This is a genomic window from Dyella amyloliquefaciens, from assembly GCF_004296575.1.
GTDB classification, from domain to species: domain Bacteria; phylum Pseudomonadota; class Gammaproteobacteria; order Xanthomonadales; family Rhodanobacteraceae; genus Dyella; species Dyella amyloliquefaciens.
On sequence record NZ_SAYT01000005.1, the window covers coordinates 343,834 to 401,504 of the forward strand.

Below are 57,671 nucleotides of genomic sequence, written 5' to 3' on the forward strand. Positions count from 1 at the left end.
CATGGCGGAGCGCCGCGTCGGCGCGCTGCTGGTGATGCGCGGCGAACGGCTGGTAGGCATCGTTTCCGAACGCGACTATGCGCGCAAGGTGATCCTGCAAGGCCGTTCGTCCGCCCAGACCGCGGTCTCGGAGATCATGAGCAGCCCGCCACTGACGGTCGGGCCGGATACCGACGTGTTCGACTGCATGCGCCTGTGCACCGACAGTCGTATCCGCCATTTGCCGGTGGTGACGGACGATCGCGTGGTCGGCGTCATCTCGATCGGTGACCTGGTGAAGGAAGTCATCGACGCCCAGGCCGAGCAGATCGAGCAGTTGCAGCGTTACATCACCAGCTGACCGGGTGACCCTCAGGCGTTTGCCGCTCGCGCCTGATCGGAGGCATCCGGCGCGAGCTGTTGCTCGGGCAGCAGGTCAGGCGAATGGCCAGCACGTGCCGCTACCCAAGCGGCAAGCAGGGAGACCCCAGTGCCAATGGCCGCCATGCCGCCCACCGCCATGCCTAGCTTGGCCAGTACGCTCACGCCGCTGGTAACGATCACATCGCCGAAGCGCCAGATCGCAGTCTCCACGAAGTTCTTGCCCTTGTAGCGCGTTTCGCGCGGAACGCGCGTATACAACGCGTCCACGGCGGGCTTGGTCATGCCGTAAGCGAAGCCGCGCGAACTCGCCATCATCACTGCCAGCAGCGGGACACTGCCCGTGAACCAGGCTGGGCCCGCGCCCAGGGCGGCCACCGCCAGCAACATCGCCACGTTGACAACGGCAGGAATCACCAGCGCCCACGCAGGGCCTCGACGCACCATCAGCCAGCGCGTCACGGTCAGCTGAAGCGCTACCACGAGGATATTGGTGTACTTGTCCAGATCGCTGAGAAAGCGCACGCGCTCCACGGCGTCCGGATAGTGAAGTTTCATGTAGTCGGACATCAGCGCATAAGCCAGCGTGCCGATGCCATCGCCCAGCACCATCAGGATGGCCATGTAGCGCAGGAAGGGGCGCGTCCATAGCTGCTTGATGCCTTCCAGGAACGAGCCACCGATGATCTCGTCCCGTGGCTGAATCGCCACGGTCCCCATCGGCCTTGCGGACAACAACAACAGCATCGCCAGCGCCAGGCTCAGGGCCACTGCCGAGAGCACCAGCAGCATGGGGATCCCGATCAGCCCGACCAGATCCTTGGTGACCTGCGACCCGGCAATGGTGCCGAACGCACCGCCCAGTGCAATGGTCGGAAACACGCTGCGTGCCCTGACGATCGTGAAAAGGTCCGCCATGACGCTCCAGAAAAGCGACACGACGAACAGGTTGAACACGCTGACCCACACATAGAACGCGATGCCAAGATTGCGTGCACCGATCCGGTCCTGCGCTGCAAACAGCGGCACGAAGGCAAGCATGCACACCACGAAGAAGCCATAGCTCCAGCCCAACAGGCGCTGTCGTGAATAGCGGGAAACCAGGGCACTGAAGGCAAGCGTCGCGAGCAGCACGCCGACCAGCACCGCCGAGTAGATGAGGGGCAACGCGGACGATCCGGTAGCACCACCGAGTTGGTCGCGCACCGGACGGATGATGTAGTAAGACATCATCACCAAGAAGAAGGCGAGCGCGGAGAGACCGATGGCAAAGCCTTCGTTCGCTGCGGCAGGTCGGGTGGTATTCACCGGCATTTCCAGCAGAAGTCCGTATCAGACTAGCATGCGGTCGTGACAGGCATGGACAGGGGTTGGCGTGGCGTACGACTACATCATCGTGGGTGCCGGTTCGGCCGGCTGTGTTCTGGCCAACCGGTTGAGCGCTCATCAAGGCAAGCGCGTGTTGCTGCTCGAAGCGGGACCGAGTGACTGGCACCCCCTGATCCACATGCCCGCGGGCATCGCCCGGCTCGCCAACAATCGCCATTTCAACTGGAACTACCGTACCGAGCCGGAGCCACAGCTGCAGAACCGAAGGCTGTGGTGGCCACGTGGCAAGACGCTGGGAGGATCGAGCGCCATCAACGCGATGATCTACATCCGCGGCGTAGCCGGTGACTACGATCGCTGGGCACAGGCCACCGGCGATGCACGCTGGTCATGGAAGCAGGTGCTGCCCTGGTTCCTTCGCAGCGAGGACAACATCCGAGGCGCTGGTACGCTGCATGGAGCAGGTGGTCCGCTCGGGGTGAGCGATCTGCGCCATCACAACGAGCTGTCGGATGCATTCGTCGATGCCGGGGTAAGTGCCGGCTATCCACGCAATAGCGACTTTAACGGCCCCCAGCAGGAAGGCTTCGGCCTGTACCAGGTGACGCAACGCGGTGGCCGACGCTGCTCCACCGCAGTCGCGTATCTGCAACCGGCGCGGCAGCGCTCCAACCTCGAAGTGCGCACCAAGGCAACGGTCGCCCGCGTGGTGATCCGCAACGGGCGTGCCGTGGGTGTGCAGCTCCAGGGTGACGCCACGGTGCTGGAAGCCGACGAGATCATTCTCTGTGGCGGTGCCATCAACACGCCGCAGCTGTTGATGCTTTCGGGCATCGGGCCGGCGGACCACCTGCGCGAGCACGGCATCCAGATACAGGCCGACCGGCCCGACATCGGTAGCCATCTACAGGACCATCTGGACATCTGCACGCTGGACGCCAGCACACGGAAAGTCTCCTACGATCATCTCAACGAACTGGCCGCCGGCTGGCGGTTCCTGCGCCACCGCTCAGGCCCCGGCACGTCCAACGTGGCCGAGGCCGGCGGCTTCGTGCGAAGCCGGCTGGCTGCCGACGAGCGTTGCGACCTGCAGTTCCATTTCGTGCCGGCACAGCTAGACGACCACGGTCGCCATCGCCTGCCCGGCTACGGCTACACGGTCCACGCCTGCTACCTGCACCCGCGCAGTCGCGGACGGCTACGGCTGCGCTCGGCCGATCCCGCGCAGCCGATCGCCATCCATGCCAACTACCTTGGCGACGCTGAAGGGCACGACCTGCAACGCATGGTCGAGGCTGCCCGCCTCTCTCGCGAGATCCTCTCCCAGCCCGCCTTTGCCGCCTACCGCGGCGGCCCCGTCTTCCCGGAGCGGGCGTTGCATACGGACGCCGAGTACATCGACTTCATCCGTCGCAAGGCGGAAACCATCTATCACCCGGCGGGCACCTGCCGCATGGGCAGCGATGCGAGCGCACCCGTCGACAGCGAGCTGCGCGTGCGCGGCATCGACGGGCTGCGCGTGGTCGACGCGTCGGTGATGCCCAGCCTGCCGAGCGGCAATACCAATGCGCCGGTGATCATGATGGCCGAGCGGGCCAGTGCGCTCATCCTGAACGAAGCGCCGGACGGGATCACGCGGCCTTAATGTCTGGCCGTCCGTCACCTGCGACAGGGACTTTTCAGGGTTTCCTGCGGTACTCTCGCGCAGCGTCATGGAAGGATCCGGCTCGCACCCCGCAGGCCCGGCACCACACGGTGCCGACTCCGTTCCATCGATGCCCACCGGGCACCGCCAACGTTCAGGCAGCATGACGTTTCGCACGATTTCACTCGTCGTCGTCGCGGCACTGGGACTGTCCGTCATCCCGCTGCATGCGCGCGCCACCACGCCCCCCGCGGACTCCGCGGCATCCGCCGCACAGCCACTGCCGCCCGATCGCCTCAAGGACACGCTGAGCGCCTATCAGCAATGGCTGGATCGGCTCGACCAGCGCAATGAAGTGGCGGGCCTCGCCACCGCGGTCGTCGTCGACAACAAGGTCGTGTTCGAAGACACCATCGGCTACGCCAATGCCAGCACGCGTGAACCGGTCACGCCGGAAACCGTGTTTCGCCTGGCCTCGTTGTCCAAGGCCTTCGCTACCGCGCTGACCGGCGTGCTGGTGGACGACGGCAAGCTCAGCTGGGACACCAAGCTCACCGCCGTGCTGCCGTTCTTCCATCTCAAGAACGACGGCGCCGCCGAACATGCGACCGTGCGCGACATCCTCGGCCAGCGCCTCGGGCTGCCGAAGAACACCTACGACAACATGCTCGAGGAAAACATTCCGTACGAGGAGCTGGCGCGCAAGCTCGACGAGGTGACGCTCACCTGCGATGTGGGCCAGTGCTACGGCTACCAGAACATCGCCTTCAGCCTGATCGGCGACATCGTCTATGCGCAGACCGGCGACTTCTTCAGCCGGCAGGTCGACAAGCGCATCTTCTTCCCGCTTGGCATGAAGACGGCGAGCTATGGCCGCCAGGGCCTCGAGGAGAGCAAGAGCTGGGCGCGGCCGCATCGGCAGACCAGCAACGGCTGGATCCCGTTCGAGCCCAAGGAAGCCTATTACCGCGTCGCGCCGGCGGCAGGCGTCAATGCCAGCCTGCGCGACATGGAGCAGTGGCTGATCGCGCAGATGGGTGGCCGTCCCGACGTGCTGCCGGCCAAGCTGCTGGACACGCTGCACACGCCCGAGGTGGCCACGCCGGTGGAGCTGCGCTCCTCGCCGTGGCGGCGCGCGAGGCTCTCGGACGCTTCCTACGCCCTGGGCTGGCGCGTGTTCGACTACGAGGGTGAAACGCTGGTGTTCCATGCCGGCGCGGTCGAGGGCTACCGCACCATGATCGGCTTCTTCCCCAAGTACCGCGTCGGCCTGGTGATGATGTGGAACTCGTCCGGTCCGACCCCCGCCGGCTTGATGCCGATGGTGTTGGACGGCCTGCTTGGCCTGCCCCACGTGGACTGGGCCGGCATCGAAGGCGATGCGCCAAAGGCCGCAACCACCGCCAAGGGCAAGACGCGCACCAAGGGCAGGACCGCCACCAGCGGCCATAGCACCAAGCAGGATCTTTCCGGGAACTGAAAACGAAAGCGCCGCGTGTTTCCACGCGGCGCTTTCGTTGCCTGCACCCGCCACGCCGCAGCGTGACAGAGCGGTTCGTCAGTTGAGCTTGAACACGATGCGGCGCCGGTCCTGGGCCGAGATCGGCGTACCGTTCTGCGTGGCAGGCTGGTACTTCCAGCGGCTCACCGCCTCGACGGCTGCACGATCGAACACGTGGCGCGGCTCGGCATCGAGCACCTTCACGTCGTCGACGTTGCCTTCCGGCGTGATGGTGAAGGTCACCTCCACCCAGCCTTCCTGGTTGGCACGCACCGCCGTGGTGGGATAGCGCGGATTGACGTTGCGTACGAGCACCGGACCGTGCGTGCCTGGCGCTGCGCCGCTGTCGCCAGCCGCCGCCGTGGTGGGTGCAGCCTGTTGCTGGCGCGACGAATCGGCTGCCTGCTGCTGGGCCAGACGCGCTTGCGCCGCGCGTTGCTGCTGTTCGGCCACCGCACGCTGCTGGGCTTCGGCGGCCTGGCGATCAGCTTCGGCCTTGTCCGTTGCCGCCTTCTGCGCCGCCAGCTGTGCCGCCTTCTCCTTGTCCGACGCCTGCTGCTGTTCGCGATCCTGCAGCTTGCGCTGGGCGTCGAGCTTGGAGCGGAGGATGGTCAGCGTGTAGTTCGCCGGGTCGGCTTTAGCCAACAGGTCGATCTGGCGCTGCGCGTCATTGAAGTCACGCTGGTTGATCGACTGCTCGGCCACACTCGCGCCCACCGGGAAGGTTTCGCGCAGCGCATCGGCCGCCACCTGGTTGCCAGGCTGCTTCTCCAGCACCTTCAGGTAGAACTCGAAGGCATTGTTGCCCGCGGGTGCCAGCAGGCGTTGCTCGTTCACTGCCTTACGGGCTTCGGACAACAGCTGGTTGATGCTCATCGCCGCCACGTTGGCGGGCGGCGGTGGGGCGGCTGCACCCTGCTGCACCGGCGTAGACGGATGCGACCCGGCTTCGGAGTCGACCAGATCCTGGTGCGGCTTGATGATGAGGAACCACGACGCTGCCGCGAGCACGGCGACGACAGCAACAATGGCGATGGCAGCGGGCCGAACGGCCCCGCGCGCACGGCGGCGCGTTTGACGAATGTATCGGGTATCCATGATCTCTCACCGAGTGGCATCAGATACCCGCGCTTTTTCCCCCTGTGAATCCAGGAGCGGCAAACCTCCCCAGGTTCGCCGCGGCGCGGATGTGCGAAAGGTAACCGCAATGCAGCACTACGGCAAATCGCACGTAGCTTCGCGGCTGATACGCACAGCTCCAAAGGTCGTTGCGAACTTGCGCAACGGCCGTGCAGCTCGGCTAGCGACGCGCTAGGAATTTTTCGTACCCCGGAAACGAAGCGTCCCGGCATGGGCCGGGACGAGTCGCTCTTTCGAAGGACTCCCCCCGCGCTGGGCACCGCGGGGAGAAAAGTCGATGTTGCGTGTTGCCTATTATAGGTGAAGCTTACTTCTTGGCAGCCTTGGGGGCCTTAGCAGCCTTGGGGGCCTTGGGGGCCTTGGCAGCCTTGGTGGCCTTGACCACCTTCGCAGCAGCAGCCTTCTTCACGGTGCGCTTGGCGGTCTTCTTCACCGCCTTCTTCGCTACCTTCTTCGCAACCTTCTTGGTAGCGACCTTCTTCACGGCAGCCTTCTTGGCAGCAGCCGGGCGCTTCTTAGCAACAGCCTTCTTGGCGACCTTCTTGGCAGCCTTCTTGGCGGCCGGCTTGCGGGCAACCGGCTTCTTGGCGGCGGCCTTCTTCACAGCGGTCTTCTTGGACGCCTTCTTGGCGGCGGGTTTCTTTGCGGCTTTCTTGGCAGTGGCCATAGTTCGTCTCAGCTCCTCATCAGTTGGCAGTGGTTGCCCAGTAAAAGCATGTAGGAACGCCTCCACAAGCAAATCGCTATTGGTGGCGTGCCGAAGATTGTTTACCTGACGCCGGGTGCGTTCGTCAGATAGGGGCCTCAACACGTGCAATGGAATCGACACCGTGATCTTGCGTACTGCGCCGGCTTTTTCTCCATGCTCGATATAAGGTTTGATGAATTTCGATATTGCCATGGCACCCGTTCTCCGTGTTCCGATGCGAAAGCTATTCCTGAAGATTTCAGCTGTCAATTGATTTTAAACATGAAATCAATCCGTTTCACCCACCCCCAGGAGGGTCCAAACCCCCGTCCGGCAAGGCCTGAGGGGGGTCTTGATGCATTTTTGATCAGACGTCCATACCGCTAAACAAAACCATGCATCGATTATCTCAAAATGCTTAAAACCACTTAAAACAAGGCATATAGCCCAAATAAGGCCAATCGCCCGCAATCGCCTGTCTCATCCATCCTGCGCGGCTATCTCACGCCGTGCGCGCCTCTCCGGCACCCCGTTTTGGATGAACGAAACACGACTGAAAATATTCTTCGGCCGGCGGGGACAGAATGCCGCCCCAACCCCGCCGACCGACGCCCAAGGTCGCCGAGCGACCGGTACGAAGGTTCACCCCGCCCTGCTCGCCGCCCCTCGTCTTGGACTTCTATCGGCATGGATGGCGAGATGCATCGCATCGATTTTTCGAAGCCGCCGGACGCCGAACGCACGCCTGATCGAACGTGATGCACGACACGTCGACGCCCAAAAAGACGCCGGCCGCTTGAGGCGGCCGGCGTCGGGTGAAGCATCGAACGCGGGGATCAGTGATCTTCGTTTTCGATCAGTTCCGCGTAGGCGTCAGCGTCGAGCAGCTCGCCCAGTTCGCCGCGGTCGCTGGCGCGGACGAGGAAGATCCAGCCATCGCCGAAAGCGTCTTCGTTGATGGTTTCCGGCTTGTCATTGAGGTTCTCGTTGACCGCCACGATCTCGCCGGACACCGGGCTGTAGATGTCCGAGGCGGCCTTGACCGACTCGACCACGGCCACGCCATGACCGGCCTGCACGGAAGCGCCGATCTCGGGCAGCTCCACGTAAACCAGGTCGCCCAACTGGCCCTGGGCATGGTCGGAAATGCCCACGCGCACCAGGCCGTCGTCTTCGACGCGAGCCCATTCGTGGGACTTGAGGAATTTCAGATCGCCGGGAATCTCGCTCATGATCGAATCCAGTCGTTGATATCGGGTGAAGGGTGAAGCGGCAATTCTAGCCGCTTCGCCTGCTCGGCAACATGGGATGCATGCCGCCGTGGAAGTAATGCGGCGTCAGACGCCCTCGCAAGGCTTGCCGTCGCGCACGAAGGGATACTTCACCACGCGCACCGGCACTTCGCGGCCGCGAATGTCCACGCGCACCTCGCCCGGCTCGCCGGCGGGAATACGCGCGAATGCGACCGCCTTGTTGAGCGTCGGAGCAAAGCTGCCGGAGAGGATCTCGCCAGGGCCGTTGGCGGTGAGCACGGTCTGGCCATGGCGCAGCACGCCCTTGTCGTCCAGCACCAGGCCGACCATCACGCGTTTCACGCCGTCGGCCTTCTGTGCTTCCAGCGCCTTGCGACCGATGAAGTCACGGCCTTCGTCCAGCGCGATGGTCCAGCCAAGGTTGGCCTCCCACGGCGACACGTCGTCGTCCATATCCTGGCCGTAAAGGTTCATGCCCGCTTCCAGACGCAGCGTATCGCGCGCGCCGAGGCCGGCCGGGGCAACGCCCGCAGCAACGAGCGCATCCCACAAGGCGACGGCCTGGTCCTGCGGCACGACGATCTCGAAGCCGTCCTCGCCCGTGTAGCCGGTGCGTGCCACGAACAGCGGCATGCCGTGCGGACCTTGCGCGGCCGCTGCGGCGAACTTGCCAAGCTTGCCAATGCGCTCATGGTCCACTTCGGCCAGCAGGCCGATCACCTTGGCGCGGGCATTGGGGCCCTGCACGGCGATCATGGCGAAGTCGGGGCGTTCCTTGACCTGCACGTCGAAGGCCTTGGCGTGCTGCTCGATCCACGCCAGGTCCTTCGCGCGGGTGGCCGCGTTCACGACCAGACGGAAGAATTCCTCGCCCAGGAAATAGACGATCAGGTCGTCCACCACGCCGCCCTGCTCGTTGAGCATGCAGGTATACAGGGCCTTGCCCTGCACCTTCAGCTTGTCGACGCTGTTGGCCACGAGGTGGCGCAGGAACTCACGCGTGCGCGGGCCATGCAGGTCGACCACCGTCATGTGGGACACGTCGAACATGCCGGCATCGCGGCGCACGACGTGATGTTCCTCGATCTGCGAGCCGTAGTTGATCGGCATGTCCCAGCCGCCGAAATCGACCATGCGCGCACCCAGCGCGCGGTGGGTGTCATTGAGTACGGTCTTCTCGGTCATCGCAGTCGTGCTCTGGGGAAAGCGACATTATCGCCGGGGGCGTGGATACATTCCAAGCCGAGTGCGGTGTGTCGCGACGTGCGCGTGCGTATCGCACGCGTCGTGCAGCGCAACATGCCATGACTGTGGCTTCTCCTGCCTTCTCGCGGCGTCATGCTGGTGAAAGCCAGGACGCCGCCGTCGCATTGCCACGTCCTTGGCGACGTCAGCGGGATGGTGGCGTGCCCTGCCCGCCCAGCAACTGCTCGACCACCTGTTCCGCCAGTTCCTCCGGCCGCAACCCCGCCGTGCGCAGATGCAGCTCGGCCTGCTCCGGCGCTTCGTAAGGAGAATCGATGCCGGTGAAGTTGATGATTTCGCCGGCGCGCGCCTTGCGGTAAAGCCCCTTCGGGTCGCGGCGCTCGCATTCTTCCAGGGTGGTGTCGACGAACACCTCGAGGAACTCGCCTTCGTCGAACCGGCCACGGGCAAAGCGGCGCTCGCTCTGGAACGGCGAGATCACGCAGACCAGCACGATCAGCCCGGCGTCGACCATCAGGTGTGCCACCTCGGCCACGCGACGCACGTTCTCCACGCGCGCCTCCGCCGTGAAGCCCAGGTCCTTGTTCAGGCCGTGGCGCAGGTTGTCGCCGTCCAGCATGTAGGTGTGATAACCCAGCGCATGCAGACGGCGCTCGACCAGGTTGGCGATGGTCGACTTGCCCGCACCGGACAGGCCGGTGAACCACAGGCAGCGCGCCTGCTGGCCCTTGCTGAGGCTGCGCGCCTGCTTGTCCAGGTCGGTGTGCTGCCAGTGCACGTTGGCGGCGCGGCGCAAGGCAAAGTCCAGCATGCCGCAGCCGACGGTGGCGTTGGTCTGCCGGTCGATCAGCACGAAGCCGCCCAGCGTGCGGTTGTCCGCGTAGGCCTCGAATGCGATCGCATGGTCGAGATCGAGATTGCAGTAGCCGACTTCGTTTAGCTCCAACCGGCGCGCGGCCAGCTCGGCCTGCGTATTGACGTCGACCTTGTGCTTGATGGTGGTGATGCGCGCATTGACCGTGCGCGCACCGATCTTCAGCCAGTAGGCACGATTGGGCAGCAGGGGTTCGTCGCCCATCCACAGCACATGCGCGGCGAACTGGTCGGCCACGGGCGCCGGGCGAGCAGCATCGGCGATCACGTCGCCTCGGCTCACGTCGATTTCACGGTCCAGCGTCAGCGTCACCGCCTGGCCGTCCGAAGCGTGCGGAAGATCGCCGTCGGCGGTGACGATGCGCTCGATGCGCGCACGCCGCATGGCCGGCTGCACCACGACTTCGCTGCCCACCGCGATGCGGCCGCCGCACACAGTGCCGGCGTAACCGCGAAACGAGGCATCCGGGCGGTTCACCCATTGCACCGGCATGCGGAACTCGACGCCTTGCGCAGTGGCGGTATCGGCCGATTCCAGCAACTCAAGCAGGCTGGGGCCGTCGTACCACGCCATGCGGTCGGAGCGGTGGCCTACGTTGTCGCCGCTCGGCGCCACCACGGGCAAGCAATGGACCTGGGCGATACCCAGTTGTGCGGCTAGCTCACGGTACTCGTGGGCGATGGCGGCGTAGATGTCCTCACGGCAATCCACCAGATCCATCTTGTTGATCGCCACCACCACCTGACGGATGCCCATCAGGGCACAGATATAGGTGTGCCGGCGCGTCTGCGGCAGCACGCCCTTGCGCGCGTCGATGAGCACCACCGCCAGCCCGGCATTGGACGCGCCGGTGGCCATGTTGCGGGTGTACTGCTCGTGTCCGGGGCAATCAGCCACGATGAAGCTGCGTCGCGGGGTATGAAAATAGCGATACGCCACGTCGATCGTGATGCCCTGCTGGCGCTCGGCATCGAGGCCGTCGGTGAGCAGGGAGAAATCCAGCGCATCGGGCGCGTCCGCATGCAGCTTGCGGCTGTCACGCGCCAGCGCGGCGAGCTGGTCGTCCGGCACCATGCCGGTGTCGTACAGCAGGCGCCCCAGCAGGGTGCTCTTGCCATCATCGACGCTGCCGCAGGTGATGAAGCGCAACAATTGGGTGGAAGCTTGCGAGGCGGGCGCGGTGTCCAGGGTCGCCATCAGAAATAACCCTCCTGCTTCTTGCGCTCCATGGACGCATTGCCGTCATGGTCGATCACCCGGCCCTGGCGCTCGGAACTGCGCGATGCCGCCATCTCGTCGATGACCTTGTCCAGGGTGTCGGCCGAGGACTCCACCGCGCCGGTCAACGGATAGCAGCCCAGCGTGCGAAAGCGCACCTCTCGCATCTGCACTGCTTCGCCCTCGCGCAGCGTGAAGCGCTCGTCGTCGACCATGATCAGCGCGCCGTCCCGCTCCACCACCGGACGGGGCTTGGCGAAGTACAGCGGTACCACCGGGATGTTCTCCCGGCGGATGTAGTTCCACACGTCCATTTCGGTCCAGTTGGACAGGGGGAACACGCGCACGCTCTCCCCCTGCTGGATCTGCGTGTTGTACGTGTGCCACAGCTCCGGTCGCTGGTGCTTGGGATCCCAGCGGTGCTGGGCGTTGCGGAAGGAAAACACGCGCTCCTTGGCGCGCGACTTTTCCTCGTCACGGCGGGCACCGCCGATGGCCGCGTCGAAACCGTACTTGTCCAGCGCCTGCTTCAGCCCCGCCGTCTTCATCACGTCGGTGTGCACCGCCGAGCCATGCGTCAGCGGCGAGATACCCTGGCGCAATCCTTCCTCGTTGACGTGCACCAGCACCTCGACGTCGCCCGCGGCCGCGACCTGCTCGCGAAAAGCAATCATCTCGCGGAACTTCCAGGTGGTGTCCACGTGCAGCAGCGGCATCGGCGGGCGGGCCGGATAGAAGGCCTTGCGCAACAGGTGCAGCAGGACCGAGGAATCCTTGCCGATGGAATAGAGCATCACCGGGCGCCGGAACGCGGCCGCGGTCTCGCGGAAGATGTGGATGCCCTCGGCCTCGAGTGCGTCCAGATGGGACAAGTGGGACATATGTTGCGTCACTGGCCTTGGACTTGGACACCCGGCAACCGGGCGGTCAAGCGGTGAATCTAGCGGAAAAGGACGGGACAAACAGCGTCGCCACCCGAAGGAAGCAGAGAACGCACCAAGGACATCCCCGCCGACCGGCACCATCGTTTCGTCACCTGCCATGCGCAAGACTCCACTACCATCCGCCTCATGAACCCATCGATGGCGACAGGAAGCGCACAACTCGATGCCACCGCCACACCGCCGTGCCTGCGTGTGTCAGGTGACTGGACGCTGGTTCATTACGCGACGCTGGAACACACCATCGCGGCCCTGAAAAGCCGGTTGGACAAGGCGACGCCCATCGATCTGAGCGGGCTGGGCTCGCTGGATACCGCCGGCGCCTCGCTGCTCGCAGGCCTGCTGGGCGCGGCGCGCCTGGGCGACCTGGCCCATGCCGATCCCAGCCTGCCATCCGCCCAGCGCGCCCTGCTGCAGACGGTCGGCAAAGCCATGGCCGACTATGTCGAGCCCAAGCCTCGCCCGCGCGGCAATACCGCCCTCGAACTGCTGGCGCGCATCGGCGCGGCGATGGAACACATCTACCACCAGCAAGTCCAGCTACTGGGTTTCATCGGCCTCACCCTGGAAACCTTCGTCCGCACGGTATGGCGACCGCGTCGCTGGCGCGTGACTTCGCTGGTGGCGCACGTGGAGGAAACCGGCCTGGATGCCGTGCCCATCGTCGCCCTGCTCACCTTCATGGTGGGCGCGGTGGTGGCCTTCCTCGGCTCCACCGTGCTTAAGGATTTCGGCGCCACCATCTATACGGTGGATCTGGTCGCGTACTCGTTCCTGCGCGAGTTCGGCGTGCTGCTCACCGCCATCCTGATGGCCGGCCGCACCGCCAGCGCGTTCACCGCGCAGATCGGTTCGATGAAGGCGAACGAGGAGATCGACGCCATCCGCGCGCTGGGACTGGACCCGATGGAGCTGCTGGTGCTGCCCCGCGTGCTCGCCATGCTCGCCTCGCTGCCGATGCTCACCTTCCTGGCGATGATCGCCGGCCTCATCGGCGGAGGGCTGGTGTGCGCACTGGTGCTGGATATCCCGCCGGTGATGTTCCTCAACCTGGTGAAGTCGGACATCGGCGTGCAGCACTTCCTGGTCGGTATGGCGAAGGCGCCGATATTCGCGTTCCTGATCGCGGTGATCGGCTGCCTGGAGGGCTTCAAGGTCACCGGCAGCGCTGAATCGGTGGGCGAACACACCACCTCCGCCGTGGTGCAGTCGATCTTCGTGGTGATCCTGCTCGATGCCATCGCCGCGCTGTTCTATATGGAGATGGGCTGGTGAATGCGATCGCCAAACCCCAGCCGCAGGACGACGTGATCCAGGTGCGCGACCTGGTCAACCGCTTCGGCACGCAGACCGTGCATGAGCATCTGGACCTGGACGTGCGCCGTGGCGAGATCCTCGGGGTGGTGGGCGGCTCGGGCACCGGCAAGTCGGTGCTGCTGCGTAGCATCGTGGGCCTGCGTCGACCCACCTCCGGCCAAGTGCACGTATTCGGCCAGGACCTGCTCAGGCTTTCGCCCGACCAGCGCTCACAGGTGGAGCGACGCTTCGGCGTGCTGTTCCAGAACGGCGCCCTGTTCTCCTCGCTCAACATCGTGGAGAACGTGGCGATGCCGCTGATCGAGCACGCCGGCCTTGCACGGCCCGAGGCGCAGGCGCTGGCTGGCGTGAAGCTCGCACTGGCCGGTCTGCCGGCGGGCGCGGAGACCAAGTATCCGTCGGAGCTCTCGGGCGGCATGGTGAAGCGTGCCGCGCTGGCGCGCGCACTCGCGCTCGATCCGGAGATCCTGTTTCTGGATGAGCCCACCGCCGGCCTGGATCCCATCAGCGCCGCGGCGTTCGACCAGTTGATCCTGACCCTGCGCAACGCGCTGGGACTCACCGTGTTCCTGGTCACCCACGACCTGGACACGCTCTACACCATCTGCGATCGCGTGGCCGTGCTGTCGCAGAAGAAAGTGCTGGTGGTTGGCCCGCTCGACGTCGTCGCCGAGAACAGCGACCCGTGGGTGCAGGCGTATTTCCACGGCCCGCGCGGCCGCGCCGCGGAAGAGGCGCACCCACGCGAACCATCCTCCGAGGTGAAGTGATATGGAAACCCGCGCCCATCATGTGTTGATCGGCCTGTTCACCATGATCGTCGTGGTGGCCGCCCTGCTGTTCGGCCTGTGGCTGGCCAAGTCGAGTTCCGACCGCCAGTTCTCCTACTACCAGGTGGTCTTCAACGAGGCCGTCACCGGGCTCTCGCAGGGCAGCGCCGTGCAATACAACGGCATCAAGGTGGGCGACGTCACCCAGCTCAAGCTCGACAAGCAGGACCCGCGCAAGGTGCTGGCCTGGATCCGCCTCGGCGGCGACACGCCGGTGCGCCAGGACACGCACGCGAAGCTCGCTCTGACCGGCGTGACCGGCCTGGCGGTCATCCAGCTCAGCGGCGGCTCGCCCGGCAGTCCGCCGTTGGAGAGCAAGACCGGTGAGCTGCCGGTGATCGTCGCCGACCCCTCGCCGCTCAGCCGCATTCTCGCCAACGGCGAAGACCTGGTCATGAACATCAACGACGTGGTGGCACGCGCCAGCGCCCTGCTCTCGCCCGAGAACATGGACCGCATCAGCCGCACGCTCGATCACCTGGACAAGGCCACCGGCGCCATCGCCGACCAGCGTGACGACATTCGCACCCTGCTCAAGCAACTGGCGGAAGCGAGCAAGCAGGCCAACGACACCCTGGCACAGACCCAGAAACTGGTGCAGACCGCCAATGGCCTGGTCGACAACCAGGGCAAGGCCACGCTCGACAGCGCCAGGAATGCGCTGGCCTCGGTGGAGCGCGTTACCGCCAACATGGACCAGTTGCTCAGCGACAATCGCGCCGCGATCAACGGCGGCATGCAGGGCTTCAGCGAACTGGCGCCGGCCATTCGCGAGCTGCGCGACGCCGCCGGTTCGCTGCGAGGCGTCACGCGCCGCCTCGACGACAACCCGACCGGCTTCCTGTTGGGCCGCGACCGCAGCAAGGAGTTCGTGCCATGAGGTTGTACGCCCATCTGCCCCTGTGGATCGCAGCCACCGCGCTGGGCGCCTGTTCGGTGCTGCCCAAGGCCGAATCACCGGATGTCTATCGGCTGCCCGCAACTTCATTGCCGCACGCGCAGGCTCCTTCGTCCAACTGGTCGCTTCGCATCAATACACCTCAGGCGGAGCGCATGATCGACAGCTCGCGCATCGCGGTCATGCCGCAGGGCGACCTGGTCAGCGTCTACAAGGGCGCGCGCTGGAGTGACACCGCCACCACGCTGCTGCGCAACCGGCTCATCGACGCCTTCCGCGACGATGGCCGCGCCGCCTCGGTAAGCAGCGACGACAACGCGCTTCCGGCCAGCTATACGCTGGCGGGCGACCTGCGCGCATTCCAGTCCGAATACCAGGGCAATGCGCCGGTGGTGGTGATCCGTTACGACGCGCGACTCGTGCAGAACAGCGGCCTGCGCGTCGTTGCCACGCGGCGGTTCGATGTCACTCAACCCGTCGGTGGAACCGCCTTGCCGCAGGTGGTCACGGCGTTCGGCCAGGCCAGCGACACACTGGCATCGCAGGTGGTGGCGTGGACGATGCAGCAGTCATTGACGTCACCTTCGGCGCCAACCAACTAGGCAGGACATGCCAGCCGTTCAAGGACGCGACGGATCGATCCAGCGGAGCGTCAGATTGATGCGCGGCCCTATCGCCGCGCTGGTCTTAGGCAGGTCGTGCACGTAGAGCCGCTGCGTGTCGCCCGCCATCCTGAGCAGGCTGCCATGGCCTAGCGTGATGACTCTCATATCCTCGCGCGCACCTCCGTGCCTGGGCTTGAGGCGAAACCGCCGCTCGGCGCCGATGCTCAGCGACGCAATCACCGGACGCTCGCCCAGCTCGGGCTCGTCATCGCTATGCCAGCCCATCGAGTCCTGGCCGTTGCGGTAGAGGTTGGCCAGCACGCTGTTGAACCGGGCACCGCACGCCTCCTCCACGCGGCGACGCAAGCTCGCGAGCACGGGCGGCCACGGATGTGGCTCGAAGCGCGTGCGCGAATACACATAGGTGGCATCGGCATCGCCTATCCAACAGCTCAGGCGAGGCGAATCCACCTCTCGGCCATAGATGCGGATGCGGTGAACTCCCCACGTAACCGACGCCTGCAGCTCGGCGAGCAATGCATCGGCCTCGTCGGCATCGAGCCAACGGGGCCAGAACGAAAGTTCACCGCCCGGCAGCGGCAAAGGCTGCCAGCCCACGGGCGACACATGGTCAAACAGGCTCACACCGTCCCTCCGTCACCGCCGTCAGCTGATGGCGGGAAACGTCGGCTCCACGTCCAACGTCGCAGCAAGCACCGAGGCCAACTCGAGCAGACGCAGATCCGAGCCGCGCGCACCGACCAACTGCAGACCTACCGGCAGGCCGTCCGGCAGATAGCCCATGGGGATGCTCACCGCCGGACACCCGGCAAGGCTGGCAAAGCTGGTCAGGTCCGCCTGCGAATCGGGTACCGGCCCATCCAGCGGGAACGCGCCCTGCGGTGTGGTCGGCAAGACCAGCACGTCGATCTGGGCAAACAAGCGGCGCATCTTGAGCGTGGCGGCATCGAGCACGCGATCCGCGCAGGCATAGTCGGCAGCACTCTTGCCGGCGGCGTAGCCGAGCAGACGGCGAAAATGTTCCGACACGCGGCTCTCGGTATCGGCCAGGTCATCGGCAAAAGTACCCAGCATCTCCGCTTCCATCAGCAGGAAGCCGGCCCGGCGGGTGCGCGCGAAATCCCAATCGGAAAAATCCACCGTACGGCGTTCGCCCAGCTCGCGCGGCCAGTTGGCCAGCGCGGCCTCGAACACGGCGATCACCTCCGGCTGGACGCCCAGTGCGGCGAGGTTGGGCAGGAAGCCGGCCCGCAGGCGACCCGGCTCCCAGTCGGGCGGCGACAAGGCCACGCGGCGGCGGCGCGAACGCGGATCGTCCGCGTCGTAACCGGCCAGCACCTGCAGCAGCACGGTGAGGTCGTCTGCGCTGCGTGCAATCAGCCCCACGGTGTCCAACCGCCGGGCCGCCGGCACCATGCCGCGCGCCGATATCTCGCCATGCGTGGGCTTGAGCGCATAGACACCGCAATAACTGGCGGGAATGCGGATCGAGCCCAGGCTGTCCGAACCCACCGCGGCCACGGCCAGGCCGGCCGCCACCGCTGCCGCCGCGCCGCCCGAAGAGCCGCCCGCGGTATAGCCATGACGATGAGGGTTGTGGGTGGCGCCGTAGTGAGGGTTGTCGGTTGTCGCGCCCAGCGCGCCCTCGTCCATATTGGTCTTGCCGATGATGACGGCACCCGAGGCGCGCAGGCGCGCCACGATGTGGGCATCCTCGCCGACCGGTCTCGAACGGCCAGCCAACCCCGCATGGGTCGGCCAGCCGGCGACATCGAAATTGTCCTTGAGCGCGACGGGGATACCGTCCAGCCGCCCGATCACCCCGTCCCGGCGGCGATGCTGGGCCGCCAGCGCCTGCTCCTGCAGCATCGCCGAGCTCAGGCTGACGTAGGCATTGATCTGGGGATTGAGGCGCTCGATGGCCTCCAGGTAGGTCTCGGCCAGTGACTGCGGCTGCACCCGATCGACCGCCAGCCAATGCAACAGCTGACACATCGTCGCCCGGCGCTGGTCGAGGTCATTGATCGGGGGCTGCAGGTTCATGCTCTTCTTCCCTGGGTCTCACGGGCGATTATCGCCACCGGAGATGAAGGGTTTGCAAGGATGCAGCCACCGCATTGCCCGGCACCGCCTGAACCCGGACAATGCCGGATTGCCCGTTCCGTACGCAGGGGGACGGAAACGTGACGCACTAGCCAGCCGGAGTTACGCCATGAGCGACCGCGAAATTATGGAATACGACGTCGTCGTCGTTGGCGCGGGCCCCGCGGGCCTTTCCTTTGCCATCCGCCTGAAGCAGCTCAAACCGGATGTGAGCGTCTGCGTCATCGAGAAGGCGTCGACCATCGGCGCCCAGATCCTGTCCGGCGCGGTGATCGAACCGCAGCCCCTGGACGCCCTGCTGCCGGGCTGGCGCGACAATCCCCCGCCGATCTGCGTGCCGGCCACCGAGGACGAGTTCTGGTTGCTGAGCAAGACCGGCGCACGCAAGCTGCCGGTGCCGCCGGGCATGAACAACCATGGCAACATCATCGTGTCGCTGGGCGCGATGTGCGCATGGATGGCCCCGCAGGCCGAAGCGCTGGGCGTGGACGTGTTTCCCGGCTTCGCTGCCGCCGACAATATCTATAACGAAGACGGTTCGGTCGCCGGCGTGCGCATCGGCGACATGGGCGTGGCGAAGGACGGCTCGCACAAGAGCGGCTACACCCAGGGCATCGATATCAAGGCCAAGATCACCGTGCTCGCCGAAGGCGCGCGCGGCAGCCTCACCAAGCAGCTGATCAAGCGCTTTGCGCTGGACAAGGACAGCGATCCGCAGGGCTACTCCATCGGCATCAAGGAACTGTGGCAGGTCCCCGCAGGCCGCGTGCAGCCGGGCAAGATCGTGCACAGCTTCGGCTGGCCGGCCGACAGCCATACCTACGGCGGCAGCTTCCTCTATCACCTGGACAAGGACCGCATCGCACTGGGCTACGTCAGCGGCCTGGACTACACCGACCCGAACTACCAGCCGTGGGAAGCCTTCCAGCAGTGGAAGAACCACCCGTCAGTGAAGTCGCTGCTGGAAGGCGGCAGCATCCTGTCGGCCGGCGCACGCGCCATCGTCACCGGCGGCTACCAGTCGCTGCCCAAGCTGGAAATGCCCGGTGCGCTGCTGATCGGCGACACCGCCGGCCTGCTCAACGTGCCCAAGATCAAGGGCACGCACCAGGCCATCAAGAGCGGCATGCTCGCCGCCGAGCACCTGGCCGCAAACGACCTCAACGCGGCCGGCTTCGATGCCAAGCTGCGCGCGTCCGACGTGATGGCCGAGCTGAAGAAGGTGCGCAACATCAAGCCCGCCTTCAAGAAGGGCCTGTGGTTCGGCATGTTCAACGCGGCCTGGGAAACTGCCGTGGGCGGCGCCTCGCCGTGGACGCTCAAGAACAAGGCAGACTGGTCCTCGCTTCACAAGCTCGGCCAGCAGGAAGAACCGAAGCGCGACTACGTGCAGCGCGAACTGCCGCCGCGCGACCGCCTGGCCGGCGTGTACTTCGCCGCCACCGAACACGACGAAGACCAGCCCATCCACCTGCACGTGTCCGATACCGACGTGTGCGTCACCAAGTGCACTGTTGAATACGGCAACCCCTGCACCCGCTTCTGCCCCGCCGGCGTCTACGAGATCGTCGACGACGGAGCGGCCAAGCGCCTGCAGATCAACGCCGCCAACTGCGTGCACTGCAAGACCTGTGATATCAAGGACCCGTACCAGATCATCAACTGGGTGACGCCGGAAGGCGGGTCGGGTCCGAATTACCAGAATCTGTGAGGCCCGTGTCGGGCGGCCATGCCGTCCGCCCCAGGCGATCATCAGTTGGTCAGTGGGCAAGGTCCCTGGCGGCCGCGCAGGCCATCGCAAATACCCCTGAGCATGAAGCGCAGATTGCGCAAGCGTGGTCCAATCAGGACGCCGAACAAAAGCAGCTTGATCAGAAAGCGCGGCACGTCCTGGATGATCCAGGCAGTGGGCGTATGCCTCATCCCATACAGGCGAAGTCGATTGCGCGTCATGAAGTAGAGGCGTGTCGGTCCGTGCACGATCACCTGGCCGAGGCTGAACGGCAGTGCGCGGCGAGAGTCACCAAGCCGATGGTTCATCATGGCTGCGCACACGCCATAGAGTTGATAGCCTTTCGCACGTACCCGAAAACTCCATTCCAGATCGACATTGTCGATGAACAGGCCGGCATCCATGTCGCCCACCTCATCGATCACCGAAAGCGGGATCAACGCACCTGAGCTGATCAGAAAATCGCAGGCCAGCACCTGGCGATCGTGCTCACACCAGAGCTTCTGGTTGACAACATGCCCAATGCGGACGAAAGGTGCATCGCGATCTTCCCGCAGGTCGTGAAATCGCGGTCCTACTGCCGCAACCGGCAAGTCACGCGGGAACTGCGCGTACGCTGCGAGCAATTCGCGCACCATGCCTTCCCCCGGCGTACTGTCCTGATCAAGCAGAAGGACATAGCCATATCCACGCTCCCTTGCCCAGGCGATGCCCTTGTTTTGCGCCATCGCCAAGCCTTGGTTTTGCGACTGCTGCAGGACATGCGCACCATGAAGCGCGACGTCGCCCAATGCCTCTCCTTGCGCACAGGCCGTGTTGTCCACGATCAGCGTAGCGGCAACCTGGCCCGACAAAGCCTCCAGCAGTGCTCCCAACACAGCGGGCTCGGGGTGGTAAGTGACCACAATGGCGCAAACATCGTTGGTACTGTGCTCAGTCATGGCGCAGCATATCTCTCAACATCGCATGACTTCCCGTATCGAAACGCCTGTAATCACCGCGGCGTGCCTCTCGCCAAATCGATGGCAATCGACGCCATCGTGGTTGACTGCCCAGAGCGATGCGACGCTGAAGGTGTTCACGACGCGAAGCCAGCTGTGACAGGGCATCTGTACGGATGGCGGAACCTAGCGCAACGAGGCGTTGTTCAAGCGAGTTGAGCCGCGCCACTTCCCGTTGCAATGCACTGCGCCAGGGGGCGATCAGTCCGCGCCATTTGTCCTTCCATGAGCGTTTGCGCATACCTACCTCGTTGCGCTCATGCTGGCGGTAGTCAATCAGTTGCTCCTCCAGCATGTCGACGAATCCAATAGCCGACAGCACGACGGCCAGCCATTCGTCATGAAGCCAGCCTTCACCAACGGGCCACGCCGACTGCAATGCTCGGCGCTGCAAGGCGACCGTCGCACCCGTCGCCATGCTACGACGAAGAAGTATCTCGAACGCGCGCCCGTCGCGCACAGCGCTCTTTTCCGAGTCCGCGAGCGCCAGCGCATCAAAAAGCGTGGCGCCCAACGGGCGCCCGAGAGAGTCGACCAGCCGCGCATCAGTCCACAGCAGCAACAAACTGGGATCGGACGCAAAGCGCTTCTCGATGGTCGCAAGCTTGTCGGGCCGCCACGAATCGTCCTGATCGCACAGAAAAACGATGTCCCCCGTGGCCACCCCTAATGACTCGGAAAAGTTGCCGACCACACCCAAGGCCGGTGACCGCCGCAGCAACCGAATCTCAATACCGCGCGCGCGCCCTTGCCCGCCGAAATCCTGGAGAATGGACCAGGTCCCATCGGTCGAGTCGTCATCTCCCACGACCACCTCATCGGGCAGTCGGGTCTGACGGAGAAGGCTGTCCAACTGCTGGCGCAAATAGGCCTCACCGTTGTGGCTGCACAGCACGACTGACAGTTTTGCTCTTCCCATTCGGCGTCGCGGATTCGGGTTATGAGCGCTCATTCTAGTTGCTTCCGCGCAAACGGCGGCTGGCAGCGGCCCGGGCGAGCGGCCGAGGGAGCTGGGGGACAGCGCCACCATGCGCACCCGCATGGGGGGCGAAATGAAGTTAGAATGACTCTTTTGAGTCACTCTCCTAAGCGCCAGCCTGGTGCCCGGCGCAGGTAATCCAAGGAACCGCTGATGAAAATTCTGGTCGGCTACAAGCGCGTCGTGGACTACAACGTCCGCATCCAGGTGAAGCCCGATGGCACAGGTGTGGTGACGGACGGCGTGAAACTCTCCGCCAATCCGTTCGACGACATTGCCCTGGAAGAAGCCCTGCGCCTGCGTGAGAAGGGCGTAGCGGAAGAGGTCGTTGTGGTGGGCATCGGCCCCGCCGACCTCACCGCTCACCTTCGCAATGGCCTGGCCATGGGTGCGAATCGCGCCATTCATGTGGTGACCGCCGATGCCGTGCAGCCGCTGACCGCCGCGCGCATCTTCCAGAAGCTGATCGAAAAGGAACAGCCGGGCCTGGTCATCCTGGGCAAGCAGGCCATCGATGACGATGCCAACCAGACCGGCCAGATGCTGGCAGCGCTGTGGGACCGCCCGCAGGCCACTTTCGCCAGCAAGGTCGAGATTGCCGACGGCAAGGCCACGGTGACCCGTGAAGTCGATGCCGGCCTGGAAGTGATCGAAGCGGAATTGCCCGCCGTGATCACCACCGACCTGCGCCTCAACGAACCGCGCTTCATCAAGCTGCCGGACATCATGAAGGCCAAGTCCAAGCCGATTGACGCCATCGAGTTCGCCTCGCTGGGTGTGGAAGCCAACGACCATCTCAAGACCACGCACTACGCCGCGCCAGCCAAGCGCAGCAAGGGCGTGATGGTGAAGGATGCGGCCGAACTGGTCGCGGCGCTCAAGCAGAAGGGTCTGCTTTAAGCAGCCTTGGGAGATAACGACATGTCCAAGATTCTCGTCATCGCTGAGCACCTCAACGGCAAGCTCAACTCCTCCACCGCGCGCGCCGTGAGCGCCGCTGCGGCCATCAAGCCCGAAGCCATCGATGTGCTGGTGCTGGCCGACAACGTCGACGCCATTGCCGCCGATGCCTGCAAGATCGACGGCGTGACCCGCGTGCTCACCATCGCCCGCGCCGAGAACGCCCATCCGCTGGCCGCCTTGCTGGCGCCGCAGATCGCCAAGGCCGCGGCTGGCTACAGCCACGTATTCGCACCGTCGACTACATTCGGCAAGGACGTGCTGCCGCGCGTCGCCGCCCTGCTGGGCGTCGCCCAGGTCAGCGATGTGATGAGCGTGGAAGGCGCCCACACGTTCAAGCGTCCGATCTATGCAGGCAACGCCATCATCACGGTCGAGGCCGATGCCGGCAGCACCGTCGTGGCCACCATCCGCACCGCATCGTGGGCAGCCGCTACCAGCGGTTCGAACAACGCGCCGGTGGAAGCCCTGAGCCTGGACGTCGCCCTGCCCTCGCACACCCGCTTCGTCGAACTGCAATCGGGCAAGAGCGATCGCCCGGACCTGCAGAGCGCGAACAAGGTGGTCTCCGGCGGCCGCGGTGTGGGCTCGAAGGAAAACTTCGACATCATCTTCAAGTTCGCCGACAAGATCGGCGCCGCCGTGGGCGCCTCGCGGGCGGCCGTGGACGCCGGCTACGTGCCGAGCGACCTGCAGGTGGGCCAGACCGGCAAGATCATCGCGCCGGAGCTGTACATGGCCATCGGTATCTCCGGCGCCATCCAGCATCTCACCGGCATCAAGGACGCCGGCACCATTGTCGCCATCAACAAGGACAGCGAAGCGCCGATTTTCGAGATTGCTGATATCGGCCTGGTGGGCGACCTGTTCAAGATCATTCCGGAACTCGAGCAGGCACTGTGAGCAAGGCGTCAGGGATGAACCTCAACAGTTTCAAGGCGTATGACATCCGCGGCCGTGTGCCCGATGAGTTGAACGAGGACCTGGCCCGCCGCATTGGCAATGCCACCTCGCAACTCCTGGGCCCCGGTCCTGTGGTGCTGGGGCGGGACGTGCGCCTGAGCAGCCCGGCCTTGCAGAACGCACTGGCGGAAGGCATCACGGCCAGCGGACGCGATGTCATCGACATCGGCCTGTGCGGCACTGAAGAGGTTTATTTCCAGACGTCTCACCTGGGCGCCGCAGGCGGCATCATGGTGACCGCCAGCCATAACCCGATGGACTACAACGGACTGAAACTGGTCCGCGAAGAGTCCAAGCCGATCAGCGGCGACTCTGGCCTGTTCGCCATCCGTGATGCCGTTGCCGCGGGCACATTCTCCGAGTCGGCATCGCATGGAACGGTTCGACAGGCATTCGACAAGAGCGCCTACATTGAGCACCTGCTTGGCTACGTCGACAGGCCGGCACTCAAGACCCTGAAGATCGTGACCAACGCCGGCAACGGTGGCGCGGGCCTGGTCATCGATGCGCTGGCCCCGCACCTGCCGTTCGAGTTCGTACGCGTTCAGCACGAACCCGACGGTCACTTTCCCCACGGAATCCCCAATCCCCTGCTGCCTGAAAACCGGCAGGCGACTACCGATGCAGTACTCGCGCATGGCGCCGATTTCGGCATCGCATGGGATGGCGATTTCGACCGCTGTTTCTTCTTTGACGCACAGGGTCGCTTCATCGAGGGCTACTACCTCGTTGGCCTGCTTGCAAAGTCGCTGTTGGCGACGCACGCGGGCGCAAAGATCATCCATGACCCGCGGCTGACCTGGAACACGGTCGACATGGTCAGGCAGGCCGGTGGGCAGCCGGTGCAAAGCAAGACAGGCCACGCGTTCATCAAGGAGCGCATGCGTGCCGAGAACGCCGTCTACGGCGGCGAAATGAGTGCCCATCACTATTTCCGCGACTTCGCCTATTGCGATTCCGGCATGATCCCCTGGCTGCTCATCGCAGACCTCATCTCGCGCACGGGTCAGCCGCTAGCGGCGATGGTCGAGGATCGCATGCAGGCTTACCCCTGCAGTGGAGAGATCAATTTCAAGGTGAGGGACGCGGCATCGGCCATTGACCGGGTCATGCAGCAATTCCACTCCGACCAGCCGCACATCGACAAAACCGACGGAATCAGTGCGGATTTTGGCTCCTGGCGCTTCAATCTCAGAAGCTCCAACACTGAGCCGTTACTGCGACTCAACGTCGAAACGCGGGGGGACTTCGCGTTAATGCAACAAAAAACTGAGGAAATCACTGCGCTCATTGCGGCCGATGCTTGATTTCGGGTATCGCCGGCAGGCTGCCGGCTGAATTTCCACTAAGAATTAAGAATGTAACGCCGTATACATCGCGGCATTTCACAGCGCCGACACAGCCAGGATAGTGTCGCCTAGTTCCCGTATCGGCCTTCCCCTACACTAACCTTGGGCATATTGGATAGGGGGGGGGGGACCGCTTTGACGGTGACTCCTCCAGGTAGGGGATAGCGTTAGATGGAAGCACTCTCGGTCGAATTGAGTAGCACACTCCCACCGCTTTGCGTGGATCTAGATGGCACGCTGATTCATTCCGATCTGCTGGTGGAGACAGCACTGGCCCTTTTGGCCAGTCGGCCCTGGCTGATCTTTTCCATGCTTGTGTGGCTGCTGCGTGGTCGCGCCTATCTCAAGCAGCAAATCGCCAGGCGGGTGACGTTTGACGCCGAATCCCTGCCGTACAACCGGGAGCTGATCGCCTGGCTTCGCCAACAAAGGGCATCGCGCGAGGTGCTGCTGTGCACCGCGTCTGACACCGTGCTGGCCGAAAAGGTAGTGGAGCATACCCAGTGCTTTGATGGCCTGTTCGCCAGCGACGGCGTGACCAATCTCTCGGGTCGCCATAAAGCCCAGGCGTTGGTGGACGCCTATGGCGAGCAGGGATTCGACTACGTCGGGAACGCGATGGTGGATTTGCGCGTATGGAAGCATGCCCGTGCGGCAATCGTCATCGAACGCGGCACCAAGCTCTCTACCCTGGCAGCGAAGTTCTGCACCGTTGAACGCCGATTCGAACACAAGGCCGGCGGCATCCGGGCATGGATCCACGCCTTGCGTCTCCATCAGTGGATCAAGAACGTTCTCGTGTTCCTGCCCATTCTTGCAGCGCACCGCATTCTCGATCCGGAAAGCGTGATCCTGACCGCCCTGGCCTTCCTGTGCTTCGGGCTCTGCGCCTCAAGCGTGTACCTGGTCAACGACCTGCTGGATCTTCCCGCCGACCGCAAACACCATCGCAAGCGTCATCGTCCATTTGCGTCGGGCGAACTGCCCTTGCTCGCGGGGCTGCCCGTTGCCGCGTTGCTGCTGGTCGCAGGGTTTGGACTGGCGCTCATCGTGTCGCGCCCATTCGTTGGCGCGCTGCTCGGTTATTTCATCCTCACCACCGCCTACTCACTCAAGCTCAAACGCGTTGTCATGCTCGATGTCATCGTGCTGGCGACGTTGTATACCTCCCGCATCGTCGCGGGTGCTGCAGCGCTGCACACTAAGCCATCGTTCTGGCTGCTTGCGTTCTCGATGTTCATCTTCCTCAGCCTTGCGATGATCAAGCGCTTCGTCGAACTGCGCACCCTGCTCAAAGGCGGCAAAGGCAAGGCGAGCGGCCGTGGCTACGACGTAGAGGACATCTCCCTCATCCAGTCAATGGGTGCATCCAGCGGCTACCTGGCCGTACTTGTGCTGGCGCTTTACATCGACAGCACTGCCAGCGAATTGCTCTACAGCCATCCCCATTACCTGTGGCTCCTTTGCCCGCTCATGCTTTACTGGATCAGCCGCGCCTGGGCCATCGCACATCGCGACCTCATGCATGATGATCCCGTGGTATTCGCCCTGAAGGACCGGACCAGCCGGGTGCTCCTGTTACTGGCGGCGATCATCGCCCTGGCTGCGATCTGATGCCGCCAGTGGCTTATTCCTGGGGCCGCTACCCGCGCACCGCGCAAACACTGGTGGACGTGACTGATCGGCACGCCTGCCTGCCAAGGCCGGCATCGTCCATGCTCCCCTATGGCAATGGCCGCAGCTACGGTGACAGCTGCCTCAACGCGGATGGCGACTTGCTACGCACCCGGGCTCTGGATCGTTTTATCGCCTTCGACCCAACGACAGGCGTGCTGAGCTGCGAGGCTGGCGTTCTTTTCTCGGAAATACTGAATCTCGCCGTTCCGCAGGGCTGGTTTCTGCCGGTTACGCCAGGCACGTGTTTCGTCACCATCGGCGGCGCCATAGCCAATGACGTGCACGGCAAGAACCACCATCGGGCCGGCACGATTGGTCACCACGTAGTGTCGCTCGAACTACTGCGTTCCGATGGTCAGCGACTGCAGTGTTCGGCCGCCGAAAATGCCGATTGGTTTTCGGCGACGATCGGAGGCCTTGGGCTCACCGGCCTCATTACGCGTGTGGAGATTCACCTGCGGCGCATAGCGAGCCCATGGATGTCCACCGAAACCATAAAGTTTCCCGACGTGGACACCTTCTTTGAGTTGTCCGCGGCGTCCGAGCGCGACTACGAATATACGGTTGCCTGGATTGATTGCGCCGCCAAAGGAAAGGCTTTGGGCCGAGGTTTGTTCAGTCGCGCAAATCACGCACCGGCGCTGGCAGATCAACGGCCCGATGCGCCGAAGCGCCGATTGACCATGCGGGTGACGCCCCCGGTCTCGCTGGTGAACCCACTGTCGCTGCGAGCCTTCAACTGGGCTTACTATCATCGCCAGCGCCAACCGGCATGGCGGGCAACGACCCGCTACGAGGCGTTCTTCTACCCGCTGGATGGCATCGGGCAATGGAATCGAATGTACGGTCCGCGGGGTTTCCTGCAGTACCAGTGCGTCGTGCCGCCCGGGCAATCGGCGAGCACCATTCCCCGTCTCATCGAATGTATCTCCCGGGCCGGGGGTGGCTCGTTCCTGGCGGTACTGAAGCAGTTTGGCGACATTCCCTCGCTCGGCATGCTTTCGTTCCCGCGACCCGGCACTACGTTGGCACTGGACTTCCCCAATGCCGGCCCGTCCACGTTTGCGCTGCTCGATCAGCTCGATACGCTAGTCGCCGCCTCGGGCGGCGCCGTCTATCCTGCCAAGGATGCACGCATGTCAGGGACCCACTTCAGGCAATATTTCCCGGGATGGGAGGCCTTCTCCCGGTTCATCGATCCTCGATTCTCATCGAGTTTCTGGCGCAGAGTCATGGAGTGAAAATGCAGAACGTACTTGTGGTCGGCGCCACCTCAGCCATTGCGGAAGCGACGTGCCGACTTTACGCGGCACGCGGGGCACGCCTTTGCCTCGCTGGTCGCAACACGCAGCGTCTCAATGACATGGCCGATGATCTTCGGGTTCGCGGCGCTCAGGATGTGGCGGTACACGCGCTGGACGTCAACGATATTGCCAACCACGCGCAGTTCATCGAATCGGCCTGGCAGGGCCGCAGTGGCATGGATGTGGTGCTGATCGCTCACGGAACCCTCCCCGATCAGACAGCGTGCGAAACGTCTGCGGAGCTGTCCCTGCAGGAGTTCGCCACCAACGCTACGTCCACCATTGCCCTGCTGACCCCCATCGCCAACCGCATGCAGGCATCAGGCAAAGGCACGATTGCGGTCATTTCTTCGGTGGCGGGTGACCGCGGTCGGGCGAGCAACTACCTGTACGGCTCGGCCAAGGCTGCCGTCACTACGTTTCTCAGCGGGCTTCGCCAGCGGCTGTATGCCCATGGCGTGCATGTGCTCACCATCAAGCCGGGCTTTGTCGATACTCCCATGACGCGGAACTTCAAGAAGGGCGCGCTATGGGCCAAGCCGGATGCGGTCGCCACAGGCATAGTCCGGGCCATTGATCGCAAGCGCGCCATCGCCTATCTCCCGGGCTTTTGGGCACTGATCATGCTGATCATCCGCTGCGTTCCCGAAGCAATCTTCAAGCGCGTCAAGCTCTGAGATTCATCCATGGCAAGCAAGCACGACAAAATCGTCATTACCGGCGCAGCAGGACTGGTCGGGCAGAATCTTTTGGTGGAGCTGGAGCGCCAGGGCTACACGCAACTCGTCGCCATCGACAAGCACGAGTACAACCTTGGGATACTCCACGATCTTCACCCATCGGTTCAGGTCATCCATGCGGACCTCGCGGAAACAGGCACCTGGGCCGATGCTTTCGCGGGCGCCCAATGTATCGTGCAACTGCACGCACAAATCACCGGCAAAACGCCTGACCTGTTCGAGCGAAACAACATCCAGGCAACCCAACACGTCCTGGACGCCATACGCACGCACCACGTGCCCTACCTTGTCCACATCAGCTCTTCGGTCGTCATCTCGGTGGCCGATGACGATTACACGAACACGAAGAAGGCACAGGAAAAGCTCGTTGTCGAAAGCGGTATCGCGCACAGCGTGCTCCGTCCCACGCTGATGTTCGGATGGTTCGACCCCAAGCACCTGGGGTGGTTATCCCGCTTCATGGCGAAGACGCCGGTGTTTCCAATTCCCGGCGACGGGCGCTACATGCGCCAGCCGCTGTATGAACGCGATTTCTGCCGTTGCATCGCACACTGCATCGAGAACCGGCCCAATGGTGATGTCTACGATGTCGTCGGCGACACGCGCATCGATTACGTCGACATCATCAAGACCATCAAGGCAGCCAAGGACCTGCGCACACCGATCGTGCACATTCCCTACGGCCTGTTCCGTTTCCTTCTCAAGGTCTACGCGCTCTTCAGCGGAAAGCCGCCGTTCACGGCGGACCAGCTCAAGGCGCTCACGGCCGGCGACGATTTTCGCGGGGTGGATACCGAGCGCGTGTTCGGCGTCCGCCAGACACCGTTTGCCGACGCCGTAAAGGAAAGTTACTGCGACCCCCAGTACAGCGGCATCATCCTCAAGCGCTGACCACCGTCGAATCCACGAAGTGTCTCAAGGCACAGCGAAACCAACTCCATGAAGAAAATGCATTACGCGATCGTCGGTGCCGGCCCCATGGGACTCATGTGCGCCATGGAACTTCTCGAGAAGGGCCACGAAGTCGATATATACGAGCGCGACGACCGTATTGGCGGCATGTCCGCGAGCTTCAATTTCGATGGCCTGGAGATCGAGCGGTACTACCATTTCATCTGCAAGACCGATTACCCATTGTTCGACCTGCTCAAGCGCCTGGGGCTGTCCGATACACTGCGCTGGACAGACACCAAGATGGGCTTCTACTACAACGGCAAGCTTTACAAGTGGGGCACCCCCCTTGCCTTGTTGAAGTTTGATGGCCTCGATGTCATCAGCAAGTTCCGCTACGGCCTGCATGCCATGTATACGAAGGGCATCAAGGATTGGCGCCCGTTCGACAAGATGCGGGCGACGACGTGGATCCGCAAATGGATCGGCGAGAAAGCGTACAACGTGCTGTGGAAGAGCCTGTTCGAACTGAAGCTTTTCGAACATACCGAACAGATCTCGGCGGCCTGGATCGGCACCCGCATCAAGCGAGTGGCGTTGTCACGCCGCAACCTGATGCAGGAGACCATGGGCTACCTCGAAGGCGGCTCAACAACCCTCCTCAAGGCAATGGAGCGCTTCATCCTTGAGCGCGGCGGCCGCATTCATTTGCGCGAAGGCATCGATAAGGTCGACGTCAGCGATGGACGCGTTACCGGCATCGTGGTGGCAGGCGAACACAAGCCATGCGACGCCGTCATCTCCACCGCCCCCATCCAGTACGTTCCGCGCCTCGTCCCTGACCTGCCGCCGGATTTCGCCGCAAGGATCGACGCGATCAAGAATATTCCCGTCGCATGCGTCATCCTGAAACTGAAGCAGCCTCTCAGCGAAAACTTCTGGATGAATATCAATGATCCTGATATCGCCATCCCGGGGGTCATCGAATACTCGAACCTCAACGAGATGTCGCCATCGATCCTGTACGCGCCCTTCTACATGCCGAAGACGCACCCCAAATGGGCATCGAGCAATGATGCACTCATCGATGAGGTCATCGGCTACCTATCGCGCCTGAATCCTGCATTCAAGACGGATTGGGTCATTTCGCGTCACTGCCACCGCTACGATTTCGCGCAGACCATCTGCCCGCCCGGCTTTTACGACATGCTGCCTTCGATGAAAACGCCCATCGATGGCCTGTATATGGCCGACACCGGGTACTACTACCCCGAGGATCGTTCCATCAACGAAAGCGTCCACGTCGCCAGGGAATTAGCCGCATTGGCGATGCGCGCCTGACGCAGGACAACCCATAAGCCCCGCAATGGGTCCCGGGGAGATCCGCGCCAGGAACAACGACATACCCACGATCCGCTCAGATACTTAAGCCTTTCATGTCCAAACGATTCATCAAATTTCTAGCGGTGAGCGCTGTAGCGGCGGCCGCCAATATCGGGTCACGCATGCTTTTCGGCTTGTGGATGGGCTATGTGCCTTCCATCGTGCTCGCTTTCGGCGTCGGACTGTTTTCCGGCTTCATGCTCAACCGAGCCCTTGTCTTCACCGAAGCCGAAAGCCCGGTGCACCACCAGATCTTTTGGTTCATCGCTGTCAACCTGGCCGCTGTCGTCCAAACCATCCTTGCCAGCCTGCTGTTGGCTCGCGTCGTTTTTCCTCAAATGCATTTTACGTGGCACCCGGAAACGGTTGCCCACTCGGTCGGCGTTGGCATTCCCGCCATCACCAGCTACCTGGGCCACAAGCACTTCACGTTCCGCAATCGCACTGCGACGATCGACGGCCGGTAGCGCGCCAGCCTGATTCCTTTGACAGACATTGCCTGCCAGTCGACCTTTCTTGCAAGGAAGCATACCGATGCCCTCATCACGTACCAATGTGCCGAGCACCGTCGCCGCCATTACGACGGGCGTGCTGTTGTTTTTCCTGCAGATGCAATTTGGCACGATACTGAACGGGTCAAGCCTCGACTCGTCCTGGCAGGAAGTCCTCAACTGGGGAATAACGCACCATGCCCAGTGGGGAAAAGACCTGGTTTTTACTTATGGTCCGCTCGGATTTCTGGGACCCGACGCGCCATTTGACCCCGCACTCTACCCAACATGGCTGTCGCTTCAGATTGTTATCGCACTCTTCCTCTCTGGTGTGGTGACGGCTGCTCTGCGCGCGCTCCCCTTCCCGGGGGCACTGGCCTATCTGGTCGGAACGTTTGTCTTCGGCGTCATCTGGTCTAACGCGTCGGTGTGGATTGTTTTCTACCCACTGTCGATGTTGATTCTGACCAAAACTGCGGAGAACCCGCAGCGAGGCAACCCTGATGTCCTGATGGTCACGCTCCTCTCAGCATTTGGATCGTTGCTCATCTTGGTCAAGTTCAGCGCATTCCCCCTTTGGCTGCTTTGGCTACCGATGGGGACGCTCGTCTTCCTGACCTATCGAGCTCGCAGTCTCGGAGTCCTATTCCTGGCCGTCGGCCTTCTCGCTCCCATCGCGGCGTGGATAGGCTGCGGGCAAAACCCGCTCAACATACCTTCCTATATCCGACTGACCTGGGAGGTTGCCGTTTACTACGGTCAGTCCATGCAGGGTCCACCCGCGCGCGTGACGGAGGACATCTTCGCCCTTGGTTCGCTTCTCTTCGTTCTTGTGCTCACGGGAATTGGCACCTGGGTAGGACGCCGCTCCATCGGCAAAGTCGCCTTCGGCGTCACCGTCGCGGCGACCCTGGTTCTCGCGTATCGGGCGGGCACGCTGAGAGCCGATGGCGGTCATCTACTGATCTTCTGGTCAATCAGTACATGGATGTGCGCGCTAGCCATCGGGCACTGGTTGCAAACATCCGCAAGGACGCGGGCCGCGTCGTTCGTCGGGGGCCTACTGATTCTGGTGCCACTTGGCTTCATGTTCGCCGCCCACACCTACCCCGCCCACAGCGGCCAGCAATTACTGCGCGGAACCGCGACTATCGGCCGCCTGAAGTCCAGCATCAATCAGACACTTCATTTCAGCGAGGCCTATGGACAACGGCTTGAGGCCTGGCGCACGCGAAGAGCGTCCCTCTCGCTTCCGGGTATCGCTGCTCGCGTCGGAAATTCGCCGACAGATCTCATCATGAACGATCAGGGTTATCTCCTGGCGAATGGACTCAACTATCGCCCTCGGCCTGTCTTTCAAGGCTATTCAGCCTATTCGGATGAACTGTCGCGCGTGAACGAGGAATTCTTTCTCTCGGACAGGGCACCTGACTGGGTCATCGCCAATTTGGGGGCCATCGACGGACGCTACCCGAACACCGACGACGCTAAAGCGCTGGTGCGCATTCTTCAGCTTTATCGTCCTGTTTTCCACGAGAAGCAGTTCTTGCTGTTCGAGCGCGACAAGAACGCTCCACAGCCGCCAATTGCGCCTGTTCCTGTTGCCACCCTACAAGCCTCCTTCAACAAGAGCGTCGATCTATCCGCTTATGCTGACTCACCGCTCCTCGCCAGATTCGAGGTAGAACTGACGATGTGGGGAAAGCTCAATGCGTTACTCACGCGTGAGCCGCCAATGTACGTCGAGGCTGAATTCAGGGACGGAACTATCCAGAAATTTCGCATTTCCCGGGCCGTCGCTCGATCCGGCTTCATGCTCAGTCCTGGCCTTGTCGATCAACAAGCATATCTCGCCTGGTTGTTCGGCAGCGCGAAGCGCGAACTGGTTCGCCTTACCCTTATCCAGGGGCACGTTTTTGGCGGTGATGCATTTGCTCTCAAGTCGCCGCTCGAGCTATCGCGACTCACGCTCCCACGCACGGCACCAGAACAGGAGTGGTTGCTGTCAGCCTACTTTCCCGGCTTCAATGTGAAGCCGTCGGAGCTGTCACAAGAGCCGCGCCGATGGGAGGTCAACGGCCAGAATGTTCTGAATTTCCAAGCGCCTGCGACGATCACATTCGACCTGCCGCAGGGACACTATGCTGTTTCCGCGCAGTTTGGCCTAAACGAAGGAGCAACGACGGACCCAACTTGTCTGTCCGCCCATCCTGATGGCATCGGTCTCTCAGCCTATGCTGATGGACAAGATCCTCAGCAAGGCAGCATGTATCTCAACCCCTATGCGCTTCCTCATTCTGCTTTGGAGGCAACCTACAGCCACCAAGTCTCCGTCCAGCGCGGCCAGCGCCTGAGAATCTCAATCAATCAGGGCCCCCCCGGAAGCAACGGCGCATGTGATTGGGCGTGGATTCGCGATGTTCATATCACGCCGATCCCTTCGCACTGAGCTTGCCCTTAAGCCAAGGCGGGCGCGACAGAATCAAATGCCACCCGGCTTCGCGCGGGATTCAAACCTGACCCATCCGGCCGAGCTGCCCATAAGCCCGGGCGGGGGAAAGCCTGTTGCCAAGAGGCATCCCAAGTGAAACAAGGGCCCGTCCAACGGGCGACCGCCAAATACTCACGCCCTGATCCAGCGCCCATCGCCCGATGCGACTTTCACTAGTCGGCGACTCGGGGGACGGTGTAGATGATCAGGCGATCCGGATCATGGCTTCACACCCACCACGAGAGCCTGCTTGCCCAGAAGGCGCCACGCCAGTGGCACGGCCAGGTACAGACGCACCAACCAGGGAGCTTGCGGAAGCACGCTCTTCGTTGTGTAAGGCAGGAATTGAGCGACAGCGCGCTTGATAGTGAACTGTTCAAGCACAAGTGCCTCGCACAAGCTTCGATCAGTCAGGGGCGTGTGATGATCGAAGAAGTCCCAGTACTCGCCTGGCACAAACCGAATGTTCGGCTGAAGGACAATGATATGTCCGCCAGGCTTGAGGATCCGGTGGGCCTCCTTGAACGTTTCCAGGATGAGCTGCTTGTTCGGCAGGTGTTCCAGGAAGTTGCTCATGAAGACGACGTCCACCGATGCAGCACTCAGCGTGCTTATGGCTGTGCAACTCTCATTAATCACTTCGACATCGGCATTGGCGAAACGGCTGACGTCTGGATTGAGGTCCACGGCGATCTTGCGGGCACACTGGATGTTATTGATGAACTCGCAATAGCCAGCCCCCACATCAACAACGGTGTCCGTGGGCCGAACGTATCTGGATAGGAAGTTCTTGCAGATTACCCGCCAGATTGCGTTTTTCTGAGCCAGATTCTGCTCAGGAAAACGCTGGCTATAGAGTGTTTGCAAATCCATCTTGACTCCCGAAGACCATTTTTTGCGTGGGGCAAATATATAGCGTTCCGGAGCACCCGCACAGAGAGCGTCTACACACACTCCGTTGCGCTGGCACGCCCGGCCATTCCCGGCGATTGGGCTCTACTCAACCACGCTGATTGTCTTGCGCGTATCGCACGCCAGCGTTTCCGTGCCCGTGAAACCCAGTACCACCACCCGATAACGTCCTGGCGCGACCGCCTTCAGGTCAACCGTGGTGGCATATCCGGACGTCTCAAACACTTTCAAGCCTTTTGCCCGCGCGATATCAGGACGCCGGCTGCCGGTGGTCCCGTCCGCTACAAAAGTCTTGGGTCCCTCAAGTACCAGCTCGATTTTACCGGGCACAGCCGTAGACCTGGCGTCGACCATCCAGCCTGCCAATACAACCGTTCTCTCCCTGGACAATCCACCCGCGAAGTTGCCGTGACCGTCGACGGCATCGAGGTTGCAATCATCAGTCGTGCGTGTTGCTTCAGTGACGGGGCTTTTAGGCACTTCTACAAAGCGCTCAGGCGCAACCGTGGCGGCTACGTCGCCCTGCACGGCCGGACGGGAAGAACTGGAAGATGCCAACGGCTCTGAATCACCACAGGCGCTCAAAGTCAAAGCCAGCAAGATTTGGCCGGTTCGCAGGGCCACCTCCCTGAACGTGGATCGCATAGGGATCCGTCGAAGGGGGTGAGGGGGTAATTCGGTCATCAAGGGGCGAATATGAACCATCAGATCATCGACTCTCGCCGGTTTTGTGCACTCCCCACGCGGAGACACGAAACAAGTTTGAACATCGCCGCCCCAGCTCAATGGCAGGCCTCTCGACCAGATAGTGAATCGAGAACGCGAGCGCGAGAACACTAATCAGAGCCAGCAATGCGGCGTTGCCGTAGCCGATACGGTGATGGAGCACGGCGATTATCAGCAATCCAATGGGTCCGTGGATCAAGTAGAGCGAATAGCTCACGTCCGACATCTTTCTCGCTAGCCATGTCGTTCCCCATCCATTACCGAAGTTGAGCGCCCAGGCAAAGATGCCAAGCGCCAATATCAGGCAAAGCACACGCGACTCGCCAGGGTTGAGGAACGAAGTGTGGATCTCCCACATCCCATAGACCGCGACCAGGTAGCACATCCAGCCGAACGCCATGGCCACCCTTCCACTCATCCCGCCCGCCCAATAGAAGTAGATCACTTGCCCGATGAGCAGGTACGGCAGATAGGTCAGGTTGGCCGCAAGCAGAAACCAGTTATCGTCAAGCTCGCGCGACGTCGCAACACAGAGTGTGACAAGCATCAATTCGGCCAGCATCGCTTGAATAGGCGCGCGCCGGATCAGTGGTGTAACCAGGAGGATCAACGCATAAAACAAGAGCTCGATCTGGAGCGTCCACGCAACCCCTAGCGCCACATGCTGGGGAGCCAGGATGTAGTTCGTGAGCGTTACCAGCTTGGCAACGTTCCGCCAGTCTCGAAATGCATCAAAGTCCGTCGCATCTACCGGCAGGCCCACCCGCCAAAGTACGAAGACCACAGCCAGTACAAACCAGTACGCCGGATAGATGCGGAAGAAACGCCGAATGGCGAAACGTCCCTGACTTTCGGAGCGCGCCACATGGGAGATGATGAACCCCGAAATCAGAAAGAACACCATCACGCCGAGCTGCCCAAACTGGCCCACGATGGCCATGGGAGTCACGATCACCGCATCAACCCAACGCTTCAACCAATAGGTGTGGTGAATCCAATCCAGGTACTGGCCAACGAAGTGTGAGTAAACCACCAGCAGCGCGGCCGGACCACGGAGCAGATTGATGAAACCAAACTCGACCCGGGGAACCTCCTTGTAATTCCGGGCAATCGTCACGTACACCGCTCCCTCATCACGTCCCTCAGGCGCGCAATCACGGCGTTTGCGCAAACCTCCTTCGAATTCGTTCGACGGATGCTTTCGGCACCCGCTGCGCCAACCCGCGCCGCATATCCAGGCTCGTCAAGCATTCGACGCATGTACCGCGCAGCATGCTCCACATCAGCCTCGGCCCAACGCTGCCCCTGCCAGTACGGATAGTCACCATCCACAAGCGGGACGAGCTTGTAGTCGACAATGCAGCTGTTGTCGCGCGTCATGAATGCCATGTTGCCGGAGTAACCCGTGGCGATGACTGGCTTGCCCAGATACATGCTTTCGGCCATCCCCAGGCCAAAGCCTTCCGAGCGATGCAGTGATACATAGCAATCAACATTGTTCTGCAATGCAAACATCTCTTCGCGTGACAGGAAGCCGTCGCGAATCTCGATACGGGGGTCATCAGCGACGGAGTCGGCCAGCGCCTTCAGTCGATCCGGGAACCGTTGCCCGTTGATCGACTTGATCAGCAGACGCACGCCGCCTCGCCCATCGGAAAATGCGCGACGGAAGGAAGCAATCGCGGCCTCGGGGTTCTTTCGGCTGGCGAAGGAGTTGAAGTCGTAGCTGTAGAGGAAGATGAAATCATCGCGATCAAGGGCAAAGTGATCGCGGCCAATGCCGGACGGCACATCGAATTCGATGGCCTTGGGAATCTTCCTTACCGTCTTGTTCGTCCTGGCGGCAATGGCATCGCACACGAAGTCCGTGGGTGCCCAAACCTCGTCGACAAGATCGAACGCGCTATCCCACGCTGCCGGAAAGCTGTCCAGCTCCCACAGCCAGAACCCAATGTTGTAGCGGCCGTCAAACGCTGCTTTCCCGAGGCCATCATGGACGACATGCATCTGGTCCGCATTGACGAAGAAAACATTGACGTCATGGCGCAGCGAATCGGAAATGTGGCCGTCCATTGACAGGTCGTTCTGACGGCTCACGACCCCAATATCGAAATTCCGGATGATGAAAGGATACTTGGCCTTGTCGAGGGCCCGCGCATAGGACCGGACGTTTTCGGCGACGCCAAACTCGCCGCGCGCGTAGCCAACCAGGTTGACCCCAGGTACCGTCGGCACGGCGACGGACTTCTTCTTTGCAACGGCAGATGCGGCGCGTGGCTCACGCCGAGTCGTACTCGCCGCCGGCATCTCCATGCGACGGTAGTCAATGCCGTTGAAAGCATATGCGCGGCGGCGAACGAGGCTGCGAACACCCACCGGAAGGCGCGAGTACCATCGAGCCAACGTCGGCTGGCGCCCACCCCAGGCCAAGGCGCGCAACATGGATCGCCCGAGCTCGAAGCGGGCTTCACTGATGGGGGCAGCGCTAAGCATGCCATCCACGCGCTTTGTGCCCGCCCCCAGGAACTGTTGCCGAATCGGCTCGATGTATTGCATCTCGAGCCCCAGCTCTGAAGATGCCGTCGCGAGATACCACCGAATGAACCCGTCACGGCCCGCGCGAGTTCGTATATCGAAGGCACCCTGCAAGTCGGGGCGCATGGACCAGATCTCGTACATGACGCGGCTGACAGGCAGCGCCCGGTCCTGGGGCAACTCTTCGCAGGGTGCGTTGAACATGGCGCGGTCCATGTTCAGTGGATCGCGAATCTCATTGGCACGCCCGATATCGAACAAGCGCCGGTAAACGCGGCGCAGGGCCTGGGAAATCTTTCCGCCGTCTGCAAACGTCCCATACCCATACGGTTTGCGTGAGTGCATTGCCTGGCCGTTCTGCTCCAGAAGGCCGAGGTAGCGGTCGTACAGCGGACGCAGCCCACCGATGGTATCGGCCGTGAAACGGTTCTGATGCTTGGAGAATGCAGCGGGATTGGCTAGAGCAACGCCCGAGAAATGAGCGAAAACCAGCGGGACGCCGCCGGCCGTATAGCCGCCGTCGGCTGAACCTGCGACCGGGCGTTGCGCGAGGTTCCAGTAGGCGACGTTGTAACCGTCGTTCCGCAGGATGGCCACGTCGGGGAATATGCCCGGCGCCAGATCCATCCACTTCTGATCCGTGAAGAGACCTGCCTCGAGGTCGACGAAACAGCCAAACTCCAGCTTGCGGCTCCACCAATCAATGATGTCGCGCGAGTGCGGATGCGCCGCATTGATGGCAACAAAGCCGCAGTTATAGACACCGCTGCGCATGATGCCCAATTCATCCGGCAAATTGTCATCCGTCATAGGCGCGTTCAAGTGCGGGGTAAGCACCATCGATGCACCCGAGTCGAAGGCCTGTTCAACATGGACAAGCGGGCGAAGAACAAGAATATCCGGGTCGATATACAACAATCCGGCGTCCGGATGGCGCTGCCGCAGCCACTCGAACATGTACGGCTTCACCGCCGTATTCAGCTCCATGATGTCGTAGCGGAAAACGAACGACGAGAAATCTGGCAACTGCAACTGATCGATCGTCACCGTCTCGAAAAGCGCTGTATCGAAAACGGGATCGCCCGCCGCCACGTCGGCGAGACACAAATAGCGCTTGGCAGTCGGATAGTGTTCGGCAATCGACTGAAGGAGCGTGAGTGCGTACGCAAGATAGTTTCGCGAGACGATGGTAAAAAATACGGGCGTTGCCATGGGTCCCTCTCAATTCCTGCTGTCGCGCGGCCAAAATGGCTTGAGCATGCGAAAACGGCTACGAAGCGCCGCCAAAGTCTCTTGGGAGCGGTGGGCTTCGGCGCGTGACTGACCCAATTGCCGTTTCAGGTCTCGAATTTTGTCCATGAGACGGTGCGCCTCTCCCTCCAGATTGTTGCGGGATTGATCCAGCTGCGATTCCAGATCGCGATTCCTGTCCTCTAGACGATGGGTTTCTTCGCGTAAGTGACGAGTTTCCTCCTCTTTGCGCTGAACATCATCCTCAATTATGTGAACTTTGGCTTCACGCTCTGCTTCGCTGGCCTTTGCACCCTGGAGCACATTGACCAGAGAGGAAGCGTACTCCTCGGATATTTCCGCGCGTTGGCGCGTGAGCTCAAGCTCATGGCTCAGCGACTGGCTGTAGGCGACCGCTTCGGCGAAACGGCTCTCTGCTGCCGCCCTCTCTGCCCGTGCATCTGCAGTGACCTTTTCGATCTCTCGCGACAGGTCCTCTCCGTAAGCCGTCATGCGAAGAAAAGATCCACACCCCTCAAACTCGATGGCTTGAAGCACGTCGGCCGCAGGGTAAAAACCCCATTGGTCATCGGAAAGGGAAAGTGATTCACGCTCACCCTTGAATACGGCAAGCGCTCCCGCGTAGCTGAATCGATCCTGGGGTGTGGCCGTCAGGAAAATCACCAGTGATCGCCACGCGGGTGGATATGCATCCAGCGGTTGCAGCGCGCTATAGAAAGGCTCGGCGCGCCCCATCTGCCCTGTCGCGATCTCCAGGAAAACCGCTGCAAGTGCAACGCGATGAAGAGCGGACGCGGTGCGCGTCATGGCACCGAAGTCGATCAGACGCACTTCACCCTGGTGGAGCAGTACATTCCAGCAGCGAATGTCGCCATGGTGAAAGCCGAGCGCTTCGAGATGGGCGAGTTCGACCAACACGCCAAGCACGACCTTATCCAGATCGAAGGCATCGCCTGCCTCCAGATAGTCCAGCAGCGAACGGCCCGGGAGCATCTTGCGCACCAGCCAGAGAAACTCGCCGTCGTCATCGCTCGCGACAACGGGAGGGTAACGATCGGGTTCACACGCGAGCAGCTCCAGGGCTTCTTGTTCCGCGCTCAGCTCCCGGCGATTGAAGTCACCGCTGTTGCCGGTGCTCCGGTACCGCTTGACGATGATGTCCTGACCAAGAAGGAAGTTTCGCTGGCCCTCGAACGTGTCAGGTACGCCGCTATGAGACCGACTGAGCGCCGTCGAGAAGGGAAACCAACGATTGGCCACCCAGGCCATCGACTGGCTGCAGACATAGAGTGGCCGATCGACTGCCGTGAGGTGTGTTGAAAATTCAGCCAGCTTTCGACGAAATGGATAGGCCCTTAACAAGTCGTCGTCGGACGAATGCCAGGCCGCCCCCACCCAGTCCAGCGCCTCTTTTGCTTGCGCTACCTCGCAGACGAGCACACGCGAATGTGCCTGGATCGCTCTCAAGGCTCCATTAGCCGCGTCATCGCCATTGAGCGCCCGAATGTGGTGAAGGACGTTCAGTGCCAAGACAACATCGACGCCCTCGAGGTTCTGACGCTGGAAGAAATCCGCATCGAACTGGTCATGGATGAACCGGACATCCAGGTCGTGGTATTCACTCACCTTGCGGCAAAACTCGACGTTGTCCAACAGGTAGTCGACGCCGATGACTTCAATCTCGCGACCGAGCTCCGCAAAGCGCCGCTTCAACGCAAAACTGAAGTAACCCTGCGCACACCCGATGTCCAGGACCCGCAAGGTCACATCGGCAGGAAGCGCCTCAATGACAGGAAGCATCGCCGCCACGCGATCGTCGCAGGCACGGCGGGCGAGATCCCGACTCGCATCCACGCCCCAGATCGGCTGGTAGGGCTCCGGGAGCTTCGCGTACTGCTCAAGAAGAGCAACCTGGTTCGACTCTTGGGTCATCATTGTTCCGATGTGAGAAATTCGCAGCTCGCGCCTATGCCGACGAGCCCATAAAACGGTTCCCTGCTTTCGACATTCACGAGAATCGAGTCATAGCGCCTGTCGACGGGCGTCAGCTCTCCGCCGTTGTCCACGGCAATGCCAAGTGAAAGCAGATAGTTGGAGGACTCGAATCGAGGCCGGAAACGGAATCGATAGATCACCGTCTCGCCCGCACGAACACTGCGGTAACGTGTCCCCCAACCCTCACCTGCATCGCGCGAATTGCACCCCGTGAGCATGAGGCCGTTGATGGTCTTGATGGAAAACCCGAACACCGGGGTTTCGATGTCCGTGTGGAACAATGCCCGCACGTAGAGCTCAGCCTCTTCGTCGGCAACAAGCATGGCCGGATCCGCGGAGTCATTTCCTACCAGAAGATAGTCGAGGATTTCCGCGCGGCCGTCGCCCCAGCGATATTCGCTCTGGTTGTAAGTCAGCCGATTCTTGAAGCCTTGGCTGTCAGTCCCAGCGACAAAACTCTCAGCCTTGGGAGACACCGGGCCCAGCAGTGAATCGTCACCCACCTCGTGGGCTGCCCGCCGCGCGAGATCGCTGGCCTTGGCCATGGATTCCTCGGCGCGGTTGCGCACAGTGGAGGAGCGGCCAAACAGCAAATCGAGATAACGATTGGTCACCTGCCGGGGGTGGCCATCGTCCAGCAGCCGCCCACCATCGAGCAGCAACGCGCGCGAACAGTGCATGGCCACCTGCTCGGTTGCGTGAGTGACGAACATGATCGTCACGCCCTGATCCTTCATTTCGTTGATGCGGCGGAAGCACTTGGCCTGGAAGCGCGCGTCGCCAACAGCCAGGGCTTCGTCCACGACGAGAAGATCGGGATTGACGTGAATGGCCGCGGCAAATGCCAAGCGGACATACATGCCACTCGAATAGGTTTTCACCGGACGGTCGATCACATCGCCGAGTTCTGAAAACTCGATGACCTTATCCATGCGCGCCTCCGCCTCTTCCTCGGAGAGGCCGGCGATAGCGCTGCTGATCAGTACGTTCTCGCGCCCCGTGAATTCGGGCTTGAAGCCGGCGCCGAGCTCCAGCAGGGCAGCCACGCGCCCTCGCACCGACCATTGGCCTTCCGTGTGGGGGACCGTGCCGCAAAGCAGCTGAAGCAGCGTGCTCTTGCCCGAACCGTTGCGCCCGAGCACACCAACAGTCTCGCCACGCATGACTTCGAAATTTACGCCACGCAATGCCCAAAACTCGCCGTAAAGCGGTGACATCTGTCGCCCGACCAGACGTGCGGCGCGTGGATACAGCATCTGCTTAAGACGATCGGCCGGCTTGGCATAGATCTGGTAACACTTACCCAGATCCTCGGCGGTAACCATCAACTCAGACGACATCGGCAAACCCCACCCTGCTGCGTTCAAAGAACCACAGGCCCATGCCGGTCACTAGTATGGCCACTCCATAGACGGCAGCCACGCCAACCAGCGATGGCACCTCTCCACGGATTACGAGATCCCGTAACTGCTCGATGGGTAGGGTCAGCGGATTCAGATACAGCAGTGGACGATAGCGTTCGGGAAACGACGCCAGTGGATAAAAGACTGGACTGAGGTACATCAGCAATGCCACCACGAAGGTTACGATCTGCGATGCATCACGCAGATAGACGCCCAGGGAAGCAAGGATCCACGCCATACCAGACGTGGCGAGCAGTATGGGCACCGCGATGACCGGCACCAGCACCACCGTCCAGTGCAGCCCCGTGCCAATCAGCGCGTTGGCCACAACGAGCAAACACAGACTGAGCCCCGCGTGAAACGCCGCACTGCCAAGTACCGTAAGCGGGAGGATTTCTAACGGAAACACCACCTTCTTCACGTAATTGGCGTTTTCTGAAATGACACTCGTCGAGCGGCTTGCGGTTTCCGCAAAAACGCCGTGAATGATCAGGCCCGCAAACAGCGTGAGGGAAAACAGCACCTTGTTGTCGCCCTGCCCTGGCCACCGCGACTTGAGTACGAAGCCGAAGACGAAGGTGTAAATGCTCAGCATCAGCAAGGGATTGAGAATCGCCCAGAGGCTGCCAAGCACGGACTCGCGGTAGCGCGACGAAATGTCTCGCCAACACATGCGCTTCAAGAGCACGCGATGGTTGTAAATCAGTGTCAGCGGTCTATGCAGCATGAATTTTGTGTCATCCGGTCACGAGGCAAGGTAACGCCCTGAATATCCGCCTGCATACAGGTAGGTGACGCGAGACCCGAAGTCCCGCGCCTTGTCGCTAACGCATTCAGCCCTGGAGGGCTGGTCAGCCAAGGGCGAACTGCAGCTCTGCAATCAGATCCACGGTGTCTTCAACGCCCACGGACAAACGAATCAGCCCGTCGCTAATGCCCAACCGGGCACGATTGGCGGGAGGAACCGATGCGTGGGTCATGATGGCGGGGTGTTCGATCAGGCTTTCCACGCCACCAAGCGACTCGGCCAACGCGAACAGGTGACAGCGTCCCAGCATCCGCTTTGCCTTCTTCAGGCCACCCTTTACTTCGATGCTGATGATGCCGCCGAATCCGTCCATCTGCCGCTTCGCCAGGCCATGCTGCGGGTGGCTCCTGAGACCTGGGTAGATCACCCGCTCCACCGCTGGATGCTTTTCGAGCCAGCGAGCAATGGTCAGCGCGCCATCGCAATGGGCCCGCATGCGCAGATGCAAGGTCTTCAGACCGCGCATGGCGAGAAAGGAGTCGAACGGCCCCTGGATTGCACCAACGGAGTTCTGCAGGAACGCCATCTGCTCTGCCAGGGCAGCCTCGCGCGCAACCACGATGCCGCCGACCATGTCCGAATGACCGTTGAGATATTTGGTCGCCGAATGCAGCACCAGATCCGCGCCAAACTCCAGGGGGCGCTGAAGCATGGGCGAACAGAAGGTATTGTCGACGACCAGAATCAGGCCGTGTTTCCTGGCAAACGCCCCGAGCTTGGCCAGGTCAACCAACTTCAGCATGGGGTTGGTGGGCGTTTCCGCCCAGATCATTCGCGTATTGGGCTTGAGGGCCGCCTTCAGCGTCTTTTCGTCGTTTAGATCAACGAAGGTGAAATCCAGCCCGGCCGAGCGCCGGCGAACCCGTTCGAACAGGCGGTAGCTGCCACCATACAGGTCGTCCATGGCGATGACATGGCTGCCACTGTCGAGGAGATCCAGCACCGTGGCGGCCGCAGCCAGCCCGGAGCCGAAGGCAAAACCCCGCACGCCGCCCTCCAGTTCAGCCACGCATTGTTCATAGGCCATGCGCGTAGGGTTCTGCGTACGCGAATACTCATACCCCTTGTGTACGCCCGGGCTTTCCTGCACGTAAGTCGAGGTGGCGTATATGGGCGTCATGATGGCGCCCGTGGCCGGGTCAGGATGCTGGCCGGCATGAATGGCGCGAGTTCCCATTCCCATCGGGTGCTTTAGATTTTTTGCCTTCATATTCAGTTATTTATGGGCGACGCAACGCCCCAACCCCGGCTAAAGACTCGTCATATTAAACCAATAGTGAGCAGGCACCTTAAACGCCATTTAGTTTCGGCAGATTCGCCCGCCCGGCTCAGTGAAGGAATGAACAAATGCCGCTATCTCCTTCGGTATGAGTTTTTCCCCTCAACGTGGCATGACACAATTGCCCAACTGTATGCAGCCCTCATAAGGATCTATGAAGACATTGCTCGTAACAGGCGGCGCCGGCTTCATCGGCGCAAACTTCGTGCTCCAGGCCGTTGCTCAGGGGAACAAGGTAGTCAACCTGGACAAGCTGACATACGCGGGCAACCTCAATACATTGGCCTCTCTGGATGGGTGCGACCGGCACTTTTTCGTCCAGGGCGACATCGGTGACCGCTCGCTTGTCGCGAAGCTTCTTTCCGAGCACCGGCCCGATGCCGTGGTGAATTTTGCCGCCGAGTCACACGTCGATCGCTCCATCGATGGCCCGGCAGCCTTTATCGAGACCAATGTGGTCGGCACCTTAGGACTGCTGGAATGCACGCGAGATTACTGGCGCGCGTTGCCGGCTCCGGCCGCGGACGGCTTCCGCTTTCTGCACGTGTCGACCGATGAAGTCTATGGCTCGCTGGGCGATACGGGCATGTTCACCGAGCAGACGCCTTACGCACCCAATTCGCCTTATTCTGCCTCGAAGGCAGCCTCGGACCATCTGGTCCGGGCGTTCCACCACACTTACGGCCTGCCGACGCTGACCACCAATTGCTCGAACAATTACGGCCCCTTCCAGTTCCCGGAAAAGCTCATCCCGCTGGTCATCCAGAAAGCCTTAGCAGGCGAAGCACTGCCGGTCTATGGTGACGGCCTGAACGTGCGCGACTGGTTGTACGTCGGCGATCATTGCACGGCCATCCAACGCGTACTTGAAGCAGGCCGCGTCGGTGAGACCTACAACGTCGGCGGCAATGCCGAGCGCGAGAACCTCACAGTGGTGAGGGCCATCTGCGCGCTGCTCGACGATCGGCGTCCGCTCGAAGGTGGTCGAACGCGCGAATCGCTGATCACTTTCGTAAAGGACCGTCCGGGCCATGATCGCCGCTACGCGATTGACTCCAGCAAGCTCCAAACGGAGCTCGGCTGGCATCCGTCCCACACCTTCGAGACGGGCATTGCGCATACAGTGGATTGGTACCTCAACAACGCGCCGTGGGTGACTCGCGTTCTCGACGGCAGCTATCGAATGGAGCGGCTCGGCGCATGAGCATGCAGAAGGGCATCATCCTTGCCGGTGGCTCGGGCACGCGGCTTTATCCGATCACGCAGGCGGTCAGCAAACAGCTGCTGCCCGTCTACGACAAGCCCATGGTCTTCTATCCCCTGGCCACGTTGATGTTGGCGGGCATCAGGGAGGTCCTGATGATCAACACGCCGCATGAGCAGGCGCTTTTTCAGCGCTTGCTGGGCGACGGCTCGCAATGGGGCATCAACATCCATTACGCAGTGCAGCCATCGCCAGACGGCCTCGCGCAGGCCTTCGTGATCGGCCGGGACTTCGTCGGCGGCGATCCGAGCTGCCTGGTTTTGGGTGACAACATTTTTTATGGCGTTGGCCTCACCGAGCGCCTGAAGCGGGCTACGGCACGTCAGCACGGCGCCACTGTCTTTGGCTACTGGGTGAGCGATCCGGAACGGTACGGCGTGGCCGAATTCGATGCAGCCGGCAAGGTCATCGGACTCGAGGAAAAGCCTGCGCAACCTCGCTCGAACTATGCCGTAACGGGCCTCTATTTCTATGATGGCCGTGCGTGTGATTTCGCTGCGGACCTCAAGCCCTCCGCTCGCGGCGAACTGGAGATCACCGATCTCAACCGCTGCTACCTTGACGACGGCTCGCTGCACCTGGAGCAGCTCGGCCGCGGCTATGCATGGCTCGACACGGGTACGCACGAATCATTGATGGAGGCTGGCAATTTCATCCAGACCATCGAACACCGCCAGGGCCTCAAGGTTTGCTGCCCCGAAGAGATCGCTTATCTCAACGGCTGGATCGACGCGGAACAATTGCTTCGACTGGCTCAGCCCTTGTCCAAGACAGGGTACGGCAAATACCTGAGCAATTTGACCAAGCAGGGATATGTGCGCTGATGAAAGTCATTGAAACGCCCCTGCCTGGCGTAGTCGTCATCGAGCCCCAGGTATTTGGGGATGCTCGTGGTTACTTCTACGAAAGCTATAACCAGACGAAGTATCGGGAAGCCGGCATCGAGCGCACGTTTGTCCAGTCAAATGTGTCGCGCTCGGCCAAGGGCGTGCTGAGAGGCCTCCATTATCAATGGCCCAATCCGCAGGGCAAACTGGTGAGCGTGCTTGAGGGCGAGGTCTTCGACGTCGCCGTGGACATCCGTCGCGGCTCGCCCACGTTCGGCAAGTGGGCCGGCGTCATGCTTAGCGCTGAAAACAAGCGGCATTTCTGGATTCCCGAAGGATTCGCCCACGGATTCTGCGTCGTCTCCGAGTTTGCGACTTTCAGCTATCAGTGCACGGCGCTGTATGACCGCGAAGCCGATGCCGGCGTGCGGTGGAATGACGCCAGCATCGGTATTGACTGGCCGATCAGCCAGCCTCTGTTGTCCGAAAAGGATGAAAACGCACCGCTGCTCCAGGACGTGGCGGCTGAGCGCCTCCCGGAATGCATCGCTTGAACATCGTCCTGATCGGCGCGAACGGACAGCTCGGCCAGACCTTTTTGCAGGATGGGCGCCTCGCAGCACTCGGTCGCGTCGTCCCGGTGACGCGTGACGGCAACATCCAGGGTGGCGACCAAGGTGAAGCGGCTGACCTCGCAAACCCGGAGTCAATCATCAGTCTGCTGGACCGTGTCCATCCACGCGTGATCGTGAATGCCGCAGCCTACACAGCCGTGGACCGCGCAGAGCAGGAAGAGGCATTGGCCACGCGCATCAATGGAGACGCTGTCGGCGTTGTTGGAGCATGGGCAGCTACGCACCAAGCCTTGGTCCTTCACTATTCGACGGACTATGTATTCGACGGCACGAATACGACCCCGTATGCCGTAGACGCTGGCACGACCCCCATCGGGGCTTACGGGCGCAGCAAACTTGCGGGCGAGAACGCTCTGCGAAACAGTGGCGCGCCGCACATGATATTCCGCACGGCATGGGTTTATGCCGCTCACGGGCATAACTTCCTGCGCACGATGCTTCGTCTCGGGGCCGAACGAGAGGAGCTACGCGTCGTGGCAGACCAGCACGGCGCCCCGACCTCCACTCGCTTGATCGTCGCCGGCACGCTGGCAGCCCTGGGCAAGTGGCAACAGGCGCTGCCCTCTGAGCGCGCAACGCTGCAAGGCACGCACCATCTGGTCGCCAGTGGCGACACCACATGGCACGGCTTCGCCGAGGCGATCTTTGACGAGGCGCGGCGCAGAGAGCTCATCGCACGCACGCCAAGGGTCGATGCCATCTCGACGGCCGATTTCCCGACACCCGCCCGACGGCCGGCGTACTCTGTGCTGGACAACTCACGCTTCCAGCAAATTTTCTCATTTACGCTGCCGAACTGGCGCGACGGCCTGGACGATGTCCTGGACGAACTTACTTCCGCCACAGGTTGATCCAACATGCTCATTCCACTCATCCTCAGCGGCGGTTCCGGCACTCGTCTTTGGCCTGTGTCGCGGAAGAACCTGCCCAAGCAATTCCTCTCGCTGACCGGTCAAGGGACGCTCTTCCAACAGACGGTGACGCGCACGCTGTTGCTGCCCGAAGTCGCGCCTCCTATCGTTGTGGCCAGCGACGATCACCGGTTCCTTGCAGCTGAACAGTTGCTGGAATCCGGCATCGACGGCGCATCCATCATCCTCGAGCCCGTCGCGCGCAATACCGCACCTGCCATTGCACTGGGTGCGTTGCGCGCGCTCGAGCGCGATCCGGATGCTCTGCTGCTGGTGCTTCCCGCCGACCACCTGATCGGTGACACCAAAAGCTTTACGAGCGGCGTCGATCTTGCAATCTCTGCCGCGCAGGACGGCTGGCTGGTGACCTTCGGTATCCGCCCTGATCGCCCGGAGACAGGATTTGGCTACATCCGCCGCGGCACACCTATCGGCGACGGCTCGTTCCAGGTAGCACAGTTTGTCGAAAAGCCCGCTCTGCCCGTTGCTGAGTCCTACGTCGCCGACGGCGGCTATGACTGGAATTCGGGAATGTTCCTGTTCAAGGCTTCGCGCTACCTTGAAGAGCTTGGCCTGCACGCACCAGAGATGCTCTCTGCCGTGCGCACAGCCTACGCTTCGGCAAAAGGCGATCTGGATTTCGTGCGTATTGACCCGGAGGCCTTCGCCAGAGTCCCTGACAATTCCATCGACTATGCCGTGATGGAAAAAACCCAGCGCGCAGCAGTGATTCCAGTGAAATGTGACTGGAGCGACATAGGGTCATGGTCAGCGCTCTGGCTGGCCGGCGTCCGCGATGCCCAGGGAAATTTGCGCGAAGGCGACACCATCGCCGTCAACACGAACAATTCCCTGCTGCGCTCGCACGATCGCCATCTGCTTGCTACCGTAGGTGTTGATGACCTTATCGTCGTGACCACGCCAGACGCCACGCTCGTGGCCCATCGCGATGCAGCTCAGGACGTCAAGCGGGTGGTTGACGAACTCAAGGCAGCTGGCCGCACCGAGCATTCACTCCATCGCATCGTCCGCCGCCCCTGGGGCAGCTATGACTCTCTCGAGTCCGCGGACCGCTTTCAGGTGAAACGCATCATCGTGAAGCCGGGCGCCGCCCTGAGCCTGCAGAAGCATCATCATCGCGCCGAACATTGGATTGTCGTTTCCGGCACCGCCGAAGTGACCTGTGACGACCGAGTCTTCCTCCTTGGCGAAAACCAGAGTACCTATATTCCACTCGGTAGCGTTCACCGTCTGCGCAATCCTGGCAAGGTGCCGCTCGAGATAATCGAAGTGCAATCGGGTAGCTATCTCGGCGAAGACGATATCGTCAGGCTAGAAGACGTCTACGGGCGCTCTTGAGTCACGGGGTGCGATAAGAAAGCCGCGCCGAAAAGCGGCTTTCTTTTGAGCATCACTCCACCGTCACCGACTTCGCCAGGTTGCGCGGCTGGTCCACATCGGTGCCGCGCAGCACGGCCACGTGGTAGGCGAGCAGCTGCAGGGGAATGGTGAAGACCGCGGGGGCGATGAAGTCGCCGCCACCGTTGATGCGCAGGGTGACGCCTCGGGTGCCGTTGCCTTCCAGGCTGGCTTCGCCATCGGCGAAGACGAGCAGTTCGCCGCCGCGGGCACGCACTTCCTGCAGGTTGGATTTCAGCTTGTCGAGCAGCGGGCCATTCGGCGCCACGGCGATGACCGGCATGGTCTCGTCCACCAGTGCTAGCGGGCCGTGCTTGAGCTCGCCGGCCGGATAGGCCTCGGCGTGGATGTAGGAGATTTCCTTGAGCTTGAGCGAACCTTCCAGCGCCACCGGATACTGCACGCCGCGGCCGAGGAACAGCGCGTGCTGGCGATGAATGAGGTGCTCGGCCAGTTCGATGACCTGAGGCTCAAGCTTGAGTGCGTTCTCGATGGCGCGCGGCATGTGCTGCAGCTGGGTGCACAGATCGATATAACGCGCATGGTCCAGGCCGCGTTGCTGTGCCAGATGCAGCGTCAACAGCGCCAGCGCGGCCAGCTGGGTGGTGAAAGCCTTGGTGGAGGCCACACCGATCTCCGGGCCAGCGCGCGTCATCAGCTTGAGATCGGCTTCGCGAACCACCGAGGACTCGGGTACGTTGCAGATCGCCAGCGTGCCGAGATAGCCGCGACGGCGCGATTCGCGCATCGCCGCCAGCGTGTCCGCCGTTTCGCCGGACTGGGAGATCGCGACGAACAGCGTGCCATCGGGCACCACCGCCTCGCGATAACGGTATTCGCTGGCCACTTCCACGCTCACCGGCAGGCGCGCGTGTTCCTCCAGCCAGTACTTGGCCACCAGGCCTGCGTGATAGCTGGTACCGCAGGCAATGATGTGTACACCCTGCACCCTGGCCAGCAGCTCATCGCCGTCGACACCGAAGATGCTCGGCAGCACGCCATGCGGGCCGATGCGTGCCTCGAGCGTGGCCGCGACCGCATTGGGCTGCTCGAAGATTTCCTTCTGCATGTAGTGGCGGTATTCACCGCGCTCCACCGCATCGGCCGACAGCTCGCTCTCGTTCACCGCGCGCTCGACGCGCTCGCCATCGAGCGTATAGATCGCCACGCTGTCGCGCGTGATGTCGGCGATGTCGTCTTCATCGAGGTAGATGATCTTGTTGGTGACCTGGATCAGCGCCTGCGCGTCCGAGCCCAGGAAGTGTTCGCCGATGCCCACGCCCACCAGCAACGGCGCACCATGGCGAGCACCCACGACACGACCCGGTTCCTTGCTGCTCACCACGGCGATGGCATAGGCGCCTTCCAGTTCCCGCACCGTCGCCCGCACAGCTTCGCGCAGACCCAGGCCCGACTCCACGTGCTCGTTGATCAGTGCGGCCATCACCTCGGTATCCGTTTCCGAAGTGAACACGTGGCCGCGTGCCTGCAGGTCCGCACGCAGCGTCGCGTAGTTTTCGATGATGCCGTTGTGGACCAGTGCCACGCTGCCGGCCATGTGCGGATGCGCGTTCGCTTCGTTCGGTACGCCGTGGGTCGCCCAGCGCGTATGGGCGATGCCTGTGCTGCCGGGGAAAGGATCAGCCAGGTACAGTGACTCCATCTCGCGGACCTTGCCCTTGGCACGCACGCGGTGGATTTCACCTCGATCCAGAACGGCCAGTCCGGCAGAGTCGTAGCCACGATATTCCAGCGCCTTGAGGCCGACGATTAGCAGTGGCGCCACGTCACGCTGGGCGGCGGCAGCAACGATTCCACACATAGCTGTTACTCCTTCGAAAGGGCGCGACTATCCGGTCGCAGACGGCGACTTTGAATGGGCGCGATTTCAACAAACTTTCACGGCGAAGGATGCGCGATGCGGTGCGCCATCGTGGCCACACCGGCTCGCGCCGATCAATGCACCTTGCGTCGTAGGTAGTTCAGCAGATCGATCCGGGTGATGAGGCCAAGGAACTGTTCCCCGTCGACCACAATGGCCACATGACCGCGATCGAACACCGGCAGCAGCGCCTCGATCGGCGAGCGCACGTCCAGCATCTGCAGGTTGGTGATCATGGCCGTGGACACCGCATCGCGGAATCGCCCCTCGTCCGCATGCACGTGCATCAACACGTCCGACTCATCGAGGATGCCGACCAGGCGGCTGCCATCCATCACCGGCAGCTGCGATACGTCGTAGAGCTTCATGCGCGTATACGCCGTCATCAGCAGTTCGTTCGGGCCGACCACCACGGTGTCGCGCTGCGCGAACGGGCGCAGCAACAGGTCGCGCAGGTCGCCGTGTTGCTCTCGCTCCAGGAAGCCGTTGTCGAGCATCCAGTAGTCGTTGTACATCTTCGACAGGTACTTGTTGCCGGTGTCGCACACCAGCGTCACCACGCGCTTCGGCGTGGTCTGCTCGCGGCAGTAGCGCAAGGCGGCAGCCAGCAGCGTGCCGGTGGACGAACCACCGAGAATGCCCTCCTTCGCCAACAGCTCGCGCGCCACCAAAAAGCTCTCCTTGTCGGGAATCGCATAGGCCTTCTTCACGCGCGTGAAGTCGCTGATGCTGGGAAGGAAATCTTCGCCGATACCTTCCACCATCCAGCTGGCCGACTTGGTCGAGAGTGTCCCCTCGTTGATGTACTGAGCAAGAATGGAACCCACCGGATCGGCCAACACGAACTCCGTGTTTGGCGAATGCTCAGCAAAGAACTTGGACAGTCCGCTCAGCGTGCCCGACGAACCGCAGCCGACGACGATGGCGTCCACCTTGCCGTCCAGCTGCTCGAGGATTTCCGGGCCCGTGGTGGCGATGTGCGCCGCCGGGTTGTCCGGGTTGCCGAACTGGTTGATGAAATAGGCGCCTGGCGTCTCGCGCGCGATGCGCTCGGCCATGTCCTGGTAGTACTCCGGATGGCCCTTGGCCACGTCCGAGCGGGTCAGCACGACCTCGGCGCCCATCGCCTTGAGGTTGAAGATCTTCTCGCGGCTCATCTTGTCGGGCACCACCAGGATCAGGCGGTAGCCCTTCTGCTGCGCGACCAGGGCAAGGCCCAGGCCGGTATTGCCAGCGGTGCCTTCCACCAGCGTGTCGCCGGGGCGGATCTTCCCGGCCTTCTCGGCGCCTTCGATCATCGACAGGCCGATGCGGTCCTTCACCGAACCGCCCGGGTTGGCGCTTTCGAGCTTGAGGAACAGTTCACACGGTCCGACGTCCAGGCGCTGGGCGCGTACCATCGGGGTACGTCCGATCAGTTCGAGGACACTCTGGTGGACCGTCATGGGAACTCCTTGGATTGAACGCCGCCGGCTCGGGGGTGACCGACAAGGCGCCCGATCATAACCGAGGCATCATGCCCCCCGACTTTCCCCCGGATACGCCGCGGCCCCGGAAGCCATCCCCTTGGGGACGGCGCCGGGGCCGCGTTCATGCGAAACCTCGCAGTATCAGTTGATGCGGTGCGTTCGGCTGTCCCACATGCGCTGGAGCCGCTCCTTCGCGTGGAGTTTCTCCTTCTTCATGCCCGATAACGTCATGTCATCGATGGGAAGCACGCCGATTTCGGCGTCGTGCACCTTGCTGTCGAGCTCCTGATGGTGCTGGTACAGCCGACGGAACTCCGCGTCGGCCTTCATCAAAGCTTCGACATCATCACGCTGCTGGTTTTCAAACATGATGCAACCTCCTCTGGAGAGAACGGCAGGCACCTGGGAGTAGTGCCCGCTGACGAGGAATCCACGCACACACCCGCGATCCATGCCGTTTGACCGGTCCATGGAGAACGTTTGGAGGGGAAGGGTGAGTGCATGATTCAGGTCGGTGACCCAGGGCGCGAAGGTGCCCCCTGGGAACTCGACCCTACTCTTGGCGACAGGGTCATGCAAGCGTCATAAACGGACGGAATGACGCACCCACTTCCGTCAAAAAAAGACTGTCAGAACAGTCTTTTGCGCGATACCAACAAGTCTTTGTCAGTTCTTGAACGAAGCACCCTGCGACCCGCATTCGGAAGCCTCGAAGCCGCCAACGAGAAGGCCGGCGGGGCGCACCCGGCCGGCCTTCTTGGCGCCTTGCGAAATGGCCTCGGCCGACTTACTTGCCCTGGTCCTTGTCCGACGAAGAGCCGTTGTCGCCCTGCTGCATCTGGGTACGCATCAGCTTGGCAGCCTGGGCGGCGAGTTCGGCCTGCTTCTTGGCCGCGTTGGCCACGCGGGCCTGTGCCGCCGCCACCTTCTTTGCCTGATCGGCCTGGGCCTGGGCCTGGGCCGTCGCCTCTGCACCGGCCGCCAGCTGGCGGGCCGACTCTTCCTGCTCCATCTGGTACTGCAGGCGCTGGCGTTCCAGTTCGCGGCGGGCCTGCTCGGCCTCGCGACGGCTGCCGTCCAGCTGGATCTGGTCGTGCTCGCGGTCGAGCCGGTTGATCTGCTGCTGGGCGTCCTGCAGCTGCGCCGTGGCCCGGGCGAGATCTACCCGGCGCTCGGCCAGGTACAGGGCGTGGGCACGATCATGCGAGCGGGCCTGGGCCAGCTGGTTGATCGCATCGCGGGCACGCGCCTGCTCGGCCTGGGCATAGGAGCCGATGGTCGGATCACTGGCGAGCTGATCCAGGCTGTTGGTCAGGCGGGCGACGTCCATGTCCTCCTTGGCGGCCTGGGCCACACCGGTGGCGGCCAGAGCCAGGAGCAAGGCGGAAAGTCGAAGGGTCAAGGATTTCATGGGTGGCCTCCCTGATCATCCTGGTGCGCCGGAGGCTGGGACGGCGGGTTGTTCTGGGGCATGGTCTGGAAGCCCTGGCCTTCGGGGATGGGCTCGGACAAGGAGGAACTCGGCGGCGCCGGCATGTCGCCGGTCTGCTGCTGCGCAGGCAAACCGGCGTTCTGAGACTGGTCCTGCTGTTGCTGGTCAGCCAGCGACTGCTCGATCTGCTCACGCAGTCGGTTGTTCGCGTTGGTCTTGTTCTGGATCGACGCCCGGGCCGCCCCCAGGCGGGCCTTGGCCCGGGCCAGCTCGGCATCCGCACGCGCTTCGTCGGCCAGCAGGGCCGCGTCGTCGTACTTGCGGTTGGCCATGGCGTTCTGGGCCTGCTGGAACTTGTTTTGCGCAAAACCCAGGTCGACCGGCGCGTAATCCGCCGCATCGGCGTCACGGGCGGCCTGCAGCTGGACCTGCGCCTGGTTCATGGCCCCGTCCGGCGGCGGCGTGGTCGCGCAGCCGGGAAGCGCCAGCGTCAAGGCCAGCGTCAGGGTCGAAACCGCTACCCGACCCGCCCTACGGCGGCCTGACAGCGGGGAAAAGATGTGCACCATCACTCAGTCCTCTCGGAGTGTCGCAGCGTATTGTGGGCAGGCATAATCGACTTAGCAATGCGCACGAAATTAGGGGATTCGAGTGGACATTGGTTACTTCCTCAAGCTAATGGTTGACAAGGGCGCGTCGGATATGTTCCTGACGACGGGTGCCCCTGTGAACATCAAGGTCGAGGGCAAGCTCTACCCGCTGGGCAACACCGGCCTGCCGAGCGGCATGGTGAAGAAAATCGCCTACTCGCTGATGGACGAGGGCCAGGTACCGCAGTTCGAACGCGACCTGGAACTGAACATGGCACTGGCCGTGAAGGAAGCCGGCCGCTTCCGCATCAACGTGTTCAAGCAGCGCGGCGAAGTGGGCATGGTGATCCGTGCCATCAAGAGCGAAATTCCCAGCATCGACCAGCTCCAGCTGCCGACCATCTTCCGCGAGCTGATCATGGAGCCGCGCGGACTGATCCTGGTCGTGGGTGCGACCGGCTCGGGCAAATCGACCACGCTGGCCGCGATGATCGACCATCGCAACCAGAACTCCTCGGGCCATATCCTCACCATCGAGGACCCGATCGAGTACCTGCACCGCCACAAGAAGTCGATCGTGAACCAGCGCGAAGTCGGCCTGGACACGCACAGCTATCACGAAGCCCTGCGCAACGCGATGCGCGAAGCGCCCGACGTGATCATGATCGGCGAAATCCGCGATACCGACACCATGGAAGCGGCGATCGCGTTCTCCGAAACCGGGCACCTCTGTCTGGCGACGCTGCATTCGAACAACGCCGACCAGACGCTGGAGCGCATCCTCAACTTCTTCCCGGAATCGGCGCACAAGAACGTGCTGATGAACCTTGCGCTCAACCTGCGCGCGGTGATCAGCCAGCGCCTGGTGATCGGCAAGGACGGTCGCCGCATTCCGGCGGTGGAAGTGCTGCTCAACACGCCACTGATCCGCGACATGATCCGCCGCGGCCAGGTACACGACGTCAAGGAAGCGATGGACCGCAGCCTGCAGGAAGGCATGCAGACCTTCGACCAGTCGCTGTACCGGCTGTACAAGGAAGGTCGCGTGGAGCTCGACGAAGCGCTCAACAAGGCCGACTCGCGCGACGGCCTGGCGCTGAAGATCCGCCTGTCCGAAAGCGGTAATTCCCAATCGGCCGAACTGGTCGGCAGCGATCCCTACGGGCTCGGCTTCTGAGTCCTCAGGCCGCGGGGCGCGTCACAGCGCCCCGCGCGCCGCGCACCCAGCCGATGCTCAGCACCCAACGGGTGCCCTCTTCGATCATCGTTACGCTGTGCTCCTCCACATCCGGCCGGAACAACTTGATGCGCCGGCTGGCATGCATAGGGCGGGCGCAGACGAAGTCACCGCCCTTCCGGGCCGGTCGCAGGATGATGTTCAGGCGATAGTGGCACCCCTGCTCCACACGATCAGTGTGTGGAGGCACCGAGGCGCCGGTCGGAAAGCGCAGCAAGTAGCAGTCGCACGGCAAGGGCCATAAGGTGCCGCCCAGCAGCAGCTTGTCGTAGCCGCTGCCCTGCCTGCCGCGCTGCCAGCGCCACAGGTTCCGCCAGAAGCCGGCCATTGGCGCTTACGTCGCCGGTGCGTCGGGTTGCGCTTCGGGAGCGGCGCGCTGGAAGGCCTCCAGTGCCTGGCAGGCGTCATAGATGCGCTGGATGGTCGGGTATTCATCCAGCGACAACTTCCAGCGGATGGCGTTGTAGAGCTGGGGCACAAGGCAGATGTCGGCCAGGGTCGGCGTATCGCCATGGCAGAAGCGGCCAGTCGCCACGTGGCCGGACAACATGGCTTCCAGCGCGCGCAGTCCCTCGTCGATCCAGTGCCGCGACCACACGCTCTTGGCGGATTCGTCCAGGCCCAGCCCGTTCACCAGGTACTGCAACACACGCAGGTTGCCCAACGGGTGCACGTCGCACCCCACCACCTGCGCCAGTGCCCGTACGCGCGCCCGGCCAACCGGATCGTCAGGCAACAGAGGAGGCGTGGGGTGCGTTTCGTCCAGGTACTCGACGATCGCCATGGACTGGGTGAGCACCCGCCCGTCGTCGACGAGGCAAGGCACCAGCTCCTGCGGGTTGAGCGCCTTGAAGTCGGGCGCATGCTGCTCCCCACCGTTGTTGACCAGGTGCACGGCGTGCGATTCGTACGTCAGGCCCTTGAGGTTCAGCGCAATGCGCACGCGATAGGCCGCGCTGGAGCGCCAATAGCCGTACAACACCCGATCCTGACCCATGTCCATGCCCTCGAAGGGAAACACCAGCCTCCTAGAATACCTGCCGCGTGGTTTGCATAGCCGGTGAGCGGGCGGGACAATACGTAGTTCGCGCCACCAGGCGCTCACCACGAATCCAAGCCATAGGGAGTTCCGCCGTGTCCGTTACCCGCATGAGCGATCTTGATCTGCGCGGCAAGCGCGTGCTGATCCGCGAAGACCTGAACGTG

General features: G+C 62.3%; 51 protein-coding genes (2 of these 51 only partly in view). 25 read left to right on the plus strand and 26 right to left on the minus strand.

Annotation, left to right across the window (positions count from 1 at the left end):
• Positions 1-340: the 3' portion of a CBS domain-containing protein gene (locus EPB08_RS13350; RefSeq protein WP_130619599.1), read on the plus strand. 89 nt of this gene lie to the left of the window's left edge; 340 of the gene's 429 nt are visible here — the last part of the coding sequence; its start codon lies off the left edge, out of view; it ends in the stop codon at positions 338-340.
• Positions 341-351: 11 nt separating this feature from the next.
• Here EPB08_RS13350 and EPB08_RS13355 read toward each other — a convergent pair whose 3' ends face one another.
• The gene (locus EPB08_RS13355; protein ID WP_229238335.1) at positions 352-1,668 is read right to left on the minus strand and encodes an NTP/NDP exchange transporter; all 1,317 of its coding nucleotides are present in this window, start codon (positions 1,666-1,668) and stop codon (positions 352-354) included.
• A gap of 67 nt (positions 1,669-1,735) precedes the next feature.
• Between EPB08_RS13355 and EPB08_RS13360 the strand changes: the two genes are divergently transcribed.
• A complete protein-coding gene (locus EPB08_RS13360) occupies positions 1,736-3,334 on the plus strand; it encodes a GMC family oxidoreductase (protein WP_130619601.1) in 1,599 nt (532 codons plus the stop codon).
• A gap of 163 nt (positions 3,335-3,497) precedes the next feature.
• The gene (locus EPB08_RS13365) at positions 3,498-4,814 is read left to right on the plus strand and encodes a serine hydrolase domain-containing protein (protein ID WP_130619602.1); all 1,317 of its coding nucleotides are present in this window, start codon (positions 3,498-3,500) and stop codon (positions 4,812-4,814) included.
• 78 nt (positions 4,815-4,892) lie between these two features.
• Here the strand turns inward: EPB08_RS13365 and EPB08_RS13370 are convergent, their stop codons facing one another.
• From EPB08_RS13370 to cysD, 6 genes are all read right to left on the minus strand, one after another.
• Positions 4,893-5,933 (minus strand): energy transducer TonB, encoded by a 1,041-nt coding sequence (locus EPB08_RS13370; protein WP_130619603.1) that lies wholly within the window; start codon positions 5,931-5,933, stop codon positions 4,893-4,895.
• A 349-nt stretch (positions 5,934-6,282) separates the two neighbouring features.
• Positions 6,283-6,876 carry a met regulon transcriptional regulator MetJ gene (gene metJ / locus EPB08_RS21390; protein WP_130619604.1) on the minus strand — a complete coding sequence of 198 codons (594 nt, stop codon included), beginning with the start codon at positions 6,874-6,876 and terminating at the stop codon, positions 6,283-6,285.
• A 623-nt stretch (positions 6,877-7,499) separates the two neighbouring features.
• Positions 7,500-7,895, minus strand: coding sequence for a glycine cleavage system protein GcvH (gene gcvH / locus EPB08_RS13380; RefSeq protein WP_130619605.1), 396 nt, complete (start codon positions 7,893-7,895; stop codon positions 7,500-7,502).
• 105 nt (positions 7,896-8,000) lie between these two features.
• The gene (gene gcvT, locus EPB08_RS13385) at positions 8,001-9,101 is read right to left on the minus strand and encodes a glycine cleavage system aminomethyltransferase GcvT (protein WP_130619606.1); all 1,101 of its coding nucleotides are present in this window, start codon (positions 9,099-9,101) and stop codon (positions 8,001-8,003) included.
• 205 nt (positions 9,102-9,306) lie between these two features.
• Positions 9,307-11,193, minus strand: coding sequence for a sulfate adenylyltransferase subunit CysN (gene cysN / locus EPB08_RS13390; RefSeq protein ID WP_130619607.1), 1,887 nt, complete (start codon positions 11,191-11,193; stop codon positions 9,307-9,309).
• Complete coding sequence (gene cysD, locus EPB08_RS13395; protein WP_130619608.1) at positions 11,193-12,095, minus strand: sulfate adenylyltransferase subunit CysD; 903 nt, start codon at positions 12,093-12,095, stop codon at positions 11,193-11,195. Before cysD ends, cysN begins: the two co-directional genes overlap by 1 nt.
• 201 nt (positions 12,096-12,296) lie before the next feature.
• Here cysD and EPB08_RS13400 point away from each other — a divergent pair, with 201 nt between their 5' ends.
• Genes EPB08_RS13400 through EPB08_RS13415 form a run of 4 tightly spaced genes read left to right on the plus strand, consistent with a single transcriptional unit; the run spans position 12,297 to position 15,802 of the window.
• Positions 12,297-13,430 carry an ABC transporter permease gene (locus tag EPB08_RS13400; protein WP_205746351.1) on the plus strand — a complete coding sequence of 378 codons (1,134 nt, stop codon included), beginning with the start codon at positions 12,297-12,299 and terminating at the stop codon, positions 13,428-13,430.
• Positions 13,427-14,242: an ABC transporter ATP-binding protein gene (locus EPB08_RS13405; protein WP_267873351.1), complete on the plus strand. Its 816-nt coding sequence runs from the start codon at positions 13,427-13,429 to the stop codon at positions 14,240-14,242. Before EPB08_RS13400 ends, EPB08_RS13405 begins: the two co-directional genes overlap by 4 nt.
• A gap of 1 nt (position 14,243) precedes the next feature.
• On the plus strand, positions 14,244-15,182 hold the full coding sequence (locus tag EPB08_RS13410; RefSeq protein ID WP_130619610.1) for an MlaD family protein: 939 nt from the start codon (positions 14,244-14,246) through the stop codon (positions 15,180-15,182).
• Entirely contained in the window at positions 15,179-15,802 is a 624-nt protein-coding gene (locus EPB08_RS13415) for an ABC-type transport auxiliary lipoprotein family protein (RefSeq protein ID WP_130619611.1), read from the plus strand. The genes EPB08_RS13410 and EPB08_RS13415 overlap by 4 nt, the downstream gene beginning before the upstream one ends.
• A gap of 18 nt (positions 15,803-15,820) precedes the next feature.
• Here EPB08_RS13415 and EPB08_RS13420 read toward each other — a convergent pair whose 3' ends face one another.
• Positions 15,821-16,450 carry an alpha-ketoglutarate-dependent dioxygenase AlkB family protein gene (locus tag EPB08_RS13420; protein WP_130619612.1) on the minus strand — a complete coding sequence of 210 codons (630 nt, stop codon included), beginning with the start codon at positions 16,448-16,450 and terminating at the stop codon, positions 15,821-15,823.
• A gap of 21 nt (positions 16,451-16,471) precedes the next feature.
• Positions 16,472-17,869, minus strand: coding sequence for an amidase (locus EPB08_RS13425; RefSeq protein ID WP_130619613.1), 1,398 nt, complete (start codon positions 17,867-17,869; stop codon positions 16,472-16,474).
• Between the two features lie 169 nt (positions 17,870-18,038).
• Between EPB08_RS13425 and EPB08_RS13430 the strand changes: the two genes are divergently transcribed.
• Positions 18,039-19,640 carry an electron transfer flavoprotein-ubiquinone oxidoreductase gene (locus tag EPB08_RS13430; protein ID WP_130619614.1) on the plus strand — a complete coding sequence of 534 codons (1,602 nt, stop codon included), beginning with the start codon at positions 18,039-18,041 and terminating at the stop codon, positions 19,638-19,640.
• A 41-nt stretch (positions 19,641-19,681) separates the two neighbouring features.
• Here the strand turns inward: EPB08_RS13430 and EPB08_RS13435 are convergent, their stop codons facing one another.
• Positions 19,682-20,602 carry a glycosyltransferase family 2 protein gene (locus EPB08_RS13435; protein WP_130619615.1) on the minus strand — a complete coding sequence of 307 codons (921 nt, stop codon included), beginning with the start codon at positions 20,600-20,602 and terminating at the stop codon, positions 19,682-19,684.
• Positions 20,595-21,614 carry a glycosyltransferase gene (locus EPB08_RS13440; protein WP_229238336.1) on the minus strand — a complete coding sequence of 340 codons (1,020 nt, stop codon included), beginning with the start codon at positions 21,612-21,614 and terminating at the stop codon, positions 20,595-20,597. Before EPB08_RS13440 ends, EPB08_RS13435 begins: the two co-directional genes overlap by 8 nt.
• 180 nt (positions 21,615-21,794) lie before the next feature.
• Here EPB08_RS13440 and EPB08_RS13445 point away from each other — a divergent pair, with 180 nt between their 5' ends.
• The 10 genes from EPB08_RS13445 to EPB08_RS13490 all read left to right on the plus strand — a co-directional run bounded on the left by EPB08_RS13445 (position 21,795) and on the right by EPB08_RS13490 (position 33,848).
• A complete protein-coding gene (locus EPB08_RS13445; protein ID WP_130619616.1) occupies positions 21,795-22,541 on the plus strand; it encodes an electron transfer flavoprotein subunit beta/FixA family protein in 747 nt (248 codons plus the stop codon).
• Positions 22,542-22,562: 21 nt separating this feature from the next.
• Complete coding sequence (locus tag EPB08_RS13450) at positions 22,563-23,504, plus strand: electron transfer flavoprotein subunit alpha/FixB family protein (protein ID WP_130619617.1); 942 nt, start codon at positions 22,563-22,565, stop codon at positions 23,502-23,504.
• A 14-nt stretch (positions 23,505-23,518) separates the two neighbouring features.
• On the plus strand, positions 23,519-24,871 hold the full coding sequence (locus EPB08_RS13455; protein WP_130619618.1) for a phosphohexomutase domain-containing protein: 1,353 nt from the start codon (positions 23,519-23,521) through the stop codon (positions 24,869-24,871).
• Between the two features lie 261 nt (positions 24,872-25,132).
• Entirely contained in the window at positions 25,133-26,527 is a 1,395-nt protein-coding gene (locus EPB08_RS13460; protein WP_229238356.1) for a UbiA family prenyltransferase, read from the plus strand.
• Positions 26,527-27,831, plus strand: coding sequence for an FAD-binding oxidoreductase (locus EPB08_RS13465; protein WP_130619620.1), 1,305 nt, complete (start codon positions 26,527-26,529; stop codon positions 27,829-27,831). The genes EPB08_RS13460 and EPB08_RS13465 overlap by 1 nt, the downstream gene beginning before the upstream one ends.
• 2 nt (positions 27,832-27,833) lie before the next feature.
• The gene (locus EPB08_RS13470; RefSeq protein WP_130619621.1) at positions 27,834-28,571 is read left to right on the plus strand and encodes an SDR family oxidoreductase; all 738 of its coding nucleotides are present in this window, start codon (positions 27,834-27,836) and stop codon (positions 28,569-28,571) included.
• A gap of 9 nt (positions 28,572-28,580) precedes the next feature.
• Positions 28,581-29,525, plus strand: a complete 945-nt coding sequence (locus EPB08_RS13475) for an NAD-dependent epimerase/dehydratase family protein (protein WP_130619622.1) — start codon at positions 28,581-28,583, stop codon at positions 29,523-29,525.
• A gap of 48 nt (positions 29,526-29,573) precedes the next feature.
• Positions 29,574-30,866 (plus strand): NAD(P)/FAD-dependent oxidoreductase, encoded by a 1,293-nt coding sequence (locus EPB08_RS13480; protein ID WP_130619623.1) that lies wholly within the window; start codon positions 29,574-29,576, stop codon positions 30,864-30,866.
• A gap of 95 nt (positions 30,867-30,961) precedes the next feature.
• Positions 30,962-31,375: a GtrA family protein gene (locus EPB08_RS13485; RefSeq protein WP_130619624.1), complete on the plus strand. Its 414-nt coding sequence runs from the start codon at positions 30,962-30,964 to the stop codon at positions 31,373-31,375.
• 67 nt (positions 31,376-31,442) lie between these two features.
• A complete protein-coding gene (locus tag EPB08_RS13490) occupies positions 31,443-33,848 on the plus strand; it encodes a hypothetical protein (RefSeq protein ID WP_130619625.1) in 2,406 nt (801 codons plus the stop codon).
• 261 nt (positions 33,849-34,109) lie between these two features.
• Here EPB08_RS13490 and EPB08_RS13495 read toward each other — a convergent pair whose 3' ends face one another.
• From EPB08_RS13495 to EPB08_RS13530, 8 genes are all read right to left on the minus strand, one after another.
• Entirely contained in the window at positions 34,110-34,763 is a 654-nt protein-coding gene (locus EPB08_RS13495) for a class I SAM-dependent methyltransferase (protein ID WP_130619626.1), read from the minus strand.
• 123 nt (positions 34,764-34,886) lie between these two features.
• Positions 34,887-35,447: a hypothetical protein gene (locus tag EPB08_RS13500; protein ID WP_130619627.1), complete on the minus strand. Its 561-nt coding sequence runs from the start codon at positions 35,445-35,447 to the stop codon at positions 34,887-34,889.
• A gap of 64 nt (positions 35,448-35,511) precedes the next feature.
• Positions 35,512-36,645: an acyltransferase family protein gene (locus EPB08_RS13505; protein WP_205746352.1), complete on the minus strand. Its 1,134-nt coding sequence runs from the start codon at positions 36,643-36,645 to the stop codon at positions 35,512-35,514.
• Positions 36,642-39,275 carry a glycosyltransferase family 4 protein gene (locus tag EPB08_RS13510; RefSeq protein WP_130619629.1) on the minus strand — a complete coding sequence of 878 codons (2,634 nt, stop codon included), beginning with the start codon at positions 39,273-39,275 and terminating at the stop codon, positions 36,642-36,644. Before EPB08_RS13510 ends, EPB08_RS13505 begins: the two co-directional genes overlap by 4 nt.
• A gap of 9 nt (positions 39,276-39,284) precedes the next feature.
• Positions 39,285-41,246 (minus strand): methyltransferase domain-containing protein, encoded by a 1,962-nt coding sequence (locus EPB08_RS13515; RefSeq protein WP_165418502.1) that lies wholly within the window; start codon positions 41,244-41,246, stop codon positions 39,285-39,287.
• A complete protein-coding gene (locus EPB08_RS13520) occupies positions 41,246-42,649 on the minus strand; it encodes an ABC transporter ATP-binding protein (RefSeq protein WP_130619631.1) in 1,404 nt (467 codons plus the stop codon). Before EPB08_RS13520 ends, EPB08_RS13515 begins: the two co-directional genes overlap by 1 nt.
• On the minus strand, positions 42,639-43,439 hold the full coding sequence (locus EPB08_RS13525) for an ABC transporter permease (RefSeq protein ID WP_205746353.1): 801 nt from the start codon (positions 43,437-43,439) through the stop codon (positions 42,639-42,641). Before EPB08_RS13525 ends, EPB08_RS13520 begins: the two co-directional genes overlap by 11 nt.
• Before the next feature lie 124 nt (positions 43,440-43,563).
• On the minus strand, positions 43,564-44,730 hold the full coding sequence (locus tag EPB08_RS13530) for a trans-sulfuration enzyme family protein (RefSeq protein ID WP_130619632.1): 1,167 nt from the start codon (positions 44,728-44,730) through the stop codon (positions 43,564-43,566).
• 223 nt (positions 44,731-44,953) lie between these two features.
• On the opposite strand from EPB08_RS13530, the gene rfbB reads away from it, so the two are divergent.
• From rfbB to EPB08_RS13555, 5 genes are read left to right on the plus strand one after another with little or no spacing between them, the layout of a single operon-like run.
• Positions 44,954-46,003 (plus strand): dTDP-glucose 4,6-dehydratase, encoded by a 1,050-nt coding sequence (rfbB, locus tag EPB08_RS13535; RefSeq protein WP_130619633.1) that lies wholly within the window; start codon positions 44,954-44,956, stop codon positions 46,001-46,003.
• Positions 46,000-46,887, plus strand: coding sequence for a glucose-1-phosphate thymidylyltransferase RfbA (rfbA, locus tag EPB08_RS13540; RefSeq protein ID WP_130619634.1), 888 nt, complete (start codon positions 46,000-46,002; stop codon positions 46,885-46,887). The genes rfbB and rfbA overlap by 4 nt, the downstream gene beginning before the upstream one ends.
• Positions 46,887-47,444, plus strand: coding sequence for a dTDP-4-dehydrorhamnose 3,5-epimerase (gene rfbC / locus EPB08_RS13545; RefSeq protein WP_130619635.1), 558 nt, complete (start codon positions 46,887-46,889; stop codon positions 47,442-47,444). Before rfbA ends, rfbC begins: the two co-directional genes overlap by 1 nt.
• Positions 47,441-48,376: a dTDP-4-dehydrorhamnose reductase gene (gene rfbD / locus EPB08_RS13550; RefSeq protein ID WP_130619636.1), complete on the plus strand. Its 936-nt coding sequence runs from the start codon at positions 47,441-47,443 to the stop codon at positions 48,374-48,376. Before rfbC ends, rfbD begins: the two co-directional genes overlap by 4 nt.
• A 6-nt stretch (positions 48,377-48,382) precedes the next feature.
• Complete coding sequence (locus EPB08_RS13555; protein ID WP_130619637.1) at positions 48,383-49,795, plus strand: mannose-1-phosphate guanylyltransferase/mannose-6-phosphate isomerase; 1,413 nt, start codon at positions 48,383-48,385, stop codon at positions 49,793-49,795.
• Between the two features lie 52 nt (positions 49,796-49,847).
• On the opposite strand, the gene glmS is transcribed toward EPB08_RS13555, so the two are convergent.
• The 5 genes from glmS to EPB08_RS13580 form a co-directional block, all read right to left on the minus strand.
• Positions 49,848-51,677 carry a glutamine--fructose-6-phosphate transaminase (isomerizing) gene (gene glmS, locus EPB08_RS13560; RefSeq protein ID WP_130619638.1) on the minus strand — a complete coding sequence of 610 codons (1,830 nt, stop codon included), beginning with the start codon at positions 51,675-51,677 and terminating at the stop codon, positions 49,848-49,850.
• 134 nt (positions 51,678-51,811) lie between these two features.
• Positions 51,812-53,182: a pyridoxal-phosphate dependent enzyme gene (locus EPB08_RS13565; protein WP_130619639.1), complete on the minus strand. Its 1,371-nt coding sequence runs from the start codon at positions 53,180-53,182 to the stop codon at positions 51,812-51,814.
• Positions 53,183-53,347: 165 nt separating this feature from the next.
• On the minus strand, positions 53,348-53,575 hold the full coding sequence (locus EPB08_RS13570; RefSeq protein WP_130619899.1) for an HP1242/YdcH family protein: 228 nt from the start codon (positions 53,573-53,575) through the stop codon (positions 53,348-53,350).
• A 418-nt stretch (positions 53,576-53,993) separates the two neighbouring features.
• Complete coding sequence (locus tag EPB08_RS13575; protein ID WP_130619640.1) at positions 53,994-54,617, minus strand: DUF4398 domain-containing protein; 624 nt, start codon at positions 54,615-54,617, stop codon at positions 53,994-53,996.
• Positions 54,614-55,081: a DUF4398 domain-containing protein gene (locus EPB08_RS13580; protein WP_229238337.1), complete on the minus strand. Its 468-nt coding sequence runs from the start codon at positions 55,079-55,081 to the stop codon at positions 54,614-54,616. Before EPB08_RS13580 ends, EPB08_RS13575 begins: the two co-directional genes overlap by 4 nt.
• A 208-nt stretch (positions 55,082-55,289) precedes the next feature.
• On the opposite strand from EPB08_RS13580, the gene EPB08_RS13585 reads away from it, so the two are divergent.
• The gene (locus EPB08_RS13585; RefSeq protein ID WP_165418503.1) at positions 55,290-56,405 is read left to right on the plus strand and encodes a PilT/PilU family type 4a pilus ATPase; all 1,116 of its coding nucleotides are present in this window, start codon (positions 55,290-55,292) and stop codon (positions 56,403-56,405) included.
• Positions 56,406-56,409: 4 nt separating this feature from the next.
• Here EPB08_RS13585 and EPB08_RS13590 read toward each other — a convergent pair whose 3' ends face one another.
• Together EPB08_RS13590 and maiA are read right to left on the minus strand one after the other, a co-directional pair.
• Positions 56,410-56,793: a 2OG-Fe(II) oxygenase gene (locus EPB08_RS13590; protein WP_130619643.1), complete on the minus strand. Its 384-nt coding sequence runs from the start codon at positions 56,791-56,793 to the stop codon at positions 56,410-56,412.
• Positions 56,794-56,799: 6 nt separating this feature from the next.
• On the minus strand, positions 56,800-57,462 hold the full coding sequence (maiA, locus tag EPB08_RS13595) for a maleylacetoacetate isomerase (protein ID WP_130619900.1): 663 nt from the start codon (positions 57,460-57,462) through the stop codon (positions 56,800-56,802).
• A gap of 137 nt (positions 57,463-57,599) precedes the next feature.
• Here maiA and EPB08_RS13600 point away from each other — a divergent pair, with 137 nt between their 5' ends.
• Positions 57,600-57,671, plus strand: the 5' end (the start) of a protein-coding gene (locus EPB08_RS13600; protein WP_130619644.1) for a phosphoglycerate kinase. Its footprint extends 1,107 nt past the window's final position; the window shows 72 of its 1,179 coding nt (coding positions 1-72); it begins with the start codon at positions 57,600-57,602; its stop codon lies beyond the right edge, outside the window.

Bases quoted from the DNA above. Each gene is read 5' to 3' on its own strand.
- metJ (WP_130619604.1), bottom strand. From the start codon at position 6,876: ATGGCAATATCGAAATTCATCAAACCTTATATCGAGCATGGAGAAAAA.
- EPB08_RS13525 (WP_205746353.1), bottom strand. From the start codon at position 43,439: ATGCTGCATAGACCGCTGACACTGATTTACAACCATCGCGTGCTCTTG.
- EPB08_RS13490 (WP_130619625.1), top strand. From the start codon at position 31,443: ATGCCCTCATCACGTACCAATGTGCCGAGCACCGTCGCCGCCATTACG.
- gcvT (WP_130619606.1), bottom strand. From the start codon at position 9,101: ATGACCGAGAAGACCGTACTCAATGACACCCACCGCGCGCTGGGTGCG.
- EPB08_RS13575 (WP_130619640.1), bottom strand. From the start codon at position 54,617: ATGAAATCCTTGACCCTTCGACTTTCCGCCTTGCTCCTGGCTCTGGCC.
- EPB08_RS13465 (WP_130619620.1), top strand. From the start codon at position 26,527: ATGCCGCCAGTGGCTTATTCCTGGGGCCGCTACCCGCGCACCGCGCAA.
- EPB08_RS13400 (WP_205746351.1), top strand. From the start codon at position 12,297: ATGGCGACAGGAAGCGCACAACTCGATGCCACCGCCACACCGCCGTGC.
- EPB08_RS13365 (WP_130619602.1), top strand. From the start codon at position 3,498: ATGACGTTTCGCACGATTTCACTCGTCGTCGTCGCGGCACTGGGACTG.
- EPB08_RS13455 (WP_130619618.1), top strand. From the start codon at position 23,519: ATGAACCTCAACAGTTTCAAGGCGTATGACATCCGCGGCCGTGTGCCC.
- cysD (WP_130619608.1), bottom strand. From the start codon at position 12,095: ATGTCCCACTTGTCCCATCTGGACGCACTCGAGGCCGAGGGCATCCAC.
- EPB08_RS13590 (WP_130619643.1), bottom strand. From the start codon at position 56,793: ATGGCCGGCTTCTGGCGGAACCTGTGGCGCTGGCAGCGCGGCAGGCAG.
- EPB08_RS13415 (WP_130619611.1), top strand. From the start codon at position 15,179: ATGAGGTTGTACGCCCATCTGCCCCTGTGGATCGCAGCCACCGCGCTG.
- EPB08_RS13440 (WP_229238336.1), bottom strand. From the start codon at position 21,614: ATGAGCGCTCATAACCCGAATCCGCGACGCCGAATGGGAAGAGCAAAA.
- EPB08_RS13430 (WP_130619614.1), top strand. From the start codon at position 18,039: ATGAGCGACCGCGAAATTATGGAATACGACGTCGTCGTCGTTGGCGCG.
- EPB08_RS13450 (WP_130619617.1), top strand. From the start codon at position 22,563: ATGTCCAAGATTCTCGTCATCGCTGAGCACCTCAACGGCAAGCTCAAC.
- EPB08_RS13435 (WP_130619615.1), bottom strand. From the start codon at position 20,602: ATGACTGAGCACAGTACCAACGATGTTTGCGCCATTGTGGTCACTTAC.
- gcvH (WP_130619605.1), bottom strand. From the start codon at position 7,895: ATGAGCGAGATTCCCGGCGATCTGAAATTCCTCAAGTCCCACGAATGG.
- EPB08_RS13480 (WP_130619623.1), top strand. From the start codon at position 29,574: ATGAAGAAAATGCATTACGCGATCGTCGGTGCCGGCCCCATGGGACTC.
- EPB08_RS13510 (WP_130619629.1), bottom strand. From the start codon at position 39,275: ATGGCAACGCCCGTATTTTTTACCATCGTCTCGCGAAACTATCTTGCG.
- rfbA (WP_130619634.1), top strand. From the start codon at position 46,000: ATGAGCATGCAGAAGGGCATCATCCTTGCCGGTGGCTCGGGCACGCGG.
- EPB08_RS13580 (WP_229238337.1), bottom strand. From the start codon at position 55,081: ATGAACCAGGCGCAGGTCCAGCTGCAGGCCGCCCGTGACGCCGATGCG.
- EPB08_RS13370 (WP_130619603.1), bottom strand. From the start codon at position 5,933: ATGGATACCCGATACATTCGTCAAACGCGCCGCCGTGCGCGCGGGGCC.
- EPB08_RS13555 (WP_130619637.1), top strand. From the start codon at position 48,383: ATGCTCATTCCACTCATCCTCAGCGGCGGTTCCGGCACTCGTCTTTGG.
- EPB08_RS13530 (WP_130619632.1), bottom strand. From the start codon at position 44,730: ATGAAGGCAAAAAATCTAAAGCACCCGATGGGAATGGGAACTCGCGCC.
- maiA (WP_130619900.1), bottom strand. From the start codon at position 57,462: ATGGGTCAGGATCGGGTGTTGTACGGCTATTGGCGCTCCAGCGCGGCC.
- EPB08_RS13425 (WP_130619613.1), bottom strand. From the start codon at position 17,869: ATGAACCTGCAGCCCCCGATCAATGACCTCGACCAGCGCCGGGCGACG.
- EPB08_RS13570 (WP_130619899.1), bottom strand. From the start codon at position 53,575: ATGTTTGAAAACCAGCAGCGTGATGATGTCGAAGCTTTGATGAAGGCC.
- EPB08_RS13445 (WP_130619616.1), top strand. From the start codon at position 21,795: ATGAAAATTCTGGTCGGCTACAAGCGCGTCGTGGACTACAACGTCCGC.
- cysN (WP_130619607.1), bottom strand. From the start codon at position 11,193: ATGGCGACCCTGGACACCGCGCCCGCCTCGCAAGCTTCCACCCAATTG.
- EPB08_RS13520 (WP_130619631.1), bottom strand. From the start codon at position 42,649: ATGTCGTCTGAGTTGATGGTTACCGCCGAGGATCTGGGTAAGTGTTAC.
- EPB08_RS13410 (WP_130619610.1), top strand. From the start codon at position 14,244: ATGGAAACCCGCGCCCATCATGTGTTGATCGGCCTGTTCACCATGATC.
- EPB08_RS13485 (WP_130619624.1), top strand. From the start codon at position 30,962: ATGTCCAAACGATTCATCAAATTTCTAGCGGTGAGCGCTGTAGCGGCG.
- EPB08_RS13515 (WP_165418502.1), bottom strand. From the start codon at position 41,246: ATGACCCAAGAGTCGAACCAGGTTGCTCTTCTTGAGCAGTACGCGAAG.
- rfbC (WP_130619635.1), top strand. From the start codon at position 46,887: ATGAAAGTCATTGAAACGCCCCTGCCTGGCGTAGTCGTCATCGAGCCC.
- glmS (WP_130619638.1), bottom strand. From the start codon at position 51,677: ATGTGTGGAATCGTTGCTGCCGCCGCCCAGCGTGACGTGGCGCCACTG.
- EPB08_RS13470 (WP_130619621.1), top strand. From the start codon at position 27,834: ATGCAGAACGTACTTGTGGTCGGCGCCACCTCAGCCATTGCGGAAGCG.
- rfbB (WP_130619633.1), top strand. From the start codon at position 44,954: ATGAAGACATTGCTCGTAACAGGCGGCGCCGGCTTCATCGGCGCAAAC.
- EPB08_RS13565 (WP_130619639.1), bottom strand. From the start codon at position 53,182: ATGACGGTCCACCAGAGTGTCCTCGAACTGATCGGACGTACCCCGATG.
- EPB08_RS13500 (WP_130619627.1), bottom strand. From the start codon at position 35,447: ATGCGATCCACGTTCAGGGAGGTGGCCCTGCGAACCGGCCAAATCTTG.
- EPB08_RS13495 (WP_130619626.1), bottom strand. From the start codon at position 34,763: ATGGATTTGCAAACACTCTATAGCCAGCGTTTTCCTGAGCAGAATCTG.
- EPB08_RS13475 (WP_130619622.1), top strand. From the start codon at position 28,581: ATGGCAAGCAAGCACGACAAAATCGTCATTACCGGCGCAGCAGGACTG.